54 protein-coding genes and 1 tRNA gene (1 of these 55 running past the window's edge) are annotated in these 56,371 nt (G+C 63.3%); 36 read left to right on the plus strand and 19 right to left on the minus strand.

Annotated features, from left to right (window positions below; all coding sequences use genetic code 11):
* The 7 genes from alr to METAC_RS22615 form a co-directional block, all read left to right on the plus strand.
* Positions 1-901: the 3' portion of an alanine racemase gene (alr, locus tag METAC_RS0106535; RefSeq protein WP_026606413.1), read on the plus strand. It extends 242 nt beyond the left edge of the window; only the last 901 of its 1,143 coding nucleotides appear in the window; the start codon falls outside the window, past its left edge; the stop codon is at positions 899-901.
* Positions 902-903: 2 nt separating this feature from the next.
* The gene (gene radA, locus METAC_RS0106540) at positions 904-2,340 is read left to right on the plus strand and encodes a DNA repair protein RadA (protein WP_026606414.1); all 1,437 of its coding nucleotides are present in this window, start codon (positions 904-906) and stop codon (positions 2,338-2,340) included.
* Positions 2,341-2,616: 276 nt separating this feature from the next.
* Positions 2,617-3,228, plus strand: a complete 612-nt coding sequence (locus METAC_RS0106550) for a CvpA family protein (protein ID WP_026606416.1) — start codon at positions 2,617-2,619, stop codon at positions 3,226-3,228.
* A 377-nt stretch (positions 3,229-3,605) separates the two neighbouring features.
* Complete coding sequence (gene purF / locus METAC_RS0106555) at positions 3,606-5,159, plus strand: amidophosphoribosyltransferase (RefSeq protein ID WP_245257430.1); 1,554 nt, start codon at positions 3,606-3,608, stop codon at positions 5,157-5,159.
* Between the two features lie 121 nt (positions 5,160-5,280).
* On the plus strand, positions 5,281-6,030 hold the full coding sequence (locus tag METAC_RS0106560; RefSeq protein WP_026606418.1) for an SDR family NAD(P)-dependent oxidoreductase: 750 nt from the start codon (positions 5,281-5,283) through the stop codon (positions 6,028-6,030).
* A 93-nt stretch (positions 6,031-6,123) separates the two neighbouring features.
* A complete protein-coding gene (locus tag METAC_RS0106565) occupies positions 6,124-6,453 on the plus strand; it encodes a hypothetical protein (protein ID WP_210162537.1) in 330 nt (109 codons plus the stop codon).
* Between the two features lie 319 nt (positions 6,454-6,772).
* On the plus strand, positions 6,773-7,336 hold the full coding sequence (locus tag METAC_RS22615) for an RNA polymerase sigma factor (protein WP_051335425.1): 564 nt from the start codon (positions 6,773-6,775) through the stop codon (positions 7,334-7,336).
* Here the strand turns inward: METAC_RS22615 and METAC_RS0106580 are convergent.
* The gene (locus METAC_RS0106580; protein ID WP_026606421.1) at positions 7,316-9,454 is read right to left on the minus strand and encodes a glycoside hydrolase family 3 N-terminal domain-containing protein; all 2,139 of its coding nucleotides are present in this window, start codon (positions 9,452-9,454) and stop codon (positions 7,316-7,318) included. The genes METAC_RS22615 and METAC_RS0106580 overlap by 21 nt on opposite strands.
* Before the next feature lie 304 nt (positions 9,455-9,758).
* Between METAC_RS0106580 and METAC_RS22620 the strand changes: the two genes are divergently transcribed.
* From METAC_RS22620 to METAC_RS0106655, 12 genes are all read left to right on the plus strand, one after another.
* Positions 9,759-11,570, plus strand: coding sequence for an ABC transporter ATP-binding protein/permease (locus METAC_RS22620; protein ID WP_245257431.1), 1,812 nt, complete (start codon positions 9,759-9,761; stop codon positions 11,568-11,570).
* A 41-nt stretch (positions 11,571-11,611) separates the two neighbouring features.
* Positions 11,612-12,892, plus strand: a complete 1,281-nt coding sequence (locus METAC_RS0106595; RefSeq protein WP_051335426.1) for a glucoamylase family protein — start codon at positions 11,612-11,614, stop codon at positions 12,890-12,892.
* 94 nt (positions 12,893-12,986) lie between these two features.
* Complete coding sequence (locus METAC_RS0106600; protein WP_198017177.1) at positions 12,987-14,405, plus strand: glycoside hydrolase family 15 protein; 1,419 nt, start codon at positions 12,987-12,989, stop codon at positions 14,403-14,405.
* Positions 14,402-15,292, plus strand: coding sequence for a LysR family transcriptional regulator (locus METAC_RS0106605; RefSeq protein ID WP_026606424.1), 891 nt, complete (start codon positions 14,402-14,404; stop codon positions 15,290-15,292). Before METAC_RS0106600 ends, METAC_RS0106605 begins: the two co-directional genes overlap by 4 nt.
* Positions 15,293-15,419: 127 nt before the next feature.
* Positions 15,420-15,896 (plus strand): formate dehydrogenase subunit gamma, encoded by a 477-nt coding sequence (locus METAC_RS0106610; RefSeq protein ID WP_026606425.1) that lies wholly within the window; start codon positions 15,420-15,422, stop codon positions 15,894-15,896.
* On the plus strand, positions 15,893-17,440 hold the full coding sequence (locus tag METAC_RS0106615) for a formate dehydrogenase beta subunit (RefSeq protein ID WP_026606426.1): 1,548 nt from the start codon (positions 15,893-15,895) through the stop codon (positions 17,438-17,440). Before METAC_RS0106610 ends, METAC_RS0106615 begins: the two co-directional genes overlap by 4 nt.
* Before the next feature lie 11 nt (positions 17,441-17,451).
* Positions 17,452-20,298, plus strand: coding sequence for a formate dehydrogenase subunit alpha (fdhF, locus tag METAC_RS0106620; RefSeq protein WP_026606427.1), 2,847 nt, complete (start codon positions 17,452-17,454; stop codon positions 20,296-20,298).
* Positions 20,295-21,158 carry a formate dehydrogenase accessory sulfurtransferase FdhD gene (gene fdhD / locus METAC_RS0106625; protein WP_036255350.1) on the plus strand — a complete coding sequence of 288 codons (864 nt, stop codon included), beginning with the start codon at positions 20,295-20,297 and terminating at the stop codon, positions 21,156-21,158. Before fdhF ends, fdhD begins: the two co-directional genes overlap by 4 nt.
* Positions 21,148-21,414, plus strand: a complete 267-nt coding sequence (locus tag METAC_RS22625) for a formate dehydrogenase subunit delta (RefSeq protein ID WP_036255351.1) — start codon at positions 21,148-21,150, stop codon at positions 21,412-21,414. The genes fdhD and METAC_RS22625 overlap by 11 nt, the downstream gene beginning before the upstream one ends.
* 286 nt (positions 21,415-21,700) lie before the next feature.
* Positions 21,701-22,075 carry a hypothetical protein gene (locus METAC_RS0106640; RefSeq protein ID WP_026606429.1) on the plus strand — a complete coding sequence of 125 codons (375 nt, stop codon included), beginning with the start codon at positions 21,701-21,703 and terminating at the stop codon, positions 22,073-22,075.
* 237 nt (positions 22,076-22,312) lie between these two features.
* The gene (tnpA, locus tag METAC_RS0106650) at positions 22,313-22,738 is read left to right on the plus strand and encodes an IS66-like element accessory protein TnpA (protein WP_084143478.1); all 426 of its coding nucleotides are present in this window, start codon (positions 22,313-22,315) and stop codon (positions 22,736-22,738) included.
* Between the two features lie 487 nt (positions 22,739-23,225).
* Positions 23,226-24,560, plus strand: a complete 1,335-nt coding sequence (locus METAC_RS0106655) for a DUF3422 family protein (RefSeq protein WP_026606431.1) — start codon at positions 23,226-23,228, stop codon at positions 24,558-24,560.
* An 18-nt stretch (positions 24,561-24,578) separates the two neighbouring features.
* Here the strand turns inward: METAC_RS0106655 and METAC_RS0106660 are convergent, their stop codons facing one another.
* Complete coding sequence (locus METAC_RS0106660; RefSeq protein WP_026606432.1) at positions 24,579-26,402, minus strand: cation:proton antiporter domain-containing protein; 1,824 nt, start codon at positions 26,400-26,402, stop codon at positions 24,579-24,581.
* A gap of 144 nt (positions 26,403-26,546) precedes the next feature.
* Between METAC_RS0106660 and xseA the strand changes: the two genes are divergently transcribed.
* Positions 26,547-28,124, plus strand: coding sequence for an exodeoxyribonuclease VII large subunit (gene xseA, locus METAC_RS0106665; RefSeq protein WP_026606433.1), 1,578 nt, complete (start codon positions 26,547-26,549; stop codon positions 28,122-28,124).
* Between the two features lie 77 nt (positions 28,125-28,201).
* Here the strand turns inward: xseA and murI are convergent, their stop codons facing one another.
* The 4 genes from murI to METAC_RS0106685 form a co-directional block, all read right to left on the minus strand.
* Complete coding sequence (murI, locus tag METAC_RS0106670) at positions 28,202-29,041, minus strand: glutamate racemase (protein WP_026606434.1); 840 nt, start codon at positions 29,039-29,041, stop codon at positions 28,202-28,204.
* A gap of 145 nt (positions 29,042-29,186) precedes the next feature.
* Entirely contained in the window at positions 29,187-30,062 is an 876-nt protein-coding gene (locus METAC_RS22630) for an RNA methyltransferase (RefSeq protein WP_051335796.1), read from the minus strand.
* Positions 30,063-30,178: 116 nt separating this feature from the next.
* Positions 30,179-30,265, minus strand: a tRNA-Leu gene (locus METAC_RS0106680).
* Between the two features lie 184 nt (positions 30,266-30,449).
* A complete protein-coding gene (locus tag METAC_RS0106685; RefSeq protein ID WP_026606435.1) occupies positions 30,450-30,686 on the minus strand; it encodes a hypothetical protein in 237 nt (78 codons plus the stop codon).
* A gap of 227 nt (positions 30,687-30,913) precedes the next feature.
* Here METAC_RS0106685 and METAC_RS0106695 point away from each other — a divergent pair, with 227 nt between their 5' ends.
* Positions 30,914-32,668, plus strand: a complete 1,755-nt coding sequence (locus METAC_RS0106695; protein WP_245257432.1) for an AMP-binding protein — start codon at positions 30,914-30,916, stop codon at positions 32,666-32,668.
* A 103-nt stretch (positions 32,669-32,771) separates the two neighbouring features.
* Here the strand turns inward: METAC_RS0106695 and METAC_RS22635 are convergent, their stop codons facing one another.
* The 4 genes from METAC_RS22635 to METAC_RS0106715 all read right to left on the minus strand — a co-directional run bounded on the left by METAC_RS22635 (position 32,772) and on the right by METAC_RS0106715 (position 36,155).
* Positions 32,772-34,067, minus strand: coding sequence for a PrpF domain-containing protein (locus tag METAC_RS22635; RefSeq protein WP_051335428.1), 1,296 nt, complete (start codon positions 34,065-34,067; stop codon positions 32,772-32,774).
* Between the two features lie 98 nt (positions 34,068-34,165).
* Entirely contained in the window at positions 34,166-34,687 is a 522-nt protein-coding gene (locus METAC_RS0106705; RefSeq protein ID WP_156898129.1) for a hypothetical protein, read from the minus strand.
* A gap of 257 nt (positions 34,688-34,944) precedes the next feature.
* Positions 34,945-35,586, minus strand: a complete 642-nt coding sequence (locus METAC_RS0106710) for an NrsF family protein (protein ID WP_026606438.1) — start codon at positions 35,584-35,586, stop codon at positions 34,945-34,947.
* Positions 35,583-36,155, minus strand: a complete 573-nt coding sequence (locus tag METAC_RS0106715) for a sigma-70 family RNA polymerase sigma factor (RefSeq protein WP_026606439.1) — start codon at positions 36,153-36,155, stop codon at positions 35,583-35,585. The genes METAC_RS0106710 and METAC_RS0106715 overlap by 4 nt, the downstream gene beginning before the upstream one ends.
* Positions 36,156-36,367: 212 nt before the next feature.
* On the opposite strand from METAC_RS0106715, the gene bufA1 reads away from it, so the two are divergent.
* The 6 genes from bufA1 to METAC_RS26360 all read left to right on the plus strand — a co-directional run bounded on the left by bufA1 (position 36,368) and on the right by METAC_RS26360 (position 39,904).
* Positions 36,368-36,658 carry a BufA1 family periplasmic bufferin-type metallophore gene (bufA1, locus tag METAC_RS0106720; RefSeq protein WP_026606440.1) on the plus strand — a complete coding sequence of 97 codons (291 nt, stop codon included), beginning with the start codon at positions 36,368-36,370 and terminating at the stop codon, positions 36,656-36,658.
* A gap of 144 nt (positions 36,659-36,802) precedes the next feature.
* Positions 36,803-37,111: a BufA1 family periplasmic bufferin-type metallophore gene (locus tag METAC_RS0106725; RefSeq protein WP_026606441.1), complete on the plus strand. Its 309-nt coding sequence runs from the start codon at positions 36,803-36,805 to the stop codon at positions 37,109-37,111.
* A gap of 80 nt (positions 37,112-37,191) precedes the next feature.
* The gene (gene bufB / locus METAC_RS22640; RefSeq protein WP_036255352.1) at positions 37,192-38,061 is read left to right on the plus strand and encodes an MNIO family bufferin maturase; all 870 of its coding nucleotides are present in this window, start codon (positions 37,192-37,194) and stop codon (positions 38,059-38,061) included.
* A gap of 50 nt (positions 38,062-38,111) precedes the next feature.
* The gene (locus METAC_RS0106735) at positions 38,112-38,876 is read left to right on the plus strand and encodes an HvfC/BufC N-terminal domain-containing protein (RefSeq protein ID WP_026606442.1); all 765 of its coding nucleotides are present in this window, start codon (positions 38,112-38,114) and stop codon (positions 38,874-38,876) included.
* A gap of 12 nt (positions 38,877-38,888) precedes the next feature.
* The gene (locus tag METAC_RS0106740) at positions 38,889-39,335 is read left to right on the plus strand and encodes a DoxX family protein (protein ID WP_036255354.1); all 447 of its coding nucleotides are present in this window, start codon (positions 38,889-38,891) and stop codon (positions 39,333-39,335) included.
* 314 nt (positions 39,336-39,649) lie between these two features.
* Positions 39,650-39,904, plus strand: a complete 255-nt coding sequence (locus tag METAC_RS26360; protein WP_156898130.1) for a hypothetical protein — start codon at positions 39,650-39,652, stop codon at positions 39,902-39,904.
* Between the two features lie 81 nt (positions 39,905-39,985).
* On the opposite strand, the gene nadC is transcribed toward METAC_RS26360, so the two are convergent.
* The 6 genes from nadC to rsmI form a co-directional block, all read right to left on the minus strand.
* Entirely contained in the window at positions 39,986-40,843 is an 858-nt protein-coding gene (gene nadC / locus METAC_RS0106755; protein WP_026606444.1) for a carboxylating nicotinate-nucleotide diphosphorylase, read from the minus strand.
* Between the two features lie 17 nt (positions 40,844-40,860).
* The gene (locus tag METAC_RS0106760) at positions 40,861-42,393 is read right to left on the minus strand and encodes an L-aspartate oxidase (protein WP_245257433.1); all 1,533 of its coding nucleotides are present in this window, start codon (positions 42,391-42,393) and stop codon (positions 40,861-40,863) included.
* On the minus strand, positions 42,390-43,388 hold the full coding sequence (nadA, locus tag METAC_RS0106765; protein ID WP_026606446.1) for a quinolinate synthase NadA: 999 nt from the start codon (positions 43,386-43,388) through the stop codon (positions 42,390-42,392). Before nadA ends, METAC_RS0106760 begins: the two co-directional genes overlap by 4 nt.
* 59 nt (positions 43,389-43,447) lie before the next feature.
* The gene (locus METAC_RS0106770; RefSeq protein ID WP_026606447.1) at positions 43,448-44,410 is read right to left on the minus strand and encodes an NUDIX hydrolase; all 963 of its coding nucleotides are present in this window, start codon (positions 44,408-44,410) and stop codon (positions 43,448-43,450) included.
* Positions 44,411-44,612: 202 nt separating this feature from the next.
* Positions 44,613-44,993 (minus strand): YraN family protein, encoded by a 381-nt coding sequence (locus METAC_RS0106780; RefSeq protein ID WP_026606448.1) that lies wholly within the window; start codon positions 44,991-44,993, stop codon positions 44,613-44,615.
* Positions 44,990-45,940: a 16S rRNA (cytidine(1402)-2'-O)-methyltransferase gene (gene rsmI, locus METAC_RS22645; protein ID WP_036255356.1), complete on the minus strand. Its 951-nt coding sequence runs from the start codon at positions 45,938-45,940 to the stop codon at positions 44,990-44,992. The genes METAC_RS0106780 and rsmI overlap by 4 nt, the downstream gene beginning before the upstream one ends.
* A 260-nt stretch (positions 45,941-46,200) precedes the next feature.
* Here rsmI and METAC_RS0106790 point away from each other — a divergent pair, with 260 nt between their 5' ends.
* From METAC_RS0106790 to METAC_RS0106815, 5 genes are all read left to right on the plus strand, one after another.
* Positions 46,201-47,481 carry a penicillin-binding protein activator gene (locus METAC_RS0106790; RefSeq protein ID WP_084143479.1) on the plus strand — a complete coding sequence of 427 codons (1,281 nt, stop codon included), beginning with the start codon at positions 46,201-46,203 and terminating at the stop codon, positions 47,479-47,481.
* Between the two features lie 493 nt (positions 47,482-47,974).
* Positions 47,975-48,136 (plus strand): DUF3309 family protein, encoded by a 162-nt coding sequence (locus METAC_RS25690; protein WP_036255357.1) that lies wholly within the window; start codon positions 47,975-47,977, stop codon positions 48,134-48,136.
* A 153-nt stretch (positions 48,137-48,289) separates the two neighbouring features.
* The gene (locus METAC_RS0106805) at positions 48,290-48,472 is read left to right on the plus strand and encodes a DUF3309 family protein (RefSeq protein ID WP_026606451.1); all 183 of its coding nucleotides are present in this window, start codon (positions 48,290-48,292) and stop codon (positions 48,470-48,472) included.
* Positions 48,473-48,648: 176 nt separating this feature from the next.
* A complete protein-coding gene (locus METAC_RS0106810; protein ID WP_026606452.1) occupies positions 48,649-48,969 on the plus strand; it encodes an ElaB/YgaM/YqjD family protein in 321 nt (106 codons plus the stop codon).
* Positions 48,966-49,505 (plus strand): phage holin family protein, encoded by a 540-nt coding sequence (locus tag METAC_RS0106815; RefSeq protein ID WP_026606453.1) that lies wholly within the window; start codon positions 48,966-48,968, stop codon positions 49,503-49,505. Before METAC_RS0106810 ends, METAC_RS0106815 begins: the two co-directional genes overlap by 4 nt.
* A 5-nt stretch (positions 49,506-49,510) precedes the next feature.
* On the opposite strand, the gene METAC_RS0106820 is transcribed toward METAC_RS0106815, so the two are convergent.
* Positions 49,511-50,335 (minus strand): response regulator, encoded by an 825-nt coding sequence (locus METAC_RS0106820; protein WP_026606454.1) that lies wholly within the window; start codon positions 50,333-50,335, stop codon positions 49,511-49,513.
* 299 nt (positions 50,336-50,634) lie between these two features.
* Between METAC_RS0106820 and METAC_RS22655 the strand changes: the two genes are divergently transcribed.
* From METAC_RS22655 to fumC, 3 genes are all read left to right on the plus strand, one after another.
* Positions 50,635-50,967, plus strand: a complete 333-nt coding sequence (locus tag METAC_RS22655; RefSeq protein WP_036255358.1) for a NepR family anti-sigma factor — start codon at positions 50,635-50,637, stop codon at positions 50,965-50,967.
* 74 nt (positions 50,968-51,041) lie between these two features.
* Positions 51,042-51,602 carry a sigma-70 family RNA polymerase sigma factor gene (locus METAC_RS22660; protein ID WP_036256096.1) on the plus strand — a complete coding sequence of 187 codons (561 nt, stop codon included), beginning with the start codon at positions 51,042-51,044 and terminating at the stop codon, positions 51,600-51,602.
* A 152-nt stretch (positions 51,603-51,754) separates the two neighbouring features.
* The gene (gene fumC / locus METAC_RS0106840; protein WP_026606456.1) at positions 51,755-53,158 is read left to right on the plus strand and encodes a class II fumarate hydratase; all 1,404 of its coding nucleotides are present in this window, start codon (positions 51,755-51,757) and stop codon (positions 53,156-53,158) included.
* Between the two features lie 74 nt (positions 53,159-53,232).
* Here the strand turns inward: fumC and METAC_RS0106845 are convergent, their stop codons facing one another.
* Together METAC_RS0106845 and METAC_RS22665 are read right to left on the minus strand one after the other, a co-directional pair.
* Positions 53,233-54,108, minus strand: coding sequence for an undecaprenyl-diphosphate phosphatase (locus tag METAC_RS0106845; RefSeq protein ID WP_026606457.1), 876 nt, complete (start codon positions 54,106-54,108; stop codon positions 53,233-53,235).
* A gap of 92 nt (positions 54,109-54,200) precedes the next feature.
* Positions 54,201-55,079 (minus strand): YihY/virulence factor BrkB family protein, encoded by an 879-nt coding sequence (locus tag METAC_RS22665; protein ID WP_051335429.1) that lies wholly within the window; start codon positions 55,077-55,079, stop codon positions 54,201-54,203.
* A 110-nt stretch (positions 55,080-55,189) separates the two neighbouring features.
* Here METAC_RS22665 and METAC_RS0106855 point away from each other — a divergent pair, with 110 nt between their 5' ends.
* Positions 55,190-56,344 (plus strand): DNA recombination protein RmuC, encoded by a 1,155-nt coding sequence (locus METAC_RS0106855; RefSeq protein ID WP_026606458.1) that lies wholly within the window; start codon positions 55,190-55,192, stop codon positions 56,342-56,344.
* The last annotated feature ends 27 nt before the right edge of the window (positions 56,345-56,371 follow it).

Below are 56,371 nucleotides of genomic sequence, written 5' to 3' on the forward strand. Positions count from 1 at the left end.
AGCGCTCTCCCGCGACGCCGTAATCTATGTGCTCAACGGCCTCCTGCCGGGAACCGCGCCGGCCTATGCCGCGTATGACCTTCGGCCGGTGCTCGCCTCGATCCCCGAAATCGAGGAATGGCTGCAGTTCATAGCTTTCTCCGGCGCGCTGGCGCGAACCGGCGACGGGCCGCCGCCCGCAGCCTTGCAGATCGACACGGGAATGAATCGGCTGGGCCTCAAGGGGGACGATCTCGACGCCGCCGAGCAGATCATAGGCCAAATGAACATCTCGCTTGTCCTCAGCCATTTGGTCTGGACAGGCCATGGCGACGCCGGCGGCGCGGTCGTCCAGATCGACGCTTTCGAAAGGATGCGCGCGCGCTGGTTCGATCTTCCCGCCTCAATGGCGAATTCCGCTGGCGTCTTTCTCGACCGGCACCCGCTCTATAATATGGTCCGGCCCGGTTACGCTCTCTATGGCGGCAACCCCACGCCGGGCCGACCTAACCCGATGCGCAGCGTGGTTCGGCTCGAGGCCAAAATCCTTCAGATCCATCAGGCGGCGCCCGGCGAAAGCGTCGGATATGACGCAGGCTCGACCGTCAAAGGCGCGCGGCGGCTTGCGACGATCAGCGCCGGCTACGCCGACGGCATCCCGCATTCCACGACAGCATGCGACGCAAGGCCAGGCGGCCAGGCGATCGTCAGGGGCCGTCGCTGTCCCTTCGTGGGCAGCGTGTCGATGGATCTCATCGTCATCGACGTTTCGGAGGTCGGCGACGCGCAGCGCGGCGACATGGTCGAGCTGATCGGGCCGACGATCACGATCGACGAGGTCGCCGCCCGCTCGGGCACGATCGGATATGAGATCCTGACCAAGCTCGGGCGGCGGTTTTATCGCCGCTACACCAGGCTTTGAGCATGGCGAAGCCGCGCCTCGCCTATGTTTGTCAGAATTGCGGCGCGGTCAGCCAGCGCTGGCAAGGCCGTTGCGAATCCTGCGGCGCGTGGAATTCGATCGTCGAGGAGAGCGCCGGATCAGGCATCGGAGCGCAGGCGGCGCCGGGCGCCCGCAAAGGACGGGTCTTCGCGCTTTCGAGCCTCGCTGAAACCGACCGCCCGGCCCCGCCGCGCACCACGACCGGCATCGCCGAGCTCGACCGCGTCATCGGAGGCGGGTTCGTCCCGGGCTCGGTCCTGCTGCTTGGCGGCGAGCCGGGAATAGGAAAGTCGACCCTGCTCGCTCAGGCCTGCGCCGCGCTGTCCATGAAAGATCGGCGCGTCATTTATATTTCGGGCGAAGAGGCTGTCGATCAGGTGCGGCTGCGCGCGCTGCGCCTCGGCGTCGCCGGCGCCGCAATCGAGCTCGCCGCCGAGACGAATGTCGACGACATTGTCGCGACGCTCAGCCATGGCGCGGCCCCCGCCCTGGTCGTCATCGACTCGATCCAGACCATGTGGACGCCGCTCGTCGAATCCGCGCCGGGAACGGTGAGCCAGGTGCGCGGCGCGGCGCAAGCGCTCATTCGCTTCGCCAAATCCGCCGGCGCGGCGGTGATCCTCGTCGGCCATGTGACCAAGGACGGCCAGATCGCCGGGCCGCGCGTCGTCGAGCATATGGTCGACGCCGTGCTTTCTTTCGAGGGCGAAGGCGGGCGCGATCTCCGCCTGCTGCGCGGCGTCAAGAATCGCTTCGGCCCGACGGACGAGATCGGCGTCTTCGAGATGACCGGGCGCGGCCTCGCAGAGGTGCCGAACCCGTCGGCATTGTTCCTCTCGGCGCGCGACGCCGCTGCGCCGGGCGCTGCGGTTTTTGCGGGCATGGAGGGAACGCGTCCGCTGCTCGTCGAATTTCAGGCGCTGGTCGCGCAAAGCGCGCTTGGGACGCCGCGCCGCACCGTCGTCGGCTGGGATGCGGCGCGGCTCTCGATGGTTCTCGCCGTCCTCGAGGCCCATGCCGGGCTCAAGCTCGGCCAATATGACATCTACCTCAGCGTGGCGGGCGGATTGCGCGTCGGCGAGCCGGCCGCCGATTTGGCCGCCGCCGCCGCCCTGGTCTCTTCCCTGACAGGCCGGACTCTGGCGGCGGATTCCGTCTATTTCGGCGAGATCGCGCTCTCCGGCGCGATTCGGCCGGTCACGCAGGCGAACGCGCGACTGAAGGAAGCCGCAAAGCTAGGATTTCGCCGAGCGACGCGGCCGCAACCGTCGCCGGACGCCGGCGCGGAAAAGGGCGAGCCCACAGCGGATGAACTCGTCGTCCACGCGTGCAAGCATATTTCCGAGCTGGTTGCGGAGATCGCCGCCGGCGCGCCGAGTTCAAGTCCGAACGGTGCGCGCGCATCGCCTCGCCCGTGAGGCCGCCGCACATCCACGTCACACATGCGCCCTTAGGTGCGCGGCCCTTTTCTTTGCAGGGTGACGGACGCCGCCAGCATCGCTATAAGACCTTGCCTCGACGCGCGAAAGCGCATCCGCGAATCATTTTTTCACCGGTTTCAGTTTCGACACGCCTCAGCCTGTTGAATTCGGCGGATTCCTTATCACCTGAACGGACGCGGCCGATTTTCCCATCGCTCTGACGCGTCAAACGTGAATTTTGTTTCTCGCCAACGGCGCGAAGGGCCAAAGCTAATGCCATCCTATCTCGATCTGGGCTTGATCGTCGTCATGTTCATCTCAGCCTTCCTCGCAATGCTGCGCGGATTCACCCGAGAAGTGCTCGCGATCGCATCCTGGGGCGGCGCAGCGGCCGCAGCCTATTATTTTTATCCGCTCGTTCTGCCCTATGTGACTCCCTATATCGCCAATAAGAACGCGGCTCTCGCGGCCGCGGCGGCGGCTGTGTTCTTCGCCGCCCTGGTCCTGGTCTCGCTCCTCACCATCAAATTGTCCGACGCGATCCTCGACTCAAAGGTCGGCGCGCTCGATCGCTCACTCGGATTTGTCTTCGGTGCAGCGCGCGGACTTTTGCTCTGCGTCATCGCCTTCGTCTTCTTCAGCTGGCTCGTCCAGGAAAAAAACCAGCCCGAATGGGTCAAGACGGCACGCATGCGGCCGCTTTTGCAGGCCACGGGCGACCAACTCATGGCGCTTTTGCCGGAAGACCCGGAAGGTCTTTTGGCCAAGCTGAAAAAGCCGAAGGGAAGCCCCGCTTCCGAGGAGCCGGCGCCTGACGCGGACGTGGAGACGAAGCCGGCGCCGGCAGGGCCCGCCGATAAAGCCGGAAGCGGTAAAAGGACCTGACCTGACGCACGACCGTCCACCGTCCGCGGCGACGGTTTTGATAAAGCGGAGCGCGCAAGACTTGAATAGGTCGGCGCGACCCCGCTTCGCGCGTGCAGTCTTGGCCGTTTTGCCTAAGATTTATGAGATTTAATCACAGTAAAAACTCCTAACCCATCGCGAAATCGCGCGAAATTGAAGGCATAGGAAATTTTTTCGCTCCGACTCAGCTGGTTCGCGACTGCGAGGCTGACATTCGCCGCGACTTCGATTATGTAAACATTATGTCAGCTGCGTCGTCTCCGGCTTGCTTCACGCAAGCATCGGGCGCAAGCGCGTGTGAGCGGCCCGAAGCTGGACTTGAGCAGTTTTACCTGGACATTTTCGGGAGACGGGTCATGGGCGACATGGTCAATGGCGGTCGCGGTCAGGATGGCGACCCCTCGTCGACAGTCTCCGAACGATTGGAGCGCGCGCCTTGCACGGAATCCTCCCCCCAGGCATGGGAGGATTTCGACCTTGACGCCGATCGGTTGCGCGAGGAATGCGGCGTCTTCGGCATTTTTGGCCATCCCGAGGCGGCGGCGATCACTGCGCTCGGCCTGCACGCGCTCCAGCATCGCGGCCAGGAGGCCGCCGGCATCGTCACTTTCGACGGCCAGAGATATAATTCAGAGCGTCGGCTCGGCCTCGTCGGCGAGCATTTCTCCAAAGCCTCGACCATAGAGCGGCTTCCCGGCGAATCGGCGATCGGCCATGTCCGCTATTCCACGATGGGCGAGACCGTTCTGCGGAATGTCCAGCCGCTATTCTCGGAACTTGATTCCGGCGGATTCGCGGTCGCGCATAATGGCAATCTCACCAATGGTCTGACGCTGCGTCGTGACCTCGTGCGCGAAGGGGCGATCTACCAATCGACCTCGGACACCGAGGTGATCCTTCATCTGGTCGCGCGCAGCCGGCGTCAACGTCTGGTGGACCGCTTCATCGAGGCGTTGCGCGCGATCGAAGGAGCTTATGCTCTGGTCGCGCTGTCCAACAAGAAGCTGATCGGCGCCCGCGACCCGTTAGGCATCCGCCCTCTCGTCCTCGGCGAGCTCGACGGATGCTATATTCTCGCTTCGGAAACCTGCGCCCTCGACATTATTGGCGCGCGATTCGTGCGCGACATCGAGAACGGCGAGATTGTCGTGATTTCCGAGGAAGGCGTCGAGAGCCTGCGGCCCTTTCCGCCGCGGCCGATGCGTCCCTGCATCTTCGAATATATCTACTTTGCGCGTCCCGATTCGGTTGTGCACGGCCGCCCAGTTTATAATGTGCGCAAGGCGATGGGCGCGGAGCTCGCGCGCGAGGCTTCGGTCGAAGCCGACGTCGTGGTGCCGGTTCCGGATTCCGGCGTTCCCGCCGCGATCGGCTATGCGCAATTCTCTGGAATCCCTTTCGAGCTCGGCATCATCCGCAATCACTACATCGGCAGAACCTTCATTCAGCCGACGCAGTCTGTGCGCGAGCTGGGCGTCCGCTTGAAGCATAGCGCCAATCGGGCGGTCGTCGCGGGCAAACGCATCGTGCTGATCGACGATTCGATCGTGCGCGGCACGACCTCCGTCAAGATCGTGCAAATGATGCGCGACGCCGGCGCGCGGGAAGTCCATTTCAGAATCTCCTCGCCGGCGATCACCCATCCGGACTATTATGGAATCGACACGCCGGAGCGGGATAAACTACTCGCCGCGACCCATACTCTGGAAGAAATGCGCGCCTATATCGGCTGTGATTCCCTGGCCTTTCTATCGGTCGACGGCATTTATCGCGCCATGGGCGAGAAGGCGCGAGATCCTTTGCGGCCGCAATTCACCGATCATTGCTTCACCGGCGACTACCCCACCCATCTGACCGACGTCAGCGGCGAAGCAAAGAGCCAGCTGTCTCTTCTCGCGGAAGCCGTCTAGGGCAGGATGCGCGCCAAAGTCCGACTGGCGCGGCTCCGCCAGTAGCGTTCCGGTCGAGGTCATTGCGATCGGACGAGTCGCCTTCCGCCGCCATCGTTTAAGACAGCGACAAATTCCGCACATGTCTCGCCCTTTTGAAGGCCGCATCGCCCTCGTGACCGGCGCCTCACGCGGAATCGGCCGCGCCGTGGCCCTCGCCCTCGCACGGGCTGGCGCGCATGTCGTGGCGCTCGCCCGCACCCAAGGCGCTCTGGAAGAACTCGACGACGCGATTCGCGCGGAGGGCGGCGAAGCCACACTCGCGCCTTGCGACGTAAGAGACTTCCCCGCCCTGGACCTCCTCGGCGCGGCGATCTTCGAGCGATGGGGCAAGCTCGATATTTTCATCGGCAACGCAGGCGTGCTCGGGCCCGTGTCGCCGCTCGCCCATGTCGAGCCAAAACAGTGGGAGGACGTGCTCGCGGTCAATGTCACGGCGAACTGGCGGCTTATCCGCTCGCTCGATCCGCTGCTCCGCGCCGCGGACGCCGGACGCGTGGTGCTCATTTCGTCGGGCGCAGGCCATAGAGCGGATTACAAGCCTTACTGGGGGCCTTATGCTATCTCTAAGGCAGCCGTCGACGCCCTGGCGCGCACCTACGCCGCCGAAACCGTGAATGTCTCCGCCGTCAAGGTCATGGCGGTGAATCCCGGACCGTTGCGCACGCACATGCGCGCCAAGGCGATGCCCGGCGAAGATCCGACGATCCTGCGCACGCCGGAAGAGCTTGCGCCGAAATTGCTCGCGCTTTGCGCGCAGGATTGGCCGGAAACCGGCAAGCTCTACGACTTCCCGACCGACCGCCTGTTGAGCTTTCAGGCGCCGCGCTGAAAACCGTCCGTTGCAATAGGTCGGACGCATGCTACAGTCGCTCGCATGGGATGGTTTCGCCAAGGCACGCACGTAAGACGCGTCACGATTAGCGTGATCGCGCTCTATGCGCTGTTGCTGCAGGCGATGATCTCCTCGGCGGCGGGACCGGCTGCATTCGACCCCTCTGCCGGCGTCACCTGCGCCGATGAGATCTCCCAGACCGACGGAACAGGCGGCGCGAGCCATCATCACAGCACTCTGTGCTGTATTGTCGCATGCGCGAGCGCGGCCTGCGCCTATATCGCGGTAGCCTTTGGCATCGCCGTTTTCCCGGCGCGCGCGAGCGCAAGCGCCTACATTTGGGAACGGGCGCCCGCCGGCGCGGCGCAACCGCCGCTCAAATTCTATTTCGGCGCACGCGGTCCGCCTGCAATCGTCTGAATTGCGCATCTCCTCTTAGCGTTTCGCGCGAGCTTCAACAGAGTCATCGTCTACGTTCTGCCGCCTCTCGTCCATGATCGGATGGTAGTGCGCCAACGATGGCTTGACTCGCCGCTCGGCTGAGAGATGCGCCGCATCGCGGCCTCATCGCCACGCTCAATCCCCATTTCTATTTCGCAAGGCGTCGCGCGCCCTTTGCGGCCCCGCCTGCATCAAAAGGGTCATTCGATGTTGCTTTCCCGGTCGCTCGGCGGCGCGCTTGCGCTCGCCCCGATTTGCGTTGGCTCGCGCCAGCTCTCTTCTGCAAGAGGAGGGTCTTATGGATGCCCGTGACGCCGCCCTCAAGAGCCTCTACAAAGCTCACGCGCATGAATTGCATGGATTCGCCCGCCGCCGCGTGGGGCGGCAGGAGGCGGAAGACGTCGTGCAAGACGCTTATCTGCATCTCCTACAGCGCGGCATGATCGCCGGCCTCGAGCATCCACGCGCCTATCTCTTCCGCATCGCGGCGAATCTTGCGGTCGACGCGGCGCGCAAGACGAAGACGCGATCCCGCTACGCGGAAGACGAAATCGAGTTTCTCGGCCTCGTCGCGAATTCGGCGAGTCCGGAGGCGACTGTCGAAGGCGCCATGGAGCTTCGCCTATTTCATGCCTCTCTCTCTGAGCTGCCGCCGCTTTGCCGCACGGCCTTTCTTCTGAACCGCGTCGATGAATTGACGCATGCCGAGATCGCCAAGCGGCTCGGCGTGTCGGTCCGCACGATCGACCGCCACATGGCCAAGGCGGTCGCCCATTTGCGGCGGCGCCTGCATCGCTTCGCGGAGGAGGCAAGCAGAGGGAAAGCCGATCCGGCGCGGATCTCAATCGGACAAAGCGCGTAAGGTCACACAAGCCAAATGCGCGGGATCGGCGCTCGGCCCGACGAAGAAGCGAAATTCGCCGGGCTCGAAGCGAGGCGCGAGGTCCGCGCCGAGAAAACATAGCGACCGGGCGGGAAGCGGAAATCGCAGGATTCCGCTTTCCCCCGGCGCGAGCGCGATCTTCGCCACGCCCTTCAGCTCCAGAAGCGGCCGCGCCACGCTCGCGATCGGATCGCGCACAAACAGAAACAGAGTCTCCTCGCCAGCAAATGGCCCAAGATTCGAGACTTCGGCTGCGATCGAGATTTCGTCGTCCGGCCTGAAGCATTCAGGCTCCGCGTGCAGGCTCGCCACGATGAAGCAGCTATAGGACAGGCCGTGGCCGAACGGAAAAAGCGGCTCGGTCGGCATGTCGATATATTTGCTGGCATAGGGCGCGCCCGAGTCCGCCGGACGGCCAGTCTGACGAACTGAAAAATTGATGGGGATCTGACCGACGTCGTGCGGCCAAGTGACGGGCAACCGGCCAACCGGATTGAAGGCGCCGGTAAGGACATCGACGATCGCATGTCCTGCCTCAGAGCCGAGGAACCAAGTCGCGAGCGTCGCCTGAGCCTTCTCGACGAGATCAGGAAGGATCAGCGGACGGCCCGATCCGATGATCGCGACGACCGGCCTGTCCAGCGCCAAAACCGCGCGCGCCAAATCGTTCTGAATGCCGGGGAGCCCCGGTTTCGCCCGCGACGCCGCCTCGCCGCTCATGTGGGCGCTTTCGCCGAGACAGAGCAGCACCACATCTGCATCGCGACAGAAACGCAGGGCGGCCGCCACGCCGGATGCATCGCGGTCATCGATCCCTACGGCGGGTTCATAGAGGATCTCGGCCTCGGGCAGAGCCTCCGTCAAAGCCTGACGGATCGTGACGCAATCGCCCGCCTGTCCGGCGCCCGGCCAGGGGCCGAGCATTTCCGCGGCCGCGTCCGCCAAAGGCCCGATGAGCGCGATTTTGCGAAGATCCCGGGCAAGCGGCAACACGCCGTCATTGGCGAGGAGCACGATCGCCCGTCGGGCGACGTCGCGCGCGAGATCGCGCCGAAGTCCCCTCCTCGATGCGACAAGCGCGTTTTGCGATCCGCGCCGATAGGGATCTTCGAAAAGTCCCAGGCGCTCTTTCAAGGCGAGCACGCGCCCGACCGCAAGGTCGATCTGGTCCATCCCGACGAGACCGCGCGAGAGAGCGGCCGGCAGGCCGCAAAGATAAGCGCCGCTCATCATGTCAATGTCGACGCCCGCCGTAAGCGCAAGGCTCGCCGCTTCGGCGAGATCCACCGCGACGCCCTGCGTCATAAGTTCCGCGATCGCGTTGTAGTCGCTGATCACGACGCCTTCAAAGCCGCTTTCCTGGCGCAGCCAGTCACGCAGCAAGTCGACATGAGCGGTCATAGGAACGCCGTTGACGTCGTTGAAGCCGGGCATGACGGCGGCGCAACCGGCGGCGACGGCGGCCGCGAAGGGCGGCAGATAGACCTCGCGGAGGAGCCGCTCCGAGACGTCGACCGGGGCGTAGTCGCGTCCGGCCAGAACCGCGCCATAGGCGCAAAAATGCTTGGCTGTCGCGGCGATCGCGTCCACGGCGGCGAGATCCGAACTTTGAAAGCCACGCACCTTGGCTTCGGCGAAACGGGCCGCGACCCATGGATCTTCGCCAGGCGATTCGGCGATGCGCCCCCAGCGCGGATCGCGCGCAACGTCCAGCATAGGCGCGAAGGTCATGTTGACCCCATCGCACGCCGCCTCCTCAGCTGCGACCCGCGCGGTGCGCTCCCACAACAGCGGAGCAAAGGTCGCCGCCTCAGCGAGCGGGATCGGGAAAATGGTCTTGTGCCCGTGCAGAACGTCGAAGCCGATCAAAAGCGGAATCCCGAGGCGGCTCTCCTCTAGGGCCAAGCGCTGCATCGCCCGCGTTCTCTCGCCGCCCCAAATGTTGAGGAGACCCCCAGCGCGCCCGGCGCGGATGCTTTCAGCAATGCCCTGCGCCGAGGTCGGACCGGTCACGGCGAATTCTGCCGCGGACATGCTGAGCTGCCCGAGCTTTTCCTCGAGCGTCATTTCGGCGAGGAGCCTATCGATCCGACCCATGTTCACACGCCCCTTCGCCATGCACGCCCCGCCGCCGACGTTCAATCGGCGTTGCTCAACGCTTCCCTTCGCAACCGCGTCAAAGCCGCTGATAGCGTCGCGGAGTTCTTGAATTTTATCGCGGCGAGCCCGTTTCTGACGCCTTAAGACGTCGGCGACGCCGCTCTAGCCGGCGGTTTCCCCTGATCAAAGGATCCGCTTGCTTTCAAAGAGATGCGGAGCACGCGCTCGTCGAAAAATCCGATCAACTTTTTCCTCATCCGGCCCTAGGATCGCAGATCTGGACCTCAAACCGAGCGCGATCGTGGAACAAGCCATCGAAGTTTCAGAATCAGTCGCGAAATGGCCGGCGCCTGTCGAGGAGCTCGCCCATCAGATCCGCATCATGGGCAAGGCCTTTATGGCCTCCGCGAATCGCAACGCGCTGGTCGCGCTCGGCGTCGCCCTCTGCGTGGTCGTCGGCGCGACGGCTTATGGCCAAATCAAACTGAACGCCTGGAACGGGCCGTTTTATGATTCGCTTTCGCACAAGAATTTCGCGAGTTTTCTGTACCAGCTCGTCGTGTTCGCCGGGATCGCCGGCGGCCTACTGATCTTGAACGTCGCGCAGACCTGGCTAAACCAGACGACCAAGATGAAACTGCGCGAGGGGCTCACGGCGGATCTCGTCGATCAATGGCTCGAGCCGAACCGCGCTTTTCGTCTCGCCGGCTCTGGTGAGATCGGGGTGAATCCCGACCAACGCATTCACGAGGACGTCCGTCACCTGACCGAGTTATCGACAGACCTCGGCATCGGCCTGCTCCAAGCGACCCTGCTTCTCGCGAGCTTCATCGGAGTTTTATGGATTTTGTCGCGAGGCATTATCCTGAATATCGACGGATTGCATTTCGCCATCCCGGGCTACATGGTTTGGTGCGCGCTCCTTTACGCCGGCACCGCGTCCTGGCTGAGCTGGCTCGTCGGCCGTCCGCTCGTTCGCCTCAACGCCGAGCGCTACGCCCGCGAGGCCGATCTCCGCGTCGCGCTCGTTCGCGTCAACGAGCACGCCAACGGCATCGCGATCCACGCCGGCGAGAGCGACGAAAAGGCCCATTTGCACGGAGAGCTCGACAAAGTCGTCGCGATGATGCGGCGCCTCGTCAGCGCCGCGACCCGGCTCGCCTGGGTCACCGCCGGCTATGGCTGGTTCGCCATTATCGCGCCCTTCATCGTCGCGTCGCCGGGGTTTTTCAGCGGCGATCTTTCCCTCGGCGGGCTGATGGTCGCCGTCGGCGCGTTCAATCAGGTTCAGCAGGCCCTGCGCTGGTTCATCGACAATTTCAGCACCATCGCCGATTGGCGCGCTACGCTGCTCCGGGTCGCAAGCTTTCGCCAGGCGCTGGTCGAAATGGACAAGCTCGGCCACAAGACCGGACAGATCGAACGGCTCGAAGCAAGCGACGGCAAGCTCACCTTCGACAATCTCGGCGTCGCCGCGCCGGCCGGCTGCACCGCGCTGAGCGAGACCCACATCTCGATCGCGCCGGGGGAGCGCGTCTTGATCGTCGGCGCGCCGAAAGTCGGCAAGACCAATCTATTCCGCGCCATCGCGGGCCTTTGGCCGTGGGGATGCGGCCGCATTTTGCTGCCGCCGCGCGAAAGCATGTTCTTCATGTCTCAGCCGCCTTACATTCCACCAGGCTCCTTGCGCGAGGTGCTCTCGTTCCCTTCGCCCGCGGCCGCCTTCACGGATCGCGATCTCACCGGCGCGCTCGACCGCATGAAGTTGTCCCACTTGGCGCCGGAGCTCGACCGCGTGGCGGCATGGGAAAACGACCTCAGCCCTGACGAGCTACAAAATATCGCCTTCTCGCGCTTGCTGCTGCATAAGCCAAGCTGGGTCTTGATCGACGACGCCATCGGCAGGCTGGACGCCGCGAGCCGCGCGATCGTCATCGACATCTTCCAGCGGGAGCTCGCCTCGGCGACGGTCGTCAGCATTGGCCGACAGGACGCGCCGGACGGGTTCTACACGCGGGTTCTGCATCTACGAAAAGATCCGGAAGGGTTGCGGCTGTCGCCCTGCGCCAGAAGCCAAGTCCACGTGAGGCCGATCGAGCAAAAGGCCGCCTGATCTTCATCAGGAGCGTTTCAACATCGAATAGTCTCGAGCAGATGTCTCCATCCAATAAACATCAGACAATCGGCAAGCCGCATGCGCGGTCGTCCGACGAGGCCCTGCTGGATCTGGTCCAACGGCAGACATTCCGCTTTTTTTGGGAGGGCGCGCATCCGACAAGCGGCCTTGCGCGCGACCGCACCGGGATAGAGGACGACCCCAGCGACGATCTCGTCGCCGTCGGCGGCTCGGGATTCGGCGTCATGGCCATCATCGTCGCCTCCGCCCGCCGATGGATCGCCCGCACCGAGGCGGTCGAGCGGCTCGGCGCCACGCTCGACTTTCTCGCCGGCGCCCGCTGCTATCACGGGCTATTCCCGCATTACATGAATGGACGCTCGGGGGAGACCGTCGCCTTCGGCCGTAAGGACGACGGCGGCGACATCGTCGAGACGGCGTTTTTGCTACAGGGACTCTTGTGCGCGCGGCAATATTTCGACGGCCGCGACCCCAAGGAGAGAAGCCTGCGCGACCGCATCACCTGGCTCTGGCGCGACGCGGAATGGAGCTGGCACGCCCATAATGGCCGCAATGCGCTGACTTGGCATTGGAGCCCCAATCACGGCTGGAGCCTCGACGCCGACGTCAGAGGCTGGAACGAATGCCTGATCACCTATATTCTCGCCGCCGCCTCCCCCACTTTCGCGATCGATCCAGCCGTCTATCACAATGGTTGGGCTCAGAGCCGGCGATTCATCAACGGACGACGCTTCTACGACATCGACCTGCCCCTCGGCCCAGATTTCGGCGGTCCGCTCTTTTTCTGTCATTATTCCTTTTGCGGCCTCGACCCGCGCGGGCTGACCGACGCCTACGCCTCTTATCTCGAGCAGAACGTTCAGCACACCCTGATCAATTACGAGCATTGCGTCCGCAATCCGAAGCGCCACAAAGGCTATGGCCCCGACGCCTGGGGCCTGACCGCGAGCGACGACCCGACCGGCTATGTCGCCCACGCGCCAGACAATGACACCGGCGTCATCGCGCCGACCGCGGCGCTATCGAGCTTTCCCTATGCGCCGCCGCAAGCCATGCGCGCCCTGCGTCATTTTTACGATGTTCTCGGCGACCGAATTTGGGGGCGTTTCGGCTTCGTCGACGCTTTCAGCGAAGGCCAGGACTGGTACGCCAAATCCTATCTCGCGATCGATCAGGGACCGATCGTTGCCATGATCGAAAATTATCGATCAGGCCTCCTTTGGCGGTTGTTCATGGCCGACCCTGACGTGCAAACCGGATTGAAACGGCTGGGATTCGAAAGCCCGCATATGAGCTAGGCCCGCTATGTCCCCAATTGGATCGCCGACCTCCGCTCGCCCCCTTTCGGAGACGTGGCTCGCGCGACAATATTCCTTCTCTGCTGCGGCTTTGTTGCGCAGCATTTCGGCGACTGAGCTCATCAAGACGCGGCCTGGCTTCGGCCAGACCATCCGGCCGGCCAAAGGGTCGGTGCTCGCCTCGCCAATCCTGGCCTCCTATGATCCGGATCCCGACTATTTCTTTCATTGGATGCGCGATTCGGCGATCGTGATCGATGCGCTGCGCCGCCTGATCGTCGCCGGGACGGTCGGGCGGGAAGGCCTGGACCATTTCAAGGATTTTCTCGCTTTCAGCCTGAGCCTTTGCGACCTCAACGGACAAAAGTTCTTGAGCGAGGCCGGCGATTTCAGGCGAAATGTCGAGCCCTTCTTTCTGCAATATGTAAGGCCTGAAGCTGAACTCGCTAAAATCATTGGCGATCACGCTTTGGCCGAGCCCCGCTTCAATCCCGATGGGACGCTCGACATCATCAAATGGTCACGCCCGCAACATGACGGACCGGCCTTGCGCGCGCTGACGGCCATGCGCTTTTGTTCGCTTGAGCTCGACGCCGCAACCCGCGCGGCCGCGCGGGCGCTTATCACGCGCGATGTCGCTTTCTGCATCCAGCATTGGCGCGATCCGAGCTACGATATTTGGGAAGAGGAACTCGGGCGGCATTATTACACGCGCCTCGTGCAATATGCGGCCCTCGCCGATGGGGCGCGCTGGCTCGAGGACGAAGGCGAGTCTGGAATCTCGCGCGCTTGCCGCGCGGCCTCAGAAGAGATCGAACGAAGCCTCGACCAGCATTGGAGCGATTCTTCCGGCTATTACCGCAGCCGCCTTGCGCCGGCGATCGAGGAATCGAGCAAGGATCTGGACTTTGCGACCATATTGGGCGTGATCCACGCCGACCGGCCTGAGGGACCACATAGCGTGCTCGACCCCAAAGCTCTTGCGACCCTGGCCAAGCTCGAAAGCTTGTTCGAGACCACTTACCCGATCAACCGGCTGGAACCGGCCCGCCGCGCGCCGGCAATGGGGCGCTATGCGGGCGACCGCTATTACAGCGGCGGCGCTTATTATTTTTCGACCCTCGGCGCCGCCCAATTCTATTTTTCGCTCAGCGCCGCCATTGCCACAGGCGCTTCGATAGGATCCAACCCCGACGATCAGGAGTTTCTGCATCAACTTGGCTTTCATGTAATGAAAGATTCAGCCGCGGCTACCGAATCTTCGGCGCCGAATCGCCGGGCCGAATTAGGCGAGGCGCTGTTCCATAGGGGAGACCTGTTCATGGCGACGGTCGAGGCCTATGCGCCGACTTCCGGAGAACTCGCGGAGCAATTCGATCAGGCGACGGGCGCGCCGGCCTCCGCCAAGGATCTGGCCTGGAGCCACGCGGCCTTCATCACCGCTTTCGCGAGCCGCGCGGCCGCCTTGCGCGCGAAAAAATCTGGCCCTCTCGCCGTAGGCGCCCTACGTTGATCGACAAGCTCGAATTTCTAATGGCGCTGGCGCGCGAGAAAAGCTTCAGCCGGGCGGCTGAGAGCTGCGGGGTGACGCAGCCGACTTTTTCGGCCGGGATCAAGCAGCTCGAAGACAGTCTCGGCGTGCTACTCGTCAATCGAAGCTCCCGCTTCCATGGCTTGACCGCCGAGGGCGAACGCGTGCTCGAATGGGCGAAACGCATCGTGAGCGACACGCGGGCGATGCGCCAGGACGTGCGCGCGTCGAACGCCGCGCTTTCCGGGCATTTGCGGATCGCCGCCGTACCGACCGCGCTCGGGATGGTTGCCGAACTCACGACCCCATTGCGCGCGAAACATCCGGCCGTTCGCTTCACCATTCTCTCAGAATCTTCTCGTAAGATATTGAGTCTTTTGGATGATCTTGAGATCGATGCCGGACTCACCTATCTCGACAACGAGCCGCTGGGCCAGATCAGGACCGTCCCGCTCTATCATGAGCGCTATCGCTTGCTGACGACCGTGACGCGCCCGCTCGGCGACCGCGCGACCGTCACCTGGGCGGAGGTCGCGCGCATCCCTCTCTGCCTCCTCACCCCAGACATGCAGAATCGACGGATCATCGACCGGCTCTTGTCGAATCATTGCCCTGAGCCGCCGACGCCCATGCTCGAATCGAACTCCATGGTCGTGCTTTTCGCGCATGTTCGGACCGGCGAATGCGCCAGCATCGTGCCGGAAGCCTTCGCCGGCGTCCTCGATCTCGAAGGCCCTGTGCGCTCGATCCCCATCGTCGAGCCTCAGGAAGTGCATAAGATCGGGCTTGTTCTCCCGCGCCGCGAGCCGATGACTCCGCTTCTGCGCGCCTTCGTCGCCGAAGCCAATCGGATCGCCCTGCCAGATTGACGAAGCGGATCTATTGTGCGGCGCCGTTCAATAGAAAATGCCTATGAACCAACCGGACTGCTTTATTGACCTAGGCTGCGCGACGCCGCACGCTCAAAATAGATCAATAACAAAAGGGCGGGAACGGATGCTTGGAGCCTCCACCTGGAATGCCGATCGGGCTCAGGAAATCGTCGACGAGCATCTCAGTTTAGAGGCGCCGATGCTGCCAATTCTTCATGCGCTGCAGGAGGAATTCGGCTATGTCGCTCCCGAGGCCGCTCCGCTCCTCGCACAGGCGCTCAACCTGTCGCGCGCAGAAGTGCATGGCGTCATCAGCTTCTACCATGATTTTAGGCATGAGCCCGCCGGACGGCATGTGCTGAAGCTCTGCCGTGGCGAAGCCTGCCAAAGCATGGGAAGCGAGGAATTGGCGGAAGACCTTTTCACCAAGCTTGGCCTCGACTGGAACCGCACCACTCGCGACGGCGAATTGACTGTCGAGCCGGTCTATTGCCTCGGCCTCTGCGCTTCCTCTCCCGCCGCCTTGATCGACGGCGAGCCTATCGCCCGGCTTGACGCGACGACGCTCGGCGAAGCCGTTGATGAGGCGCGCGGCCTATGACTCGCATCTTCATCCCCAAGGACATCGCCGCCCTCGCCGTCGGCGCCAATAAGGTCGCGGCGAAGATCGAGGCGGAAGCCCGCGCGCGTGGACTCTCTGCGGAAATCGTCCGCAACGGATCGCGGGGCGCTTATTTTCTCGAGACCCTGGTCGAGGTCGAGACCGCCGAGGGGCGCATCGGCTATGGTCCCATCGCGCCGTCTGACGTCGTTTCCCTTTTTGACGCGGGCTTTTTGTCCGGCGGCGCCCATGCGTTGCGGATCGGCAAGACCGACGCGCATCCTTTTTTCGCTCGCCAGACGAGGCTCACCTTCGCGCGTTGCGGGATCATCGATCCGACGTCGCTCTCCGACTATGCCGGGCTCGGCGGTTGGCGCGGCCTTGCGCGCGCCATTGAGATCGGTCCTGCGGCGACGATCGCGGAAGTGACGAAATCGGGCTTGCGCGGACGCGGCGGCGCCGGCTTCCCGACCGGAATCAAATGGAAGACCGTCGCCGACGCCCCGGCGGATCGCCGCTACGTCGTCTGCAATTTCGACGAAGGCGACAGCGGCACATTCGCCGATCGCATGATCGTAGAAGGCGATCCCTACGCACTGATCGAAGGCATGACGATCTGCGCGGTCGCGATCGGCGCGACCAAGGGCTATGTCTATTGCCGCTCCGAATATCCGCATGCGGCGAAGACCTTCTCCGAAGCGCTCGTCCTCGCCCGCCAGGCGGGCTATCTCGGCTCCGACGTCCTGGGATCCGGGCTCTCCTTCGACATTGAAATCCGCATGGGCGCCGGCGCTTATGTTTGCGGCGAAGAGACGGCCCTTCTCGAAAGCCTCGAAGGCAAGCGCGGCGTCGTGCGCGCCAAGCCGCCTCTGCCGGCGCATAAGGGGCTGTTTCAACGCCCGACCGTCGTCAATAATGTCCTGTCGCTCGTCGCGGCGCCCACGATCCTCGAACGCGGCGCGGATTTTTATGCGAGCTACGGCATGGGCCGCTCACGCGGCACCATGCCCTTGCAAATCGCCGGCAATATTCGCTACGGCGGCCTCTTCGAGACGGCCTTCGGCCTGACCCTCGGCGAGATCGTCGAGGACATCGGCGGCGGAACGGCCTCCGGCCGGCCGGTGCGGTCGGTGCAATGCGGCGGCCCGCTCGGCGCTTATTTTCCGCGCGACTATTTCGACACGCCCTTCGATTACGAATCTTTCGCTGCGCGCGACGGGCTGATCGGCCATGGCGGGGTCGTCGTCTTCGACGACACGGTCGACATGTCCCGCATGGCGCGTTTCGCCATGGAGTTCTGCGCGGTTGAAAGCTGCGGCAAATGCACGCCTTGCCGGATCGGCTCGACGCGCGGCGTCGAAACCGTCGATCGCATCAGGCAGGGCGTGAAGACGGCGGAGAATCTCGTGCTGCTCGACGACCTTTGCCAAACAATGAAATTCGGTTCTCTCTGCGCGCTCGGCGGATTTGCGCCCTATCCCGTTTTGAGCGCCATGCGCCATTTCGGCGAGGATTTCGGCCCCCGCGCGCTCGCGGCGGAATAAGGAAAACGGCGATGTCTCTCATCAACGAAGTCGATTATGGAACGCCGGCCTCGCGCTCGGAAAAATTGGTCACCTTGACCATCGATGGGGTTGAGGTACGGGCGCCGGAAGGCACGTCCATCATGCGCGCGGCCATGGAAATGGGGACGGAAATCCCTAAGCTCTGCGCCAATGACATGCTGGAGCCCTTCGGGTCCTGTCGCCTTTGCCTTGTCGAGATCGAGGGGCGCAACGGCACGCCGGCTTCCTGCACCACCCCTGTCGCGCCGGGCATGGTCGTCAAGACCCAGACCGAGCGGCTGAAAGCGCTCCGCAAGGGCGTGATGGAACTCTATATTTCGGACCATCCGCTGGATTGCCTGACTTGCGCCGCGAATGGCGATTGCGAATTGCAGACGCAGGCCGGCGCCGTAGGGCTTCGGCAAGTGCGCTACGGCTATGAAGGCGCCAATCATTTCGACGAAGTCAAAGACGAGTCGAATCCCTATTTCACCTATGATCCGACCAAATGCATCGTCTGCAACAGATGCGTGCGCGCCTGCGAGGAAGTGCAAGGCACTTTCGCGCTCACGATTGACGGACGCGGCTTCAAGAGCCGCGTGGCGCCGGGCCAGGACGAGCCCTTCTTCGAATCCGAATGCGTCTCCTGCGGGGCCTGCGTCCAGGCCTGCCCGACCGCGACATTGAGCGAGAAATCGCTGATCTCCATCGGCCAGCCAGAACATTCGGCCGTCACGACCTGCGCCTATTGCGGCGTCGGCTGCACCTTCAAGGCGGAAATGCGGGGCGAGGAGCTCGTCCGCATGGTCCCCTTCAAGGACGGCAAGGCTAATCATGGCCATTCCTGCGTCAAAGGCCGCTTCGCTTGGGGCTACGCCACCCATAAAGAGCGCATCTTGAGCCCCATGATCCGCGCCAAGGTGAGCGATCCCTGGCGCGAAGTCTCATGGGAGGAGGCCATCAATCACGCGGCCTCCGAGTTCAAGCGCATTCAAGCGACCTATGGGAAGCGCTCTGTCGGCGGCATCACTTCCTCGCGCTGCACCAATGAAGAGACCTATCTGGTCCAGAAGCTCATTCGCGGCGCGTTCGGCAATAATAATGTCGATACTTGCGCGCGGGTCTGCCATTCGCCGACCGGCTATGGGCTGAAGACGGCCTTCGGCACCTCGGCTGGGACCCAGGATTTCGACTCGGTCGAAGACAGCGACGTGATCCTGGTCATCGGGGCCAATCCGACCGACGGCCATCCGGTCTTCGGCTCGCGCATGAAGAAGCGTCTGCGTCAAGGCGCGAAGCTCATCGTGATCGATCCGCGCCGCATTGACCTCGTCCGCACTCCGCATGTGAAGGCGGACTATCATCTAGCGCTGCAGCCCGGCACCAATGTCGCCATTCTGACCGCCATCGCCCATGTCATTGTCACTGAAGGGCTCGTCAACGAGGCTTTTGTGCGCGAGCGCTGCGACGCGGAGGAGTTTCAGGATTGGGCGGCTTTCGTGTCGGAGCCGCGCCACAGCCCGGAGGAAGTCGCGAAAGTCGCTGGCGTTCCGGCGGAGCTGATCCGCGCGGCGGCGCGCCTTTACGCGACGGGCGGCAATGCGGCGATCTATTATGGGCTCGGCGTCACCGAGCATAGCCAAGGCTCGACGACCGTGCTCGCGATCGCCAATCTGGCGCTGGCGACCGGCAATCTCGGTCGCCCCGGCGTCGGCGTGAACCCGCTGCGCGGCCAGAACAATGTCCAGGGCGCCTGCGACATGGGCTCGTTCCCGCATGAATTCGCGGGCTATCGGCATGTTTCGGACGATACGGCGCGCGCCATTTACGAAGGCGTCTGGGGCGTCGCGCTCGACAACGAGCCTGGGCTGCGCATTCCGAACATGCTCGACTCCGCCGTCGAAGGAACGTTCAAAGGCATTTACATCCAAGGCGAGGACATTCTGCAATCCGACCCCGACACGCATCACGTGGCGGCTGGCCTCGCCGCCATGGAATGCGTCGTCGTTCAGGACCTTTTCCTTAACGAGACCGCCAATTACGCGCATGTCTTTTTGCCGGGCTCGACCTTCCTCGAGAAGGACGGCACCTTCACCAACGCGGAGCGGCGCATTCAGCGCGTGCGCAAGGTGATGAGCCCTAAGAACGGGTTCGGCGATTGGGAAATCACAGTGGCGCTTTCAAACGCACTTGGCTTTCCGATGAATTACGCGCATCCGAGCGAGATCATGGATGAGATCGCCCGCACGACGCCGAGCTTCGCCGGCGTCTCCTATGCAAGGCTCGACGAAGCTGGCTCGGTGCAATGGCCCTGCAATGAAGCGCATCCGGACGGCACGCCGATCATGCATATCGGCGGCTTCGCCTCCGGCAAGGGCAAGTTCGTGCTGACCGAATATGTGGCGACCGACGAGCGGACCGGCCCGCGCTTCCCGCTGCTGCTCACGACCGGCCGCATTCTGAGCCATTATAATGTCGGCGCCCAGACGCGGCGCACCGAAAATGTCGCCTGGCATCCGGAAGATCTTCTCGAGATCCATCCCCATGACGCCGAGCAGCGCGGCGTCCGCGACGGCGAATGGGTGAAGCTCCATAGCCGCGCCGGCGAAACGACCCTGCGCGCGCTCGTCACCGACAGGGTCGCGCCGGGCGTCGTCTATACGACCTTCCATCATCCGACGACCCAAGCCAATGTCGTGACGACCGACTTCTCCGACTGGGCGACCAATTGCCCCGAATTCAAGGTGACGGCGGTCCAGATCTCGCGCTCGAACGGACCGAGCGATTGGCAGGAGCAATATCGCGAGCAAGCCGAGCAGAGCCGCCGCATCGTGCATTCGATCGAAGCGGCGGAATGAGCGAGAGCCAGTTCGACATGGATCTCTGCGACTTCAGCGCGCCGCCCTCCCCGGCCGCCAATGTCGCTTGCACGGCGCGGCGCGGCGATAAGGTTTTAACCTTGGTCCGCGCCGTTCCGGAAGAGACCGCGATCGCCTTCACGGTCAACGGCTCCACCCATGCCGTGATGATGGCGACGCCCGCCGATCTCGAGGATTTCGCGCGGGGCTTCGCCTTGACCGAGGGGCTGATTGCCGATCCCGCCGAAATTTCGAGTCTCGACATCGTTGCAACCTCTCTCGGAGTCGAATTGCGGCTCTGGTTGGCGGATCATCGCGCGAGAGACTATTCGGCGCGACGCCGCAGCATGGCCGGGCCGACGGGTTGCGGCCTTTGTGGCATTGAGAGCCTTGCTGAGGCGATGCGCCCGGCGCCCGTCGTCGCAGGCGCCCGCCTGTTCGACAGCGCCGCCATCGAATCAGCCATGGCCGCTCTCGGTCCTGCGCAGAGCTTGCACAGGCAGACTCATGCGGTTCACGCGGCGGCCTTCTGGACCCCCTCACAGGGACTGCTGGCCTTGCGCGAGGACGTGGGACGTCATAATGCGCTCGATAAGCTCGTCGGAGCACTCTCCTGTCAGGGAGTCTCCGCCGCGCAGGGGCTCGTCCTCATGACGAGCCGCGTGTCGGTCGAGCTGATTCAGAAGGCGGCCAAGCTCGCTGCCCCGGTGCTGGTCGCCATTTCGGCGCCCACGGCCGCCGCGATCCGCCTTGCCGACGCTTGCGGAATCACGCTTGTTGCGGTCGCGCGAGGCCGCGATTTCGAAGTCTTCACCCATCCCGAACGCTTTATCGATCGAGCCTCCCATCATGTCGCCTGACAAGCTCATTTATATGGCCAACCAAATCGGCAAGTTTTTCAGCGCCCAGCGGCATGACCAGGCGGTGGCCGGCATAGCCGACCACCTGGCGAAATTCTGGGACCCGAGCATGCGCAAGAAAATCCTCGCTCATCTCGAACATGGCGGCGAAGGGCTCGACCCACTTGTCAAGGAAGCGGTGCAAAAGCTTGGAATGATGAATTTTTCGCGCACTGATGTTGTCGCCGGCTCTGCCGCGAGCGTCGCTAATTCCTGACCTGGACGCCGAGAATTTGCATCGGCGATCCTTCTTCCGCACCTCTGGGCGACGAGGCGCTAAATCTGCGTCTGACGGATCGTGAAACCGTCGACGCATTGATTTTGCTTTGATCGGCAAAACACCGGACTTCCGCGCCGGTGCGGTCGCCACAAGCTCAAATATCGGATGGAAAGACGTCCGGCGCGCCACCCGCGTCAACAAGCCGCTCTCATCAAAGGCGCAGGACGCCACGTCCTAAAGCGCGATCCATTGCAATAGAAAATCGCCATGATAAGCTGATTTTATGATCGGGTTGAGCCAAGCCTCGGCGACGAAACGGGTCGCGATCAGCGTGGTGGCGCTTTATGCGCTCCTGCTGCAAGGCGTCGTCGGCGCGGCGGCGCGGGCGGCCGCTTTCGATCGTTTCGGCAGCGCAATTTGCGAGCCGCAAGGCTCTATTCCACAAGCGCCCAACCGCGAATCCAGTCATCAACATTGCTTTTGCTGCATCTCGACTTGCAGCTCGTCTTCCGGCGATGCCGGACTTTTGGCGTCGGGCCTCTCCGCCTTCCCGCAACGTTGGGCCATCGCCGTCGCCTGGAATGCGGCCAGCGCAACTCCCGCGCGCGCGTCCGAACGGTTCCATTTCGCCGCTCGCGGTCCACCGATCTGGCTCTGACCGACTGATTTTCTCGACCAATCCCCAATCTCGCGCGCGCCGACGGCCTTAATCCGCCGTTCAGCTTAGCGCTGATTTAACGTTGCATGTCGCGCCGAACCCTTTTGAAGGCGGTGCGAATGCGGCGGTCAGGTCGAGGGTCGCGCGCGCCGGCGATCCGGCGTTCTGGATTAATCTCGTTTTTCGAGGCCGGCGAGCGCTCTACGGCTGCCCCGGACCCGATCAAAAGGCCATCTGATGCTACACGTCAAAAACTGGGATGTGGCGCTTGCTGCGGCCCCCCCACGCCGAACGATGGAATTTCAAAGCGCCGCCAAGCGGCGATATTTCAGCGCCGAAGAAAAGGCGCGGATCGTCGCGGAGAGCTTCGAGGATGGCGCGTCGGTCTGTTCCGTCGCCCGCCGGCACGGCCTGATGGCCGCGCAACTCTTCGCCTGGCGGAAGAACGCGCGCCTCGGCGGCGGAGATTCATTCGCGGCGAAGAATAACGCCGACCCCGCGCTCGAAATGGAGATGGCGCCGTCTCAAACGGCGCAGGCGGGCGCGCCGCAGCGCCCTGCTCCGATCGAAATCGCGATCGGCGACGCAATCGTGCGCGTGCCGCCCGGCTCCGACGCCGCGACCTTGCGCATGGTGCTGGAGATGCTGGCCGCGAACGCGTGAACGACCATGCCAGCTTCAAAGCTGCGTCCAATCGCCACGATGAACTAAATGCGGGCGGAAGGCCAACAGCTGCCTTTCCGCCTCTTGCTCGGATGAACCTTTTCATTCTCCCGCCGGGCCTGACCCCGCGTCGGAGAATGACGAGGCCAATAGCCGCAGTCGTTAACTCGGATGCCGTCTCGCAGATCCGCGCGGCGTGATTTGCGGCTTCACGCCCAAATGAGCTACACGATGGCCATAGGCTCGAATCGCGGGCGGCGCGCATTTATCTCGCCCTGGGGGCCGCAAGCCTCGCTCAGGCTCGAACATGTTTTAAGAGGCCGCAGAACGGAATCTCGATGAGCCGAGCTCATCCGATCCGCCGCCTCAAATAGGGATAAGGACAAAGCAAAGCGGCGGCCCCCCTCTTTTCCGGGCCGCGAGCCGCTTGAGATGCCCGAGAATCGATCCAGCAGCGCGCTGTGCGGCAGCGAGCAATAGGCGAGACATGAATAGCTTGACCGAAACGCGCGAACCCGAGGCAAGCGGCTTTACCGAACATCCCTTGCGCGACCGCGTCCTCGCGGAAGTCCACGCGCGTCCTTTCGTGCCGATCGAGGGACCGAAACGCATTTTGCATTTCGCCTTCATGACGGATCACGAAGAGGCCGCGGATGCGCGAGCCGCGCTCACCGATTTCTGCCTCGCCCGCGCTTGCCCGCCGCCACCCGCCAACGCCAAGCAGCACCGGATCGAGCTTCAGGCCGCCATACTTCGTTGGGAAGTTCACGCCGAATTCGTCACCTACACTTGGGAGTTTCCGCAGGCGGCCGAAGCGCCGCGTTTTGGCAAAGGCAAGACACTGCCGATTCAGCCGAGCGCGGACGAGCTCGCGAGCCAGATGCGGCTTTTGCCCCAGCCCGGCCCCCTGCTGGTGGCCGTCGATCTTCGCCTTTTGCCGGCCGCCGTCGTCGGCGAAACCTGGCGAACCCTGTTCGTGCCCGGTCAGCTCGCCGCATCTGACGTGCTGGATGGGGCCGCCATGGTCGCGACGGACTTTCAGCCCGACGCTCTTGGCTTCGTCCGCCTGCTCGTTCTCGACCGAAAACTCACGCCGAACGATGCGGGCTCGCTCGTGCAACGTCTGCTCGAGGTCGAGACCTATCGCACCCTGGCTTTGCTCGGGCTCCCGAAAGCGCTGGAGCTTGGGCCGGAAATTCGCCGCATCGAGATCGAATTGCCGCGCCTCGTCCAGCTGATGCGCGAGGCCAAGGGACTGGAGGCCAGCCGCATCTTGCTCGATCGGCTGACGGCTCTCGCCGCCGAGCTCGAGGAAGGCGCGGCCCAAAGCCTTTACCGTTTCGGCGCGACCCGGGCCTATCATGAACTCATGACCCTGCGCCTGGCGTCGATCCGCGAGAGTTCGATCGCCAATCTGCCGACGCTCGCGTCCTTTCTCGCGCGCCGGCTGACGCCCGCCATTCGCACCTGCAGCGCGACCGAGGCCCGCCAGGAAGATCTCTCTCGCAAGCTCGCCCGCGCAGCGCAGCTCCTGCGCACCCGCGTCGACATCGAGCTCGAAAGCCAAAACCGGGATCTCCTGCGCAATATGGGCGAAAGAGTTCACCTTCAGTTAAAGCTTCAGCAAGCGGTGAAATGGGTGTCGATCGCCGCGATCACCTATTATCTGTTGTCGATCCTGCATCTCATTTTTGAAGGCGTCCATCGCGAGATGGAGACGCTCGATCCCGTGGTCGCGACGGCAGGCGCCGTTCCCTTCATCGCCGGCGCGGTGTTGTGGTTCTTCCACCGCCTCGGCAAGCGCATCGCGGAATCGACTTGAGCGGGCGGACTGCGGCGCTCACGCGATTTCGTCGTCGGCCTCTGGTTTTGGCCTGCGCAAGTTAATCTCCTTCATACGAAGCGATAGCTTTCGCGCGTGCCTGGCTTCGGCGCGAAGGGCGACGGGTTGCAGAATCTTCCTGAATTCGTCGCGCTTTTCATGAATTGAGGCGATGACGAGCCCCATCGGGACTCCCATCTCGACGAGCACCGCTTCCGACAACTGCAGGCTCGCCTCGATGGTCTCGGGCACCGCATCCGTCACGCCGAGCTTATAGAGGATCGTTGCATGATGCGCGTCGCGCGCACGGGCGACGATCGTCAGATGGGGAAAATCCGCCCTCGCAATACGGACGATCTGCTCGGCCATGCTGGGCCGATCCATGGTGATGATGAGTGCCTTGGCGCGGGCGAGGCCGCAGCGGGCGAGAAATTCGGCGCGCGAGGCGTTGCCCCAATAAATCTCGACGCCGTCGGCGCGATAGCGCTTCACCAGGCTTGCGTCGGTGTCGATCGCCATAAAGCTGATGGAATGGGCTCGCAGCATGTCGCCCACGAGCCTTCCGACCCGACCATAGCCGACGACGATCGCGTCATGCGCGAGCTCGTGCTCCAGCTCCGGCGGCGGGGCCGATTCCACGGCGATCTGCGGGCGAAACAGCCGCTGCGTCAACGCGCCCAGCGCCGGCGCCACAAACATGGAGAGCGTCACCGCGACCGCCATTTGGGCGCCTAAGCCCCCTGGCGTCGCCCGCGCCGCGACCGCAGCCGCAATGATGATGAAGGCGAACTCGCCGCCGGGCGCGAGCATGAGCGCCGCCTCGGTCGAGACGGAGGGCGTGAAGCGTAAGATCCGCGCGACCAACCACACGACGCAGAATTTAATGAGGATAAACCCCGCCATCAGTTCGATTGTCCGCAGCGGCGCGGCGAGGACCTCGGAAAAATCAAGCCGAGCTCCGACGGAGACGAAGAATAAGCCGAGCAAGAGGCCCTTGAAGGGCTCGATCGTCACCTCGATCTCGCGTCGATATTCCGTCTCAGCCAGAAGAACGCCCGCGAAGAATGCGCCAAGACCCATTGACAGCCCGCTCATCGCGGTCAGCACCGCCGTGCCAATCACAACGAGCAGGCAGGCGGCGACGAAAAATTCCGTCGAGCCCGCGGCCGCGACATGATGGAACAAGGGGCGCAGGACGAGGCGGCCTCCGATGACGAGAATGCTCAAGCCCGCGGCCGCAGGAAGGAAAGTCGAGAAGAGAGCCGCGCCCAGATCAAGCTCGCGAATCCCGAGCATGGAAACCATGAACAGAAGCGGCGCGACCATGAGATCTTGAAAAAGCAGCACCGCGAAAATCGTCCGGCCGGCCGTCGTCGCCAGGCGTTTGGACTCGGCAAGAACCGGGATGACGATGGCGGTTGACGACATGGCCAAGGCGAAGCCGAGAACCGCCGCCGATGTCGGTTGCTCGCCGAATAGGAGAGCTGCGAAGCCGAGCGCCGCCGCCGAGCCGAAGACCTGGAGCGCGCCGAAGCCGAAAACGGCGCGCCGCATGGTCGCCAAGCGCTCCCAAGATAATTCGAGCCCGATCATGAATAATAAAAAGACGACGCCAAACTCGGCGACAGGCGCGATCTGCTCAAGATCTTCGAGCACGAAAGCGCTGAGCCACGGGCGTCCATGCGCGAGCGCGCCGAGGCCGTAAGGTCCGAGCAAGACACCGGCGACCAGGAACCCGAGCACCGGACTGACCCGCAAACGGCGGAAAAGCGGCGCCACGACGCCGGCCGTCGTGAGAAAAATCAGCGTTTCTTTATATTGCTCCGGCGCGAAACTGGTCATTGATCTCCTTCCGATCGTGCGATTTGGCGACAGTATCAATTGTAGTCGCCATCGGCTCGACATTCTCTCCACAGATAAAGGAATTTCCTACCCGGAAGCCGCGTCCCGCTTTCCCAGGCGGATTGATTCCGGCATTCTCACGCCATGCCCGATCCCTTTCCAAGCAACGCTCCCGAACTCTCCGTCAGCGAGCTCTCCTCGGCCCTCAAGCGAACGATCGAGGATCGATTCGGCTTTGTGCGCGTGCGCGGCGAGATCTCGAATTTTCGCGGCCAGCATTCTTCGGGCCACGCCTATTTCTCCTTGAAGGACCAGTCGGCCCGCATTGACGCGGTGATCTGGAAAGGCGTCTACGCTAAGCTCAAGACCAAGCCGCAGGAAGGTCTCGAAGTCGTCGCGACCGGCAAGATCACGACCTATCCCGGCAAATCAGCCTATCAGATCGTGATTGAGGCGCTCGAGCCGGCAGGAGTCGGCGCGCTGATGGCGCTCTTCGAGGAGCGCCGCCGGAAGCTCGGGGCGGAAGGACTTTTCGACGAGGCGCGCAAGCGGCCGCTCCCCTTTCTGCCTTCCTCGATCGGGGTCGTCACATCGCCGACCGGCGCAGTCATCCGCGACATTTTGCACCGCATCGCTGAGCGCTTCCCGCGGCGTGTTCTGGTTTGGCCCGTGCGCGTCCAAGGCGAAACCTCGGCCGCAGAGGTCGCCGCTGCGATCGACGGATTGAACGCTCTTCCCGAAACCGGCCCTATGCGGCGGCCAGATGTGATCATCGTCGCGCGCGGCGGCGGATCGCTTGAGGATCTCTGGAGCTTCAACGAAGAAATCGTCGTGCGCGCAGCCGCGCAAAGCAGGACGCCGATCATCGCCGCCATCGGCCATGAGACGGACTGGACCCTGATTGATTACGCCGCCGATCTGCGCGCCCCGACGCCGACAGCCGCGGCCGAGAAGGCCGTTCCCGTCCGCGCCGAGCTTGCCACGACCTTAGCCGATCTTGGGCGTCGCGAATCGGGCGCTATGTTTCGGCTCGGCGAGAGACGGCGGGCCGATCTTCGCGCGCTGCTACGGGCGCTGCCGCAGGGAGAGGCCATTATCGCCCTGCCCCGCCAGCGCCTCGATCATGTCGGCGCGCGCCTTGGAGCTGCCCTCTCCAAGGCGCATGACCGTCAGCGCATCGGCCTCGCCCGCCTGTCGCATCGACTATCTCAGCAATCGCCGCACGCAAGGCTCGCGCGAAGCGCCGAGCGCCTCGCGGGTCTCGGAGGGAGGCTTGGCCGCGCGCTCGACTCCGGACGCGAGGCCAGACTGCGAAGGCTCGCGCACGTTGGAGCGAGGCTCGCCGCCGCTCGATCGACATCGAGAAGGGTCGAAACCGAAAAGCTGAGCGCCGCCCGCCACCGAATCGACGCCTTGGCGAGGCGCTTAAGTTACGGCGTCAACGCCGGCGTCGCCACACGCCGGACCACGCTCGGCGCCCTCGCGCAATTGCTCGGAAGCCTAGGCTATAAGCAAGTGCTGGCGCGCGGATATGCGCTGGTGCGTGACGCGGATCAGAGACCTTTGCGGCTCGCCGCCGAGATCAGAGACGGCGCGGCGCTCGAAATCGAGTTCGTCGACGGGCGTAGAAGCGCAATCGCCGGACCGGCGAAAGACGCCGCCCCCGCGAAGCCGGCCGTGAAAAAAGGGCGCGCGAAGCGCGATCAAGGCTCGCTCTTTTAAGAGCGATTTAGAGCGCGTTCTGTCGGATGCTCTCAATCCAACCGACAAGAACTCGCTTCAGAACAAGCTCGACGAGGTCAGGCGAAGACCAATGGCATGGGCTCCATGCCGATCTTGCCGATGCCGCGCTTGCGCAAGGCCTCGGAAAGACGCTCGCTCGGAGCCGCCGAACTGGTGAAAAGAGCGCGATGCTGCGTCGCGGGCTCCAAATGTTCTTGCGGCGCGGGAAAGCCGAGATCTTCCCGCAGGACATGATCCGTCCGCCGCGCGATTGCGGGCGCGGGGTCGATCCATTGGACCGCCCAGGGCGCAAGCCGCGCGAACTGATCGATCAGCAGCGGATAATGCGTGCAAGCGAGGACGATGCAATCGGTGCGCTCCCCTTCGGAGACGAAGGCGGGCGCAATCTCGCGCAGGATGGCCGCATCGGACGGGGCCTCGCCCTGCATGAACGCCTCGGCGAGGCTCGCCAGAGCGCTTGAGCCGACAAGCGTCACGACGCAATGTGCGGCGTAAGTGCGCACCAATTCCCGCGTGTAATCGCGCGCGACCGTGCCGGGCGTCGCGAGAACCGAGATCAACTTGGAGCGCGACAGGCTCGCGGCCGGCTTCACGGCGGGAACCGTGCCGACAAAGGGGATCAGCGGGAATTGCCGGCGCAAATGCGGAAGCACGAGGGTCGACGCCGTATTGCAGGCGATGACGACGGCGTCCGGCGCGGCCTCCGCGATCAAACGCTCCATGACCGTCATCACCCGCGCGACCAAAGCCCCCTCTTCCAACTCCCCATAGGGAAAGCCGGCGTCGTCGGCGGCGTATATCAATTGCGCGTCCGGCCGCGCGCGCGCGATTTCCGCAAAAACAGTCAGCCCGCCCAAGCCGGAATCAAAAACAAGGACTTTGGGCGGCTGCGGCATCGAGGAAACCGAAAGTTGATTGGCGCGTCGCCATGGCTCTTGGCGACGGGAGATCGCCGCTGCGCCATGAAAGCAGTTATTGGTTAACCAATAATTCGGTCAAAAAAGAATTGAGATCATGGCGAAACTCCGCCCCGCCGCCGGTTCATCCTTCATCCTTGGGAGGCTGCGACGACTCTAGAGGGACGGCGCCGAAGTCATGCGCCAAATTTTCCTCTTCGCGCGCCGCCTCCCGCCGGCCGGCCCTCGGCCCGTCGACGAGCCGGACCACCATGCCGCGCAGCGTGCGCACGTCCTGCTCGGAGAGTTTCATGCGATGAAAAATATTGCGCAGATTGCGGCGCATGACCGGCTGCTTGCCGGGCGGCCGGAAAAAGCCGGCGCGTTCAAGCTCGCCTTCCAGATAAGCGAAAAAGGAAAGAACCATGTCGCGGGACGCGGCCGGCGAACGCTCCGTCGGCGCGAAAGGCGCTTTCGCGTCCGTCGCGGCGCGCATCCATTCGTAGCCGGTCAGGAGAACAGCCTGGGCGAGATTAAGCGAGGCATAGGCCGGATTCACCGGAAAGGTCAGGATCGCATCGGCCAAGGCGACCTCGTCATTGGCGAGACCGGTGCGTTCCGGGCCGAAAAGCACGCCGTGCTTCTCACCACCGGCGATCGCCGCCGCGCTTTGCGGCATGGCCTCGGCCGGGGTCAGGATCGGCTTATGCTGGCCGCGCTCGCGCGCGGTCGTCGCCCAGACGAAATTGAGATCGGCGACGGCGCCCTCGACGCTGTCGTAGAGCTTGGCCGCTTCGAGAAGATGCACGGCCCCGGCCGCTGCGGCATAGGCGCCTTTCTTCAAGGCGCCGGTGCGGGGCCAGCCCTCGCGCGGCGAGACAAGCCTAAAATCGGCCAGGCCAAAATTGGCCATCGCCCGCGCGCACATGCCGATATTCACAGCGAGTTGGGGCCTGACCAGAATGATCGTGGGACCACCGATAAGACTTGGCTTGGTCCGATCCGTGCCGGCGCCGGTCATGGGCGACGCTCTCCGAAGCTCGCGCGCCAGCTCATCGCAAATGGAGGCAAAGCTTGACGATAAGGAAACGAAGGCTTTCAGGAAGCCGATCGCGCGACCGGCGGAGCCCGGAAATTTGGTGCGGGCGGTCGGAATCGAACCGACACTCTGTCACCAGAACCGGATTTTGAGTCCGGCGCGTCTACCAGTTCCGCCACGCCCGCCGACAGGAGCCAATATCTCGGCGGCCCCTGAATTGTCGTTTCAACGATCGATCATCGGACCCGCCCGAAACAAAGGTAGATCGCCGAATATCGAGGGCTTTTCGTATCGGATTGCGTCCGGTCCCGCAACCTCATGCGGCGTCGCCGCGCAAGATTTTTCACCCCCGCGCGAGCCCGACTGAACCTATTCCCGGATAGGCTCGTTTTTGATTGCGGTGCGCATGAAATAATAGAGAAGGACGAGCCCGCACAAGGCGAAGCCGCCCTCGATGATGCGGCTCACGAGCGGATCGAGCTGCAGGAGGCCGCCGAGCGCCCAACCGGCCGCCCAGGAGGCCCCGACCATCTCGGTGCCGACCAGGATCGCGACGGCTAGGAGGGTCGAAAAATGGACCCAATTAATTTTCTTTGTTTCAGCCAAATCTCATGAGCTCCGAAACATGCGGCGGCCTATGCGCGTATATCATAGCGTCAGGCTCGGCAAGCGGCCGAGGCCTTTCGGACGATCGACCAAGATAAAAAAGCGCCAGCGCGCCGCATCGGCCCTTGAACCGGGAGGCTTAGGCGGCGACATCGGGATAAAGCCATGTCCTTGAGAAACTGGCGACAAAATTAGCGACAGGCCAAGGGCAGGCCGAGGAGACGCCGATGAATGAAGACATGACGGCGGCCAACAGCGCCGTTGGCGACGGATCGCCGTGGCTCGCCTTGTATCCGGCTAACGCCCCGGCGCGAATCGAGGCCGCGCCCTATCACCTGCTCGCCGACGCGCCGCGCGACCTCGCGAAGCGACGCGGCGACGCCAAGGCCTTCACCGACATCCTGCCGAATGGAATGTCCGCGAGCCTCAGCTTCGCGGAAGTCGATCGCTATTCGGACGATTTCGCCGCTTATCTCCGCGAGGTGCTAGCGCTCGAGCCCGGGACACGCGTGGCGATCCAGATCCCGAATGGGCTCGCCTATCCCGTCGTCGCCTTCGGCGTGTTCAAGGCCGGCTGCATCCTGGTCAATGTCAACCCGCTCTATACCGCCGCCGAAATGGCGCATCTCTTTGCCGATTCGGAGCCCGCCGCGATCATAGGCCTCGACATGTTCGCTGACAGGCTCGACGCGGCGATGGAAAAGGTCCCGATCCCACATGTGATCCTGACGGAGGCCGCGAGCCTCTTCCCCATGCCGCGGCGCCAATTGATCGGCTTCGTCCAGAAATATGTGAAGAAGCAAATTCCGCGGCCGGGCTTCACGTCGACCAGTTTCGCGAAGGCGCTCGCCGCCGGCGCCGCGCGCGTGAGATCAGGCGCAGATATCGCTTCTTACACGCGCGGCCTCGATCCCTCCGCCCCGGCCTGCCTGCAATATACCGGCGGAACCACTGGGATCAGCAAGGGCGCCATCCTGACGCATCGCAATCTCATCATGAATGTCGCACAATTTTTGAGCTTCACCGGCGCCGACATCAACGAGAATGATCGGCTTCTGACGGCGCTGCCGCTCTACCATTGCTTCGCTTTCACGGTGAATTTCTTGGGCTTCTTCTTCCGCGGCGCCCATAATGTCGTGGTCCCCAATCCGCGGCCGCTCAGCAATTTGCGCAAAGCTTTCGAGAAGGAGGACATCACCTTCATCACCGGCGTAAACACTTTGTTCAATGGGCTGTTGCACGAGGCCTGGTTTTGCGAAAAGCCTCCGCTCAGCCTGCGCCTCTCAGTCGCCGGCGGCATGGCTTTGCTGGATTCGGTCGCGGCGCAATGGCGGGACGTCACCGGCACGCCCGTCATCGAGGGCTATGGCCTGACCGAATGCTCGCCCGTGCTGACCTTCAATCCGGTGCATCGCGTCAAGCGCGGATCAATCGGGGTGCCGCTTCCTTCGACCGAGATCAAATGTGTCGATGAAGACGGGCGCGAGGCGCCGATCGGCGCGCCGGGCGAGCTCGTCGCGCGCGGACCACAAGTGATGGCGGGATATTGGCGCCAGCCGGATGAAACCAAAAACGTGCTGCGCGACGGTTGGCTCTACACTGGCGACATAGCAACGATGGATGAGGAAGGCTATTTCGCGATTGTCGATAGGCGCAAGGACATGATCCTCGTCTCCGGCTTCAATGTCTATCCGAACGAGGTCGAAGCCGTGCTGAGCAAGATGCAAGGCGTGAAGGAATGCGCGGTGGTCGGCGTGCCCGACGAGGCGAGCGGAGAAGCCGTCAAGGCCTTCTTGGTTCGTCGCGATCCGACGCTCCAGGCCGAGACGATCCGCGCCTTCTGCAAGGGCGAACTGGCGGCCTACAAGGTCCCGAAATTCATCGTCTTCCGCGATGAATTGCCGAAGTCGAACGTCGGCAAGATCCTGCGCAAGGATTTGCGTTGGGAAGGGCTCCTGGAGCAGGGCCTGCGCCGGCAGTGACGGCGGCGCAGGCCTCCCGCAGAAGAAAGTCTGAGGACCCGCCGCTCCTAATTGTCTTCACGGAAGGGCCACCGATCATGCTGGCGGCGGATGGGCTCGCCTCCTAACGCTGGACCGCAATATCCTCGCCGCGCAGGAAATAGGATGCCGCGTCGATATCGCTCGCCAATGTCCAGGCCTTCTGGTCGGATGGGCGGTTCACCTTGATGAAGACCGTGCCGTCGCAGATAATGCGCGCGGTTCGTGGAAAGCTCAGTTCGGCGAATGTCGCCTCGGTCGAATCACCGCCTAGGATCGGGCGCGTACTCAACGCGAACAAGCCGCTGGGATGACCGAGCGTCAGAAGGCCGCCTTGACCCGCCTTCAGCGCGCCCTCGCGCAAGGCCCGATTGGGCACAGTGCCGGGAATGGCCGCGGCGGCGGCAAGGCAGGTCGACCCGCTGCCCGGCGCGGCTGAATGCATGATCGATTCGAGATAGAAGCGCGCTACGAGATCGACCGACTCCGCCTTGACCAAATGACCGTCGAGGTCGGTGTAGGCGGCTGGCGCGGCGACCGAGACGGCGAAGGGCAGCGTCGCCTCGCCGATCGTTTGCAGCGTGTACTGATTCCAGCCGATCAATTGGGCGATCTTCAGCCGTAGCTCGGTCAGGCGGGCGAGCATGCCGGGCGGCGTCAGGATCGCGCCGGTGGGCGACGGCAGTTCCAGACCTGTGCAGCCCAGCCCGAATTCCTCCGCGCGGAAGAAACCGCAAATATTGACCATGTCGACGATGGTGACGTCGACCTTGCCGCCGTCGCTCAATACGACGGTGTCGACCAGATTGCCGGTGGGAAAGGTCCGACCGGTGAAACCGCCGCCTTGTTCGCGGAAGTCGACCAGGATTTCCGCGCCCGTTCCAGGCACCCCGCCGATCGCCGTCTGGCCGGCGACCCGCGCCTCGCCGTTCGCCACGTCGAGGGTCATGTACATCATCTTCTGCGTGTTGGTCGAAAAGGCGCGCACCGTGACGCGGCCATCCGGAACGCCTGGAATCATGTTCTTCATCAAGGCGAACACCGGCACCCCGGCCGAAATGTTGCCGCAGTTCATCTTGTAGGTGACGGTCGCCGGCTGGTCGGGAAAGATCTGCACGAAGGTATAGTCGACATCAGCGCCGGTGCGCGTCGAAGGTTGCACGATCGCGGTCTTCGATTGCAGGATGGTGTTGCCGCCGAGTCCGTCCATCCCCATCGGGTCGGGCGAACCGCGCACCGCCAGCAGGAATTCCTCGAGCCCGTGGCCCGGCAAGGGGACGTTGCGCCCCTCAAAATAGAACCCCCGGCTGCTGCCGCCCCGGATCAATGTGATCGGGGCCAGCATCTGTTCGAGATTGCGGTCAAAGCGAAACCAGCTCATTGCGTCAGCGCGTCACGCCCTGACGGCGTTCGATCGCGTCCCAAATTTCCGCCTCGAATTGTCATCCAGGCCACCATCGCGTCTTCGGCGCTCAGCCCTTAATGACCATGGGCGCCTGAAAAGGGCGGCGGGTCGTCATCCTCGTCATCGCCGCCGCCATAATAGCCGGCAAAAAACGGCGTGCCGACGCCATCGTTCGGATTGAAGACGCCGTGGTGATGGCCGAAGTTCTCGCCATAATTGAACGGGAAGGCCCAATTGCTATAGACCGCCGTGCTAGCCACGGCGATGCCGATATCCTGCGCCCTTTGCATGGCGCGGCGTTGGCGGTAGCGCCAAGCGGCGATGCGAACGCCCAAAGGCAGAGGATAAAATCCCGCGCCGCTGGCTCTGTCGCCGAACAAGGGCGCGAAATGAGAGGGTCCGCGCGCGGCGGTCAGTCGGCCCCGCACCCGGCCCGAGCCATGTCCCGCATAAGCATATCGCGCGGCGACCCCTTGCGGATGGACGTGGCGCGCGCTCGCTCGCCGTGAGTTCGCCGACGCGGCGTCCGGCGTCATATCGAGCGCCGCAAGCGCCGCGAAGATCGCCAAAACTGCCGCTGATTTTCCTAACCGCATTGATCCGCATCTCCAGCCGGGCTAGAGCCCGTTCCGACGGGGTGGACTGATCCAATTAGAACGCGCTCTAGATCAATAAGTTAGAACATCTTCTGATCGAAAAAGCCGATCAACTTTTTCGATATATGCTCTAGCGGCAATGTCCCGCTGAAGCCCAACGCCCCAGGATCGGAGCGGTTCCGACGCTATGAAAGCGAGGCCGCTCGAGCACGATTTATTGATGATGATCGAGGGGACAGGCGCGGGCGAAGCGCCGCTCACCAGCGCAGAAGGCGCGCCCCAACTAAAGCGCCGACGGCGGCGACGAAGGCGATCGCCAAACCGTACCAGGCTGTGACGAAAAAGGGCGAATCATCCGGGCAATGCGTCGCATAGAGCGCCGCGCCGACAGCGCCCGCGAAAAGCCCGGCGCCGGCTCCCGCCAGGGCCGGATGCTCCGGCGCCCCATGGCGCAGGGCCAGCAAGGCCGCGACGAGCGGGGCGGCGGCGAGCAGCGGGATGCTCGCCAAGCAAGAGACCGCGTTATGGCCAATGAGTTGGCGTCCCCATTCCGCGGCCGGGACCGTAAGCGATTCAACGAGATCGGCGGCGACAAGCAAAGCCGGCGCGAGCGCCAGCAGCAGGGCGACGGCGCGCGTATCCGCGCCGGGCCGGGCGAGGCGCAAGATGAGGCGAGCGGAGAGCGCCGCCAAAAGAAACGTCAAGGCGAGCTTGAAGACGAGCCGCGGATTCTCTCCGAGCAAAGCCAACAGATGCGGGCGGACGCCGAGAATGGCGAAATAGAGCGCCAAGGCGATCGCGATGGCCGGCGCCAAAGCCTGCCGCAAAGCGCGACGCGGCGACGCGGGGCGAAAGTCGGCGTCGGCCGACAGCGCGCGGATAAGATCGCCGGTTTTCATGCGTCAGCCATTCTGAACTTGACGGCTAGGGCCGCGAGGCCGCGATGAAGCGCCACCCGGACTGCGCCTTTGGTCATCGCGAGTCGACCAGCCGCTTCATCGATCGACGCGCCGTCAACCGCGACGATGCGCACGACATTGCGCTGCCCTGGCGGCAGTTCATCGAGATGGCGGTTGACGTCGGACACAAGCATATTCGGCTCGGCCTCATCTTGCTTCAGGCTCTCAGCGAAATCCTCGATCGGAAGATCGACGCGGCGGCCGCGACGCCGCAAAGCGTCGATGATCTTGTGTCGCGCGATCGCCCAGAGCCAAGGCGAAAAAGGAGCTGTCTTCTCCCAGGTCTGGCGCTTGAGATGAACGGCGAGGAGAATCTCCTGAACGACGTCTTCCGCATCCGTTTCGGCCATGCCGGCGTGGGCCAAGCCGCGCCGCGCCGCAGCGCGAAGCGTCGGCGCGAGGCTGCGCAACAATTGCTGGTAGCAAGCCGCGTCGCCTGCCATGGCGGCCCGCATCAACATGGCCCATTCCTTCTCGCGAATTTCTCCGCCCACCAACGTCTCACCCATAGCTTCGGCCGACGGAGCCCTTTGTTACAGTCTACGCCGCGGATCGGCAGCATTTTTTTGTGATCGCGAAAGCCGCCGGGCTGCGTAACGCATGCGTCCATCGAGCCGAACTAGGCTGCATGGGACAGAGCTGAGCCCCGTTCCGGCATCGCGCCGAGCGGCTCAGTCGCGCCTCATGATATTTCTCAAATTCGCGCCAGAAGGAATTCGACATGACCGACAAGACACAACACGCTGCGGCCTCGCTCGCCGGAGCTTTCGCCGCCGCGCTCTCGCTTATGGCTTCTTCGGCCTCAGCGGGCCCTGTCGCTCCGCAGCCGTCCATGGACAAATGCTACGGCGTCGCCTTGAAAGGTGCCAATGATTGCGCAGCCGGCGCTGGCGCGAGCTGCGCCGGGACGTCAAAGGCCGACTATGAGCGCAGCCGCTGGAAATACGTCCCCAAAGGCACATGCGAGTCGATCGTCACGCCGGAAGGCCACGGCATGAACAGCCCCACCTGACGCCTGCCCGGCGCCGCTCCGACAGGCGTTAAAATCCAGCTGACTCGGGGTGGCGCCATCGCGATAATGCTACGCGAACGGGCGGGAGACTGCCGTGAAAATCTCTGCCATGAACTTACGCCCGTTTAATCGAAGGGAACAGCCATGACCACGAAGATCACCAAGACCGAGATCGGCGCCGCCGCGCTTGCCGGCGCGCTCGCTACGGCGCTCACGCTCGTCAGCGCGACGGCTTCGGCGCAGACAATGGGCGGCGACAAGGCCGGCAAGGAGAAGTGCTACGGCGTCTCCCTGAAGGGAGAGAATGATTGCGCGGCCGGCGCCGGCACGAGCTGCGCCGGCTCGTCGAAAGTCGATTATGACGGCTCGATCTGGAAATATGTTCCGAAGGGGACCTGCGAAACGATCAAGACGCCTCAGGGGACGGGCTCGCTGAAGCCGGTCAAGTCGTAAGACTAAAAGGATTTGCGTGAAGGACGCGGCCTCGACCGCGCCCTTCCCTTCGCCCGGAAAGAACACAAAGGGGCGCATCCATGCGCATCGCCTCATCGCTTCCAGCAAGCGCCGGCGTCGGCTTCAAGCCGCAACATTTCCCGGCCATCGCCGCCGTCGCCCAGCCGCTCGGCTTTTTCGAGGTCCATGCGGAAAACTACATGGGCGCCGGTGGTCCTCCGCACGCCCAGCTCGGCTTCCTGAGAGAGCGCTACGCGCTATCCTTCCATGGCGTCGGCCTGTCGATCGGTTCGACCGAGCGGATCGATCGCGCCCATCTCGCGCGGCTGAGGATCCTTTGCGACCGCTATCAGCCGGAGAGCTTTTCCGAGCATCTCGCCTGGTCGTCCCATGGCGGGATCTTCTTCAACGACCTCCTGCCCCTGCCCTACACGCAAGCAACCCTCGCTACGATCATTGAGCATGTCGATGAGGTTCAGGCTGCGCTCGGACGCCGCATGCTGCTCGAGAACCCCGCGACCTATGTGCGCTTCGCCGAGAGCGAGATTTCAGAGCCCGCCTTTCTCGCCGCGATTGCGGGCGCGACCGGTTGCGGGCTTCTGCTCGACGTCAACAATGTTTACGTCTCGGCGCGCAACCATGGCGCGGAGGCGCGCGTCTATCTCGACGAATTTCCGCTCGATCTCGTCGGCGAAATTCATCTCGCCGGCCATTTCGAGACGGTCGACGAGGCGGGCGCTCCCCTCTGCATCGATGCGCACGGATCGCCGATGATCGACGAGGTGCTTGCGCTTTATGAAAGCGTGATTGGCCGCACGGGCCCATTGCCGACATTGATCGAGTGGGACAATGACGTGCCGGATTGGCCGATTTTGCTCGGGCAGGCGCAAAGCGCGCAAGCCGTTCTCGACCGTTGCTGCGCACGCGATCGGGCGCAATCGGCGGCTTGACGTATGTCGCAAGAATTCGGTCTCCAACAGGATCTAAAGGCGAAGCGATCATGCCGCACGCGCTCCAAGCCGAATTTGCGACGGTCCTCCGCGATCCGGCCCTCCCGCTACCGACCAGCGTGATTTCACATACGTCGCGCACGCCGCAAAAGCGCTTCGCCGTCTACCGCAACAATGTCATGGTCGGCTTGATCGGCGCTTTGGAGTCCCGTTTTCCAGCGACCCGGCGCATCGTCGGCGACGAGTTCTTCGCTGCGGCGGCGCGCGTCTTTGCGTCGACGCAGCCGCCGCGCTCGCCGCTCATGATGACCTACGGGGACGAATTTCCCGATTTTCTCGCTAGTTTCGAGCCCGCCGCCGAGATCGCCTATCTCGCCGACGTGGCGGGCCTCGAGGCCGCCCGCACCCGCGCCTATCACGCCGCCGATGCAGCGCCGCTCGAGCCCGCCGCGTTCAGCCAGATTGACGCAGACAGGCTCGCGGACCTTTGCATCGTCCTGCATCCCTCGGTCGAGATTATTCGTTCACAATTTCCGATCGTCGTGATTTGGGCGATGAACGCAGGCGACATGGAGCTCGGCCCCGTTGCGGATTGGCGCGGCGACGACGCCCTTGTCGCGCGGCCGGCGCTCGACGTCGAGGTTCGCCGCCTGCCCCCTGGCGCGGCGGCCTTCCTCCAAAGCCTTTCGGCGGATGCTCCGCTCGGCACGGCCGCGGAATCCGCGGCCGCGAGCGATCCCGCATTCGATCTCGCTGTAAATCTCGCGGCGCTGTTTTCGGCGGGGCTCGCCATCTCAGCGACGCATCGTCCGTAAAGGATCCTCGACATGAAGCTCGTGCAGGCGATCGGCGGCGTCAACGCGCTCCTCGACCGAATTCCACAGTCCTTGATCTCGTTCGCGGCGCGGATCTTCCCCGCGGCCGTGTTTTGGATGTCGGGGCGCACGAAGGTCGAGGGCTGGCATCTCAAGGACTCGGCGATCGCCCTGTTTCAAGATGAATATGCGCTGCCATGGATCGACCCCGAAATCGCCGCGAGGATTGCGGCCTTCAGCGAGCATTTCTTTCCGATCCTGCTCGTGATCGGCCTGGCGAGCCGTTTCGCGGCGCTTGCTCTGCTCGGCATGACCGCCGTGATCGAGATCTTTGTCTATCCCGACGCTTGGCCGACCCATGGCGTCTGGGCGACCTGCTTCCTTGTCGTCATCGCGCGGGGGCCTGGAGTCCTTTCCCTCGATTATCTGCTCGGGCGGATTTCTTCGTCGCGCCGATGACATCCGAAAATCGGGGCCGCGGCGCGATCAAGACGCTGAATGCGAATGAAGCGCGCGACAGTGGCGCCCGCAAGCTTCTTTAGAACATAGCTGTAAGGCAGTTACATTCGGTCTTGCATGTATTTGCGAACAAAATTATTCAATTGCCTGCGTGAAAACCTATATTTATATTTATCTTGCTTGCCCAAATATAACGAAAACGTGAAGGCGGTCTCAGGACTTTTCCGACCTATTCGCGAGTCTAGAACATTGTCACATAATCGTCATGAAAGCAGGCGCTCGCCGCCTGCGCGTCAACGCGATGGAGAATGGCAATGATCAAATCTCTCGGGATAGCCTCATTATACATCGGCCTCGCTTTGAGCGGAGGATCAGCTCTTGCTCAAGCCTATTATGGACCTCTAGCGCCCCCGTCTTTGCGCTACGCCACGCCGGACGAGGCGAGCGCCTATCCGCTATACGAAGGCCGGTCCATCTATCGGATGGGACATCCCATGTACTTCAACAATCGAGTTGATGAGAAAGGCTACCCCTCGGGCCTGCCGGAGAACCCACAATCTCCGAACTAAGCGAGCCCTAGGCCGACTGGGAGAATGCTGGTTCGATCGAGACCTTTCGATCCCATGGAGCAGCTCGACCGAGACGGAATTCTACGCCTTGAAGTCGAGGCCGATGTCGAGCACCGCTGCGCTATGCGTCAGCCAGCCGATCGAGATCAAATCGACGTCCGAGGCCGCGACTGCCGCCGCTGTTTCGGACGTGATGCGGCCCGAGGCTTCGGTCACAACGCGGCCGCCGACCAAGGCGACCGCCTTCGCGAGCATCGCGGGATCCATATTGTCGAGAAGCACGGCGTCGACGCCAAATTCCAGCGCTTCCGCGAGTTGCTCCAGCGTGTCGACCTCGACCTCGATCTTCACGAGATGTCCGACGCCGGCCCGGGCGCGCCGCAGCGCCTCGCCGACGCCGCCGGCGACGGCCACGTGATTGTCCTTGATGAGCACGGCGTCGTCGAGGCCGAAACGATGATTGGCGCCGCCTCCGGCGCGAACGGCGTATTTCTCGACCGCGCGTAAGCCCGGCGTGGTCTTTCGCGTGCAGACAATCGCAGCGTGATAATCGCGCACGGCGTCGACAATCGAAGCGGTTGCGCTTGCGATCCCGCTCAAATGACCGAGAAAATTGAGCGCCGTGCGCTCGCCCGTCAATATTCCGCGCGCCGGCCCGCTGATCGTTGCGATCACGTCCCCCGGCGCGAGTTCGCCGCCATCCTGCTTTTCACAGCGAAACGCGATCTGCGGATCGAGAAGCTCGAAGGCCAGCCTGGCCAGATCAAGCCCCGCGACGACGCCCTTCTGCCGGGCGACGAGAGCGGTTTTCACCTTGAAGCCGACCGGCGCGATCGCGTCGGTCGTAATGTCTCCGGCGCGCCCGAGATCTTCGAGCAATGCGCTGCGAACCAGAGGCTCCAGCATGATCCGAGGAAGCGGCGAGAGCGGCGGCGCCATGGACCTAGCCTTTCCACTCACGCGACCGGCTCGACGGCGAACTCGCGCGCCAAATCCAAAGCCTCGTCGAGCTTGAGAAAGCTTCTTCGCGCCTCGACCGCCTTGCCGGGAAAATCCGTGCGCGCATGAGCGCCGCGACTTTCCTCGCGGCGCAGCGCGGCGATGACGATCATCAGAGCGACGATAGCCGCATCCCGCGCGGGGCCGTCGCCCTGCGCCATAGGATAAAGCGCGCGCACGGCGTTGCGCAAACCGTCGGCGTCGCGCAAGACGCCTGCCGCCGAGGATAGGACGCCTCGCACCGGCGCGGGATCGCTACCGACGAAGCGCGCCGACGGCGCCGTCTTAGCCGGCCGTCTCGCGCTGGTCCCGCTGATGCTTTCAGCGACGAAACGCCCACAGACCGCCGCTTCGAGCAGGGAATTGCTGGCGAGGCGGTTCGCACCATGGAGCCCGGTGCAGGCGGCTTCGCCGCAAGCCCAGAGCCCTTCGACCGAGGTCCGGCCGGCGAGATCGACGGCGATTCCGCCCATATGATAATGCGCCGCTGGACGAATGGGGATCGGCTGCGCGGCGGGATCAATTCCCTCGTCCCGGCAAAAACCCGCAATCGCAGGAAAGCGTCGCGGAAAATCATCGCCGACCGCGTCTCGCGCGTCGAGAAACACGCGATGGCCCGCCGTCATGCGCCGCCAGACGGCCCGGGCGACCACGTCGCGCGGCGCGAGCTCCGCGCCGGGGACGCCCGCCATGAATCGATGGCCTGTCTCGTCAATCAGGATCGCGCCTTCTCCGCGCACCGTTTCACTGATCAGCTTTAGCGGAAAGGACTTTCCGTCGAGGGCCGTCGGATGAAATTGGACGAATTCCAGATCGGCCATAAGGGCGCCGGCCTCAGCCGCAAGCGCGAGGCCTTGGCCGAACGAGCCGGCGGGATTTGTGCCATGTTCATAAAGACCGCCGACGCCGCCCGTCGCGATGACGATGCGATCGCAGGCGAAGAAGACCGGCCCGCAATGGGTGTTGACGACGAGGCCCGCGACCGCATTGTCCTCTACGATCAAACGCCTGGCGGCCGCCCGCTCGATAATGGTGATCGAAGGCGTCTCGTAGGCGAGCCGCGTCAAGGCCCGCATGATTTCCCGGCCGCTGCTGTCGCCGCCGGCATGGACGATGCGCCGACGCGAATGGGCCGCTTCGAGGCCGAGCAGAAGATTTCCATCTTGGTCGCGATCAAACGGGGCGCCGAGGCGGATCAGATCCTCGATCGCGGCGGGAGCGGCGGCGAGAATTCGCCTCGCCACATCTTCGTCGCAAAGCCCGTCGCCCGCCTCCAGCGTGTCGGCGAGGTGCAAGGAAACATTGTCGTCAAATCCGATGCTCGCGGCGACGCCGCCTTGGGCGAGAGCGCTCGACGCCTCACGGCCGAGCGGCGCCTTGCTGAGGAGGATGACCGGCTGCGGCGCCAAGGCCAAAGCCGCGCTCAGGCCGGCAAGGCCGCCGCCGATGACGATGCACGCGCCCGCCGCGTCTCGGATCTCGTCGATCACTTGACCGCCAACATGCGCTCGACCGCGCGGCGCGCCGGGGCGGCGAGCGCCGGATCGATCGTGACCTCGTGCCGCATGGTTTCCAGAGCGCGCCTTATGTTGCCCAAGGTGATCTTTTTCATGTGCGGGCAAAGATTGCAGGGCCGGACAAATTCAAGCTCAGGATATTGGATCGCGACATTGTCGCTCATCGAGCATTCGGTCAGAAGCACGACGCGAGCGGGACGATTATGCGCGACATAGGCCGCCATTGCGGCCGTGGAGCCGGCGAAATCCGCTTCGGCTATGACCTCGGGCGGGCATTCGGGATGCGCGAGGACGACCACGCCGGGATAATCCTCACGCAATTCGCGCACTTCCGCGGCGCTGAAAAGCTCATGCACCTCGCAATGCCCCTTCCAGGCGATCACCTCGACGCCCGTATCGGCGGCGACATTGCGGGCGAGATATTCGTCGGGCAGCATGATGACCCGCTCGACGCCGAGCGACTCGATGACGGCCCGGGCGTTGCCGGAGGTGCAGCAGATATCGGACTCCGCCTTGACCGCCGCCGACGTATTCACATAGGTGACGACCGGAACGCCCGGATAGGCCTGCCTTAGGAGCCGAACGTCTTCCGGCCGTATGGACTCGGCGAGCGAGCAGCCCGCGCCGAGATCCGGAATCAGCACCGTCTTGTCCGGATTGAGCAATTTCGCCGTCTCGGCCATGAAATGAACGCCCGCGAGAACGATGACGTCGGCGTCGACCGTCATCGCCTCGCGAGCTAGCGCGAGGCTGTCGCCGACGAGATCAGCGACGCAATGAAAAATTTCCGGCGTCTGATAATTATGCGCCAGGATCACGGCGTTGCGCGTCCGCTTCAACGCCATGATCGCGTCGATCTCCTTCGCATGGACCGGCCATTCGATCGCGGGAATCGCATGACGAACTTTCTCATAAAGATCGTCCGCATAGAGTTTTTCTGAACGCTGCAAGTCGACAACCGGCGCCATGGCCTTATACTCCAGATGAGTATTATCAAGGCATATGCTGGTGTTGAGCATAAGATTTGTCAAGCCCTGGAGATCGGGAGCTTGGTTCCGGCGACCGCCCGTTCGGCCAATATGTCGCGGCGGAAGCGAAACAGTTTCGCTGGCCGTCCGCCCGTGTCCTGGCTGGTTTCCCCGGTTTCCTCGACCAGTTCCTGCTGTTCGATCAGGCGGCGGAAATTCTGCTTGTGAACAAGGCGACCGGCCAAAGCTTCGACGCAACGCTGAAGCTGCAGGAGCGTGAAGGTTTCCGGCATCAACTCGAACACCACCGGATGATATTTGATCTTGGCCCGAAGCCGGGCGATGCCTGTCGCCAGAATGCGGCGGTGATCGAGCACCATGGCCTGACCCGCATTGGGCATGGCGTTGCTGAAGGCGCCCTGCTGTTCGCCGCGCGTGGCTTCCGTAATGAGGCCAGCCTCGTAAAGCAGCTCATAGCGTTGCAGCACGAGCTCCTCGTTCCAGGGCCGATCCTCGAAGCCGAAGGTGATGATTGCCCGCTGCCAGCGATTTTGGCGGAGGAACTGATCTCCGGCCGCATCGGACCAGGCGCGCAATCTCGGAAGGAACTCGTCCGCGATCAGGGCCGGCGCGCCGAGACGATGATCCTCCCAGGGAAAATAGAGATACCAGCTGCGCCAGCTCGCTTCATATTCGCCGGACGCCCGCTGCTCGCGAGTGAGGCCGAGATAGCTGATCGAGATCACCGGCTGCTCGCCGCCGCCGCGGTCCCGGTCGGCGAATGTGTAGAGCTGCTCGATATAGCCGAGCGGCAGCCTGGTTTGCCGCTCGACCCATGCGCGAAGGCCGGATTGCAACGACCGATGCGCGAGCTGAAAAGGGCCGGACGGCAAAGCGCGCTGATCCGCGATCGTGAGCACGCGCGGCTCCCCGCTGGTCACGGCGACGAGGACGGCGATGAGATCGGCCGCGACGCCGCGTCCGATCAAGAGCGCCGAGGCCGGCGCGGCGATCTCGGCCATGCCGTTGTCTGGATATGTATTCATGACTTTAAGCGTCAAATGGAGCCTGGGCGCGACTCGATCAAGTACGGCTCAGTTGCTAGCAAAAAATCCGAGTTTAAAACGAGCATAAACGCCGACAATGTGAAGCCTCGATTGCGAATGAACAAACTTTCAAAGCACGCCATGCGGGCGTCGGCTCTGGCGAGACGGCCGCACAACCTCATCCCAAATCCAGCTCGACCGCCGCGATCAAGTGGCGCGGCCAGCGCCAAGGCGCAAGATAAACGGCGTCCCCTCGCAAGGTGAGCGCCGCTGCCCAGGGGTTGGCCGCGAGCCAGAAACGCGCCGCCCGTGACATGCGCCGACGCTTGACGAAGTCGATCGCATCCATAGCGTCGTCGAGAGTTTGGCGCGCTTTCACCTCGACGAAGACGACGGCGTCGCCGCGGCGCGCGACAATGTCGATTTCACCGCCCTTGACCTTATAGCGACAGGCCAGAATGCGGTAGCCCCGGAGTCGCAAGGCGACCGCCGCGACGCGCTCGGCGAGAAGGCCACGTCCATGCGCGCGACGCCTTTCGAGCTCGCCGCGCGCGTTCAACGGCCGCGCTCTTGAAGCTCGGCAGCGAGTTCGATCGCCCGTGCGTAGACCTTTCGGCGCGGTTGACCTGTTTCGGCCGAAACCACCGCCGCGGCGTCCTTAACCGAAAACTTTTCGAGCGCCCGGCCCAACCTTTCGTCGAGGCCCTCCCCGGCCAAGACGGCCTCTTCCGCGCCTGGTGGGCCAACGAGCAGCACGATCTCGCCTTTCGGAATGGCTTCTTCCGCAACAGCCGAAGCAAGGTCCGGGAGACGTCCACGGCGAACCGTCTCGAAATATTTCGTCAATTCGCGCGCGATCGCCGCCTCGCGCGGACCCAGAACGGCGACAAGATCGGCAAGGGTCTCTCCCAACCGCCGAGGGGACTCGAAAAACACCAAAGTGCCTGGAATGGACGCGAGCTCGGCGATTCGCTGGCGCCGTGGACCGCTTTTTGGCGGCAGGAATCCTTCGAAGAAAAACCGATCGGTCGGCAGGCCCGCGACGACGAGCGCGGCGAGCACGGCGGATGCGCCCGGAACCGACGTGACCTCTATGTTTTGCGCCAAAGCCTCGGCGACGAGCTTGAAGCCGGGGTCGGATATCAACGGCGTGCCGGCGTCCGAGACGAGGGCGAGCGCCGCGCCGCCGGCAAGACGGGCTATCAGATGCGGGCGCATCACCGCCGCATTATGTTCATGATAAGCGACCAGCGGCGTCGCGATCCCGTAATGGGCGAGGAGCGTTTTGGTCACACGCGTATCCTCGGCGACGACAGCGTCCGCTGCCGCAAGAGTCGCCAAGGCGCGAAGCGAAATATCGCCGAGATTGCCGATCGGCGTCGCGACCACATGCAAACCGCGCCGAATCGGCTCCGCTTCGGCTCTTAGGCCGAAGGCCGTGAAGCTCGCTGGAAGCTCTTTTTCGAGCCGATTCGGCGGGGCGCCACGCGGCTCGCCTAGGCTCATTTTCTTCCCCTCAGCCATTTTTCATCGTCTCACACGCCGCCCCGCCCCAGCAGGTTTGCAGCGCTCTGTTCGATAAAAGAACCAAACGTTCTATTTATAGAACGCACCGCGCAAATTGGCAAGGAAGGAACACATTGTCTCCGTTCCTGTTGCTGCCGATTCGATTTTATGCGTGAAAAGGGGCATAGAATTTCAACGATGACATTTCAGGCATTTTCTCGCTCAGCGCTCGGAGAATTTGCGTTTGGAGGTTGGCCCGGATGAACGCTGTCTCGCGCTGCCGCTCGAAGCGGCGCATCCGCATTCGATCTTTGGACCGCAATCGAACTTTTGACGTCGCCGCGGCGCCTCGCTGCCTTGTCGCATTCGCCCTCGCTCTTTCGCTCGGCGCCTGCAACTCGCTCGGCGGCGGGCCTATCGGCGCCGCTGGGATTGGAGATGGTTCCGGCAATCCACCCAAGGCGCCAACGGCCACCGCGCCCGCCGCCGCCGAACAAATCGGCTCCGGTCCGGTCCACGTCGCGCTCATTCTACCTTTAACCCAGGCCTCCGGTCCGAGCGCGCTCGGGCAGTCCCTGCGCAACGCCGCCGAACTGGCGGTTTCCGAGGCCGGCGCCAATGACATCACGCTGCTCGTCAAGGATGATCACTCGACGCCCGAAGGCGCGCGCATCGCGGCCCAGGCGGCCCTTTCCGACGGCGCCGACCTCATCATCGGCCCTTTGTTCGCGCCGGACGTGCGCGAGGTCGGGCGGATCGCGCGCGGCGCCGGCAAGCCCGTCATCGCCTTTTCGACCGACGCCTCGACCGCCGGGCCGGGCCTCTATTTGCTTTCGTTCCAGGCCGAGGGCTACGTCGACAGAATCATGGATTACTCCGCCTCGAAGGGAAAGAAATCCATCGCCGCGCTTATTCCAGACAATGATTATGGCCGTGTCGCGGAAGGCGCCTTCCAGCAGGCCGCGGCGCGCGACAATATCCGCGTCATGGCGATCGAGCATTACCAGCCGCAGACGCTCGCGGCCGCCGTGCAAAAGATCGCGGCGCTCGGCGATCAAATCGATTCGTTGTTCATCGCCGAACAGGCCGACGCCATGCCGTCTGTCTCGCAAGCCCTGACCACCGCGGGGATCAACGCCAAGCGGGTGCAAATCCTCGGCACAGGCCTTTGGAACGACGCGCGCGTGCTCAAGCTGCCCGCCTTGCAAGGCGCTTGGTTCGCGGCGCCCGACAATGGCGCGTTCAACGCCTTCGCGGCGCGCTACCGCGCCAAATTCGGCTCGGAACCAACGCGGATTTCAAGCCTTAGTTACGACGCCGTATCGCTCGCCGCGGCGCTCGCCCACACGCAAGGCTCGCAACGCTATTCGGAAAATGTGCTGACCAACCGCTCCGGCTTCAATGGAGCCGACGGCGTCTTTCGATTTCGTCCGGACGGGTCGAACGAACGCGGCCTGACCGTTCTCCAGATCAACAATGGCGCGGCCGCGCCGATCAGCCCCGCGCCGCACTCCTTCGCCGGGTCGGCTTCCGCGACATAGATTCATCCAGGGGGACGATAGCGCTCCGATCCTCATCGCCCAAGGATCTCAGCGACCGCACGCCGGTCCCGTTAAGCCCCATGCGGCCCCCGCCCTTTGACCTCTTGGCGGCGCCAAATTGCGCAAAAGCGCGTTCCAATCGAATGGACCGGCCCAATCGATGAGAATTCGCTCCAGATCAATATGTTGGAGCTGTTCCGATCGAAAAAGTCGATCAACTTTTTCGGAACATGCTCCGGCGGGCGGCGTCACGCGCGCAGGAACCGATGCGCCGCGGCCGCGTTTCGAAAATGGCCGCATCGGGACGGCGTCATAAGGAAGCAAGCCGGAGAAAGATCGCGATCTCGGCCTCGAACAGACCTCGCTTCGCCACCACAGCGACATATCTTCAAGCGAATATCGAACTGTCGCCGTCCAGAAGCCGGAGCGGCCCGCTGCATTGGGCGGCGCCCCTCGGTTCGGCGCGCCGAGACATCCGAGTTGGAGCTCCGTCATGTCTCTTTCCACGGTCATTCTGATCATCGTCATCTTGTTGCTTCTAGGGGCGATCCCATCCTGGCCTTACAGTCGGCGCTGGGGCTACGCTCCTTCGGGCGCACTCGGCGCGATCCTGTTGATCGTCGTCATCGTTCTCCTCGCGCGCGGCGGCCTTTGACGGCGGAGCGCGGCGCGCCCGTCAATTGGCGAATTAAAACACCAACGCTGCAATAATATGCCGCATCTTTGGAACCAATCGCCAAGTCAGCCGTTCCCGCTACGCACGATCGTGCGAATTCATAAAAGAAACGGCATAAGAGGGAGACGACTCATGGCATTTACGTTTATTTTCCTGATCCTGGTCGGCACGGCGCTCGTGGCTTCGCTTCCACGTTGGTCGTTCAGCCGCGACTGGGGCTATGGCCCATCGATCGGTTTCGGCCTCGTCTTTGGGTTGGCGCTTTTGATCGCCGTCACCAACGCCTTGAACGGCATCGGCGACGCACAGCACTAAGGCGTGTCGCGAAAGACCAAATCGGTTTTTCGTTCGCGACACGCTCCGGCCTTTCGAGTGCGATCCGGGCCCTTTGATAAAGGCCCTGTCGACTTAGGTCCCGCCGGTCGGAAAACGTCCTAATCGCGCTTCGACCGCGGTCCGTCTGCGAGGCAGCTTCGCGAGTGCAAAAGAAAATGTCCAATGCCAAGCCTCCCGAAGACGCCTCGCAGGATATTGCGGCCGATCTGGCAGCCTTGCGGGAAGACTTCGCCAATTTGACCGCTTCGGTCTCGGCGCTTCTTCACGCCGAGGCTTCCGCCAAAGCCGACACGGTTTTGGGAGCCGTCGAGCGCGCGCGGCAAAAAATTTCGGAGACCGCGGCCGAAGCCAAGGATCGCGCGGCGACCGCGGCCCCGGATCTCGAGGCGGCTATTGAGCGCAATCCGCTCACAGCCGTGCTGGTCGCGATGGCCGCAGGATTCCTATTCGGAATGTTGAGCCGCTCGCGCACATGATCGCGCTGTTCGAGCGGATCGCGCGAGGCGCGGCCGCGCCGTTCGAGCAAGTGGGCGAGCGTCTGCTTAAAAAGGGCGCGTTTCTTCTGATTGCGCTCTTTTGCCTGTTCTTCGCATCGGTCTTCTTGACGATCGCCCTTTACGTCTTCGTTCAGAGCCTGGAAGGAAGCGCCATCGCCGCGCTTGGCGTAGGCGGCGCCTATCTATGCGTAGGGCTCATTTGCCTTTTTATCGCCATGAGATCCCGATCCTCAAGGGACGTTCCGGACGCGGCCCCCGCAAAGCTCGCGCAAACGCCCCCACCCGAAGAGCCGGCTCCGCAATTCGCAGCCAATATTGACGGCGCTCTCGGCCCGTTGATCGACATCCTGAGTCGCGGCGGCTACGAGCGCGAGCGGATGGCGGTCGAGACCGGGGCAGCAATCGCCAAGCAGCTCAATCCATTGTCCGTCGTCACGTTCGCGATCGTCGCCGGCTTCATCCTCGGCCGCAGCCTCGGAGGCCCACGCGAGCCGCCGCGCGGCGACGCGAGCTAGCGCGTTCAGACAAGCGCGGCGCTCGCCTCAGGCCGATCCTTGCGATGCGATTTGCGATCGAAAAACAACGCCTGGCTGATCACCGCCTTGAGACTGTCCACGCCGAAAGGCTTGGTCACGAGAAAGGCCGGCTCGGGCGGCGTGCCGGTCAAGTAACGCTCAGGATAGGCCGTGATGAAGATGACCGGCACCGAGAAGGCCGCGAGGATCTCGTTCACCGCCTCGAGGCCCGAACTCCCGTCCGCCAATTGAATGTCAGCGAGGATCAAGCCGGGCCGTTCCTTGCCGACCGTGTCGACGGCCTCTCTATGCGTGCGGGCGACGCCGATGACCCGATGCCCCTGTTCCTCGACCAAAGTCTGGAGGTCGAGCGCAATGAAGGGCTCGTCCTCGATGATGACGACATCCGTCCGAATTTGATTAGCGATCTCCTTGCCGGCGGCGTCGATCAGGGCCGCAGCCTCGTCCAGCGAGCAATCAAGCGTTTGCGCGACCTCGGCGGTGTCGAACCCTTCGAGCGAGCTGAGGAGAAAAGCGATGCGTGGCCGCAGAGTGATGGCGTCGAGATTGCGCTGAGCGCCGACCGCGTCCCCGGAAAACTCGACCTCGTCGACATGCTCATTGACGGGCATGGACGCCCAAACCTTGAGGAAGATGCGATAAAGCGACGTCCGCACGTCGCCGCCTATCTCGAACTCGCCGGGGTCGGCGACGATCGCCTCAAGCGCGGCCAGCACATAGGCGTCGCCCCCGGCCTGCGATCCCGTCAGAGCGCGCGCGAACCGCCGCAGATAGGGAATATAGGAAGAAATGGTCTGAGATACCGACATTGAACATGCCCTTTCGACCGCGGCCTTGGCCACGGCGATCTATTCGGGGGCGCCTTACGATCGCAACAGGCGCGGCGGGCCAGGACAGCTGAAACACGCCGTAATGGTTAAGAAAGGGGTTGAACGCCTGGAACTTTACGCGCCCTCGATGCGTTGGATGCCGACGTTGACGGCAAGTTTGCATGGCGGAAAAGGCTAATCAAGATTACATGGCGGAACAGGCTAATCAAGGCTCTTGAGAAGACACTTGCGCTCGTTGGCTCGATGACGTTCGCAAGCCGGCCGTCACTGGGGGAAGAATGAAAGACAAAGAAAGCCAAAGCAATGGTGGCCAAGTGACGAAGGCGACAAAATCGGGCGGGACGATAAATAAGGGGATCGAATCTTTAGCGGACGCGGCGCTCGGCGAGAAGTGTCCGTCAATGCAGTTACAAGAGGCCGAAGGCGCCAACGCGCTCACTTCGCCGCGCGCCAAAAGGGGGGTGCCCAAGAATGACATCACCGAGCAAATTGGCTTAGGCTTGCGAAGCGTTTATGAGGACGTGCTGGCGCAGCCGGTGCCGGATCGCTTCTTCGAGCTCCTTCGGCAGCTCGAAACAGCCGGAGCGCATTCCAAGAAAGGCGCAACGTGACAGTCACGCACAAGGAACATGCGGGCGACCTGGTCACGGAGGACGCGCCGCCGGCGCAGAGCGCCAGCGCCCAGATGACGGCGGATCTTCTCACCGTCATTCCCAACCTGCGCGCCTTCGCGGTGTCCCTGTGCGGCAATCTCGACCGCGCCGACGACCTCGTCCAGGAGACCCTGGTCAAGGCGTGGAGCAAGCTCGGCTCCTTCGTCGAGGGCACCAATCTGCGGGCCTGGCTCTTCACCATCCTGCGCAACATTTATTATTCCGAATATCGCAAGCGGCGGAGGGAAGTCGCCGATTCTGACGGGGCGATCGCCGCGAGGCTCTCTGCCGCGCCGGCGCAAAACAGCCATATGGACATGCTCGATTTTCGCGCGGCGCTTCAGCAATTGCCGGCCGATCAACGCGAAGCCCTGATCCTAATCGGCGCCTCCGGCCTTTCCTATGAAGAGGCGGCCGGCGTCTGCGGATGCGCCGTCGGCACCATGAAGAGCCGCGTCAATAGGGCCAGAGGTCGTCTCGCCGAGATCTTGTCGATCAGCTCGAGCAGCGAGTTCGGACATGATGGCGATTGGCAGGGGCTCGATCCCGTTCTGTTCGGCCAGCGCTATTCGCATGGCGGCGGAGGCGACTAGCACGTCGATCGGGACGTCAGGATCGTGCTGGTCCGACAATTCGGCCGCACCGGTCGGCTGAAGTCCAACGCCTTGCCCTCCGCAACCTGGCGCGCGACGCTTGAGGGCCGGTTCGATATTCCACAGGTTCAACGCGGTCTGCTGCTGCTCGGATGGAAAACGACGCCAAAACACGGGTCGAATCCGACAGTTTCGGCCCGATCGAGGTTCCCGCCGATCGCTATTGGGGGGCGCAGACACAGCGCTCCCGCATCCATTTCGCGATCGGCGCGGAAAAAATGCCGCTCGCCATCATCCGTGCGCTCGCTCTCGTCAAGCGCATCGCGGCCGAGGTCAATTGCGACCTGGGGCTCTTGCCGCCTCCCCTCTTCAATGCGATCGAAGCCGCCGCGCGTGACATCGAGGAGGGTCGCTTAGACGAAGAATTTCCTCTGCTCGTCTGGCAGACTGGATCCGGCACGCAAACCAATATGAACGTCAATGAGGTGATCGCCAATCGCGCCAATGAAATGCTCGGCGCGCCACGCGGTGCAAAGGATCCGGTTCATCCAAACGATCACGTCAATCTCGGCCAATCTTCGAATGACTGCTTTCCGACGGCCATGCATATCGCCGCGGTCCTGGAGATCAAGCATAGGCTGGAGCCGGCTTTGCGCGATCTGGTTCTGGCGCTGCGGCGGAAGTCCGAGGCCTTCGCCTCGATCGTGAAGATCGGGCGCACCCATATGCAAGATGCGACGCCTGTGACCTTGGGTCAGGAATTCTCCGGTTATGCGGCGCAGGTGGAATATGGGATTGAGAGACTCGAAGCGACTTTGCCAGGCCTCTATCGCCTCGCCCAGGGCGGCACCGCCGTCGGCACGGGGCTCAACTCCAGGCGCGGCTTTGGCGAGGCTTTCGCGGCAAAGATCGCCGCCGTAACGGGACTGCCCTTCGTCTCGGCGCCGAACAAGTTCGAGGCGCTCGCCAGCCATGACGCCTGCCTCTTCACCCATGGCGCGCTGAATACGATCGCCGCGAGCCTTTTCAAGATCGCCAATGACATTCGCCTCGCCGGCAGCGGCCCACGCTCTGGGCTCGGCGAGCTAATCTTGCCGGAAAACGAGCCGGGCTCCTCGATCATGCCGGGCAAAGTCAATCCGACCCAGGCCGAAGCCCTGAGCATGGCGTGCGCCCGCGTCTTCGGAAACCAGACGACGATCGCCTTCGGCGGATCGCAAGGCCATTTCGAGCTCAACGTCTATAAGCCGATCATCGCCTATTGCCTGCTCGAGAGCCTGCGCCTTCTCGCCGATGCCGCAAACAGTTTCCGCGTCTATTGCGTCGAAGGGCTTGAGCCCGATCGCGCGCGGATCGACGAACTGGTGCGTCGATCCTTGATGCTGGTCACCGCGCTCGCGCCTAAAATTGGCTATGACCGCGCGGCGCAAATCGCCAAAGCGGCCCATGCCCACGGCACGACCCTGCGCGAGGAGGCGCTATCCTCGGGCTTTGTCACCGCCGAGGAATTCGACGCCTTGGTTCGGCCGGAGACGATGATCGCGCCGCGCGACTAGATCGCTGGTCGATCCAATGGATGCATCCAATCGAACTGCGGTCAGATCAATAGGTTAGCGCAGTTCCGGACGCTTCAGTTATGTAGCCAGCCGAAATAAACGGCGACAAGAAGATAGACGCCCATGAGGCCGCGATAGACGACGAAGGGCCAGGCAGAAAAATTCTCGAGAATGCGCAAGAGGCCCCAAATCGCGACAAAGGCCGAAATCGACGCGATCACGAGGCCAAAGCCCAGGATGGACCAGCCCTGCGCGTCGAGATGCGCCTTATGCAATTCCCAAATTTCCAGCAGGCCGGCCGCGGCGATCGCGGGGAGCCCGAGAAGAAAAGAGAAGCGCGCCGCCTCGGCGCGCCGGAAGTCGAGGGAGAGGGCCGCCGTCAATGTCGAACCGGAGCGTGAGACGCCGGGGATAAGCGCGCCGATCTGCGCCAGGCCGATGACGAGCGCGTCTTTCAGCGTCGCATGGTCGAGGGTGCGCTTGTGCCGCGAATAAAGCTCCGCGAGCGCCAGAAGCGCGGACATGACGATGCAGGCGATGCCGATGACGACCAGCGAGCGCAAAGGCGAGTTGCAGGCGTTGAGGACCGGCTTGAGCAATTTGCCGGCGATGACGATCGGCACGGTCGCCAGGACGATCCAGGCCGCGAAACGGAAATTCCAATCGTGAAATCTTCCGCGCGCGGCGGCAGCGACCGAGCCGAATAAAAGGCCGCGAACGTCGGGCCAGAAATAGCTGATCACGGCGGCGAGAGCCGCGACCTGCATGGCCGCCGAAAAGGCCGAGCCTGGGTCCTGCCAGCCAAGCAGCGCTGGGACGATCCGCATATGCGCGGTCGAGGAGATCGGCAAAAGCTCAGTCAGGCCTTGAACCACGCCGAGAACGCCCACCTTGGCGTAGCCGAGCGCGACGAAGCCGGTGTCCAGCCCTTCAGTGCAGGCAGAGGCCATGATCTTGTCTTCCCTGGAGGTTTGCGTAACGGGATGCGGCGTGCGGCCTTTTTTCCAGACTCAGACGAGAAGATCAACGCGAAACCTGAGCTTTACTCTTGAACGGGCTCCAATCGGTCGGGAGCAGGCTTTTGGCCGGCGCGTCGGATCGCGGCGTTCAGTTCGCCGCCGAAGATAAAGATCGCGGCGATCATGTAAAGAAACACGATCGCGATCATCACCGAGGCCAAGCCGGCATAGGTCGTGACGTAATTGCGAGCGAATTGCGCGATGTAATTGCCAAAGGCCACGCCGCTGGCGATCCAAAGCGCGAAGGTCAATACGACGCCGGGCGCGATCTCCCACATCGATCGCCGCCCGGCCGGCAATAATCTATGGACGAGGAGCAATGCCAACAAAAGCACCAAAGTCGCGATGCCGAACCGGCTCAAAGTCACGATCTGGGCGAGCGGCTCGAGCGCTGGCGCAAAGCGCAACGCGGCCTTCCATATCAAGGAGCCAAAGACGACCAAGAGGCCGAGGGTCAGCAGCGAGACCGCCCCAACGAGGACATAAGCGATCGATTCGAGCCGCAAAAGCCACCAGGGCCGCGTCTCGATAGAGCCATAGGCGCGGTTGAGCCCGATCCGCAGCGCCTCGACGCCGCTCGCCGAAAAATAGATCGCAAGAACGATGCCTATGGTGAGCAACCCGCCATGCGACAGCGTCAAGACATTATGAATTTCCGCCGCGAGCGGCGCGGCGACGTCCTGAGGCCAAGTCTGAAAAAGGATGCGCACCGCCTCGTCAGCGAGGTTCTTGGAGCCCAAAAAGCCCGCGAGCGCGGTGACGAAAATCAAGAAGGGGAACATCGAGGTCAGGATGGACAAGGCGATATGGCTCGCAATGGCCCAGCCGTCGTCGCGGGAAAAATGGTCCCACGCGTCGCCAATGACGCAAACCGTCGATCGAAACCAGCGCGGAATTTTCATCGGTCGAAGCCTCGACGACGAGAGCCTGAAAGGGTCGTGCCCATCGCTCGCATAAACCATATGTTCTAGATTCGTTCGCGAGCTGAAGCGAATCAGGTAAGCGTTAAGCCATGGAGCGCATCCTTTTCATTCTGAACGGCGCGCCGATCAGGGTCTCGGACGCCATTCTCGGCGCGGCCGGCTTCGCCATAGTGCTTCTGGCGATCCTCGTGCTCGGCCGCGGCGCGCGCGGACGCAGTTCTCCCGAGGCAGCGGAGCGTCAGCGCGCCCTCGAGCGCGGCATGGTCGAGATCACGCGCCAGAACGCCGAGCTCGCCGGGCGCATGCGCAGCGTCGCCGAGATTCTCGGATCGCGCCAAGCCGATCTCGCCCGGCTCGTCTCGGAACGGCTCGACGCCGTCGGCGCGCGCGTCGGCACAGGGCTCGAAGCGTCGAGCAAGACTGCGGGCGAGCATCTGTCCCGGTTGAACGAAAGGCTCGCGGTGATCGATGCAGCCCAGACGCGGCTCGCGGGTTTGACCGAGGAGGTCGTGGGGCTCAAGGAGATTCTCGGCAATAAGCAGGCGCGCGGGGCGTTCGGCCAAGGCCGGCTCGAAGCCATTATTCGCGACGCCTTGCCGGAGCGAGCCTACGCGTTTCAATACACGCTCTCGAACCGGACGCGGCCCGACTGCGTCATCCGCCTGCCCGGCGATCCGCGGCTGATGGTGATCGACGCCAAATTTCCGCTCGAATCCTTCACCGCGCTCAAAGAGGCGGCGGGGGAAGATGCGCGAAAGCAAGCCGCGGCGCGGGTCCGCATTGACGTCGCCAAGCATATTCACGACATCGCAGAGCGCTATTTTATTCCGCAGGAGACCCAGGACGTCGCGCTCCTTTTCATTCCCTCCGAGTCGCTCTACGCAGACCTCAACGAATATTTCGAGGACATTGTTCAAAAGGCGCATCGGCGAAACATCGTCTTCGTCTCGCCTTCGCTTCTCATGATGGCGGTCCAGGTCATCCAGGCGATCACCCGCGACGCCAGGGTGCGCGAGGAGGCTCATGTGATCCAGGCCGAGGCGCGCCGCCTGATCGAAGAGGTCGCCCGACTCAAGACAAAGGTCGCGAAGCTCGACGCGCATTTCAAGAATGCGGGCGACGACGTCGGCCAGATCCTCGCCTCTATCGAGCGCATCGCGAGAACCGGCGAGCGCATCGATCGGATGGATTTCGCGGAGCCGGACCCTGCCGAAGGCGCCGAGCGGCTGAAGGCCGCCGAATAGTCCTTCCGCCGCGCCGCGCGACATCGA

It is taken from the genome of Methylocapsa acidiphila B2, assembly GCF_000427445.1.
In the GTDB taxonomy this organism is placed as follows: Bacteria; Pseudomonadota; Alphaproteobacteria; order Rhizobiales; family Beijerinckiaceae; genus Methylocapsa; species Methylocapsa acidiphila.

Bases quoted from the DNA above. Each gene is read 5' to 3' on its own strand.
- fdhD (WP_036255350.1), top strand. From the start codon at position 20,295: ATGAGCGAGAGCCAGTTCGACATGGATCTCTGCGACTTCAGCGCGCCG.
- METAC_RS0106710 (WP_026606438.1), bottom strand. From the start codon at position 35,586: ATGAAAACCGGCGATCTTATCCGCGCGCTGTCGGCCGACGCCGACTTT.
- METAC_RS22625 (WP_036255351.1), top strand. From the start codon at position 21,148: ATGTCGCCTGACAAGCTCATTTATATGGCCAACCAAATCGGCAAGTTT.
- METAC_RS0106820 (WP_026606454.1), bottom strand. From the start codon at position 50,335: ATGTCGGTATCTCAGACCATTTCTTCCTATATTCCCTATCTGCGGCGG.
- rsmI (WP_036255356.1), bottom strand. From the start codon at position 45,940: ATGAGCCTAGGCGAGCCGCGTGGCGCCCCGCCGAATCGGCTCGAAAAA.
- bufA1 (WP_026606440.1), top strand. From the start codon at position 36,368: ATGACCGACAAGACACAACACGCTGCGGCCTCGCTCGCCGGAGCTTTC.
- METAC_RS26360 (WP_156898130.1), top strand. From the start codon at position 39,650: ATGATCAAATCTCTCGGGATAGCCTCATTATACATCGGCCTCGCTTTG.
- METAC_RS0106810 (WP_026606452.1), top strand. From the start codon at position 48,649: ATGTCCAATGCCAAGCCTCCCGAAGACGCCTCGCAGGATATTGCGGCC.
- METAC_RS0106715 (WP_026606439.1), bottom strand. From the start codon at position 36,155: ATGGGTGAGACGTTGGTGGGCGGAGAAATTCGCGAGAAGGAATGGGCC.
- METAC_RS22660 (WP_036256096.1), top strand. From the start codon at position 51,042: ATGACGGCGGATCTTCTCACCGTCATTCCCAACCTGCGCGCCTTCGCG.
- METAC_RS25690 (WP_036255357.1), top strand. From the start codon at position 47,975: ATGTCTCTTTCCACGGTCATTCTGATCATCGTCATCTTGTTGCTTCTA.
- METAC_RS0106805 (WP_026606451.1), top strand. From the start codon at position 48,290: ATGGCATTTACGTTTATTTTCCTGATCCTGGTCGGCACGGCGCTCGTG.
- METAC_RS0106695 (WP_245257432.1), top strand. From the start codon at position 30,914: ATGAATGAAGACATGACGGCGGCCAACAGCGCCGTTGGCGACGGATCG.
- METAC_RS0106815 (WP_026606453.1), top strand. From the start codon at position 48,966: ATGATCGCGCTGTTCGAGCGGATCGCGCGAGGCGCGGCCGCGCCGTTC.
- METAC_RS0106855 (WP_026606458.1), top strand. From the start codon at position 55,190: ATGGAGCGCATCCTTTTCATTCTGAACGGCGCGCCGATCAGGGTCTCG.
- METAC_RS22665 (WP_051335429.1), bottom strand. From the start codon at position 55,079: ATGAAAATTCCGCGCTGGTTTCGATCGACGGTTTGCGTCATTGGCGAC.
- METAC_RS0106735 (WP_026606442.1), top strand. From the start codon at position 38,112: ATGCCGCACGCGCTCCAAGCCGAATTTGCGACGGTCCTCCGCGATCCG.
- murI (WP_026606434.1), bottom strand. From the start codon at position 29,041: ATGCCGCAGCCGCCCAAAGTCCTTGTTTTTGATTCCGGCTTGGGCGGG.
- METAC_RS0106560 (WP_026606418.1), top strand. From the start codon at position 5,281: ATGTCTCGCCCTTTTGAAGGCCGCATCGCCCTCGTGACCGGCGCCTCA.
- METAC_RS0106725 (WP_026606441.1), top strand. From the start codon at position 36,803: ATGACCACGAAGATCACCAAGACCGAGATCGGCGCCGCCGCGCTTGCC.
- METAC_RS0106770 (WP_026606447.1), bottom strand. From the start codon at position 44,410: ATGGCCGAGATCGCCGCGCCGGCCTCGGCGCTCTTGATCGGACGCGGC.
- fumC (WP_026606456.1), top strand. From the start codon at position 51,755: ATGGAAAACGACGCCAAAACACGGGTCGAATCCGACAGTTTCGGCCCG.
- xseA (WP_026606433.1), top strand. From the start codon at position 26,547: ATGCCCGATCCCTTTCCAAGCAACGCTCCCGAACTCTCCGTCAGCGAG.
- METAC_RS0106655 (WP_026606431.1), top strand. From the start codon at position 23,226: ATGAATAGCTTGACCGAAACGCGCGAACCCGAGGCAAGCGGCTTTACC.
- METAC_RS0106640 (WP_026606429.1), top strand. From the start codon at position 21,701: ATGATCGGGTTGAGCCAAGCCTCGGCGACGAAACGGGTCGCGATCAGC.
- purF (WP_245257430.1), top strand. From the start codon at position 3,606: ATGGGCGACATGGTCAATGGCGGTCGCGGTCAGGATGGCGACCCCTCG.
- METAC_RS0106740 (WP_036255354.1), top strand. From the start codon at position 38,889: ATGAAGCTCGTGCAGGCGATCGGCGGCGTCAACGCGCTCCTCGACCGA.
- bufB (WP_036255352.1), top strand. From the start codon at position 37,192: ATGCGCATCGCCTCATCGCTTCCAGCAAGCGCCGGCGTCGGCTTCAAG.
- METAC_RS0106790 (WP_084143479.1), top strand. From the start codon at position 46,201: ATGAACGCTGTCTCGCGCTGCCGCTCGAAGCGGCGCATCCGCATTCGA.
- METAC_RS0106580 (WP_026606421.1), bottom strand. From the start codon at position 9,454: ATGGGTCGGATCGATAGGCTCCTCGCCGAAATGACGCTCGAGGAAAAG.
- METAC_RS0106595 (WP_051335426.1), top strand. From the start codon at position 11,612: ATGTCTCCATCCAATAAACATCAGACAATCGGCAAGCCGCATGCGCGG.
- METAC_RS0106705 (WP_156898129.1), bottom strand. From the start codon at position 34,687: ATGCGGTTAGGAAAATCAGCGGCAGTTTTGGCGATCTTCGCGGCGCTT.
- METAC_RS0106550 (WP_026606416.1), top strand. From the start codon at position 2,617: ATGCCATCCTATCTCGATCTGGGCTTGATCGTCGTCATGTTCATCTCA.
- nadA (WP_026606446.1), bottom strand. From the start codon at position 43,388: ATGGCGCCGGTTGTCGACTTGCAGCGTTCAGAAAAACTCTATGCGGAC.
- METAC_RS0106660 (WP_026606432.1), bottom strand. From the start codon at position 26,402: ATGACCAGTTTCGCGCCGGAGCAATATAAAGAAACGCTGATTTTTCTC.
- METAC_RS22615 (WP_051335425.1), top strand. From the start codon at position 6,773: ATGGATGCCCGTGACGCCGCCCTCAAGAGCCTCTACAAAGCTCACGCG.
- METAC_RS22655 (WP_036255358.1), top strand. From the start codon at position 50,635: ATGAAAGACAAAGAAAGCCAAAGCAATGGTGGCCAAGTGACGAAGGCG.
- METAC_RS22630 (WP_051335796.1), bottom strand. From the start codon at position 30,062: ATGACCGGCGCCGGCACGGATCGGACCAAGCCAAGTCTTATCGGTGGT.
- METAC_RS0106845 (WP_026606457.1), bottom strand. From the start codon at position 54,108: ATGGCCTCTGCCTGCACTGAAGGGCTGGACACCGGCTTCGTCGCGCTC.
- tnpA (WP_084143478.1), top strand. From the start codon at position 22,313: ATGCTACACGTCAAAAACTGGGATGTGGCGCTTGCTGCGGCCCCCCCA.
- METAC_RS22635 (WP_051335428.1), bottom strand. From the start codon at position 34,067: ATGAGCTGGTTTCGCTTTGACCGCAATCTCGAACAGATGCTGGCCCCG.
- nadC (WP_026606444.1), bottom strand. From the start codon at position 40,843: ATGGCGCCGCCGCTCTCGCCGCTTCCTCGGATCATGCTGGAGCCTCTG.
- METAC_RS0106610 (WP_026606425.1), top strand. From the start codon at position 15,420: ATGCTTGGAGCCTCCACCTGGAATGCCGATCGGGCTCAGGAAATCGTC.
- radA (WP_026606414.1), top strand. From the start codon at position 904: ATGGCGAAGCCGCGCCTCGCCTATGTTTGTCAGAATTGCGGCGCGGTC.
- METAC_RS0106615 (WP_026606426.1), top strand. From the start codon at position 15,893: ATGACTCGCATCTTCATCCCCAAGGACATCGCCGCCCTCGCCGTCGGC.
- fdhF (WP_026606427.1), top strand. From the start codon at position 17,452: ATGTCTCTCATCAACGAAGTCGATTATGGAACGCCGGCCTCGCGCTCG.